We start from the raw sequence: 55,878 nt of genomic DNA on the forward strand, positions 1-55,878 counted from the left end.
GCCAACCAGCACCGACGAGCCAACCAGCACCGACGAGCCGACCAGCACCGACTGGTCAACCGGTACCGGTGAACCGACCGGCGCCGAGGGCCCAACCAGCACCGACCGGCCAACCAGCGAGCCGACCGACACCGACGCCACCACCCCCGACACCACCCGCCCCCACCGCCACACCGACGGCCCCGAGCTCCCCGACGAGATCCAGTTCTCCGACCTCGACCCCGAGGCCCGCCGCGAGCTCCGCAGCCTCGCCAAGCCCGTCGCCGAGCTGGTCGGGCGGCATCTCGTCGCCGCCGGGCGGTTGATCGACGAGGACCCCGAGCTCGCCCTCGAGCACGCCCGCTACGCCCGTACCCGCGCGGCCCGCGTCGCGCTCGTGCGGGAGGCGGCCGGGCTCACGGCCTACCACGCCGGCGAGTGGGCGGAGGCCCTCGGCGAGCTGCGCGCGGTCCGCCGGATGACCGGCGCCCAGACCCACCTCCCCGTCATGGCCGACTGCGAGCGCGCCCTCGGCCGCCCCGAGCGCGCGCTCGACCTGGCCGCCGAGGCCGGTTCCGGCCTCCCCGAGGAGACCGCCGTCGAGCTGCGAATCGTCGCGGCCGGGGCACGGCGGGACATGGGGCAGCTCGACGCCGCGGTCGTCACGCTGCAGGGCCCGGACCTCGACCCGCGCGTCCGCCGGCCCTGGAGCGCGCGCCTGTTCTACGCCTACGCCGACAACCTCGAGGCCGCCGGCCGCACCGAGGAGGCCATCCGCTGGTTCCTCAACGCCGCCGAGGCCGACCTCGACGAGGAGACCGACGCCGCCGAGCGAGCCATCGAGTTGGGGGCCGAATGAGCCTGCTCGACCACTACGACGCCCTCCTGTTCGACCTCGACGGCACCGTCTACCGCGGCGAGGAGGTCATCGACGCCGCCCCCGCCGCCGTGGCGGCCACCCACCGCGCCGGGGTCACCGTTCGCTTCGTCACCAACAACGCCTCGCGCGGCCCGGACGAGGTCGCCCGGCACCTGACCGCCCTCGGCATCCCCGCCCGCCCCGACGAGGTCAGCACCAGCGCCCAGGCCGCGGCCCAGGTGCTCGCCGAGAAGGTCACCGGCACCGTCCTCATCGTCGGGTCGGCCTCGCTGGAGCACGAGGTCCGGCAGGTCGGTCTCCACCCGACCCGCACCGCCGACGACGACGTCGTCGCCGTCGTCCAGGGACTCTCCAAGGACACCGGCTGGCGGGACCTCGCCGAGGCGTGTGTCGCGCTCAACACCGGCGTGCTCTGGGTCGCCTGCAACGTCGACCCCACCCTGCCCACCGAACGCGGTCAGCTCCCCGGCGCCGGATCGTTCGTTGCCGCGCTGCGTACCGCCACCGGGCGGGAGCCAATCGTCGCGGGTAAGCCGGCCGCACCGCTCATGGTGGAGGCGGTTCGGGCGGCGAACGCCGATCACGCGCTCGCGATCGGGGACCGGCTCGACAGCGACATCGACGGCGCGATCGCCGCCGGGCTCGACTCGCTGCTGGTCATGTCCGGGGTCACCACCGCCGCCCAGCTGCTCGCCGCGGACACCCGACCCACCTACCTCGCGGCGGACGTCGCGGCAGTCACCGAACCCCGGGAGCGGCTGGCCGTGGGGGAGCAGGCCGACTGGAGCGTCGAGGACGGCACCGTCCGCCACCGCGGCGACGGCGAGCCCGACCCGTTCACGCTGCTGCGGGCCCTCGCCGCCACCCCGCCCGGCGGTCGGTTCGAAGCCGCCGACGACGCCGCCCGCACGGCGCTCGCGCACCTCGGTCTGGGCGATGGGCTAGCGTGAAACCGTGCAGCCGCAAGAGCAGCAGGCCGGGGACCCGGCCATCGACGACGCCCTGGCCAGGACCGAGTCCCTCGACGGCGTCCCGCTGGCCGAGCACGTAGGCCGGTTCGACGCGGTACACGGCGCGCTCAACGACGCGCTGTCGCGGATCGACACGGACTGACGGTGCCGCGCCGGACACGGCTGGACGCGGAGCTCGTTCGCCGCGGCCTCGCCCGATCGCGCGAGCACGCCTCGCAGCTCATCGCGGCCGGTCGGGTCACCGTGCGGGGCACGGTCGCCGGTAAACCGGCCACCGCGGTCGAGACCGACGCTCCGGTGGTGGTCCGCGAGCAGAACGGCGACGACTGGGCCTCCCGCGGCGCCCACAAGCTGATCGGCGCGCTCGACGCGTTCGACCTCGACGTCACCGGCCGGCGCGCGCTCGACGCCGGCGCCTCCACCGGCGGTTTCACCGACGTGCTGCTGCGTCGAGGGGCGCGCGAGGTCGTGGCCGCGGACGTCGGCCGCGGCCTGCTGGTCTGGCGGCTGCGGACCGACGACCGCGTCACCGTGCTCGACAAGACGAACGTCCGCTCGCTCACCCCCGAGCAGACCGGCGGCCCGGTCGACCTGGTCGTGGCCGACCTGTCGTTCATCTCGCTGCGGCTGGTGCTGCCCGCGCTGCTGGCCTGCACGACCGAGGAGGCCGACCTGGTGCCCATGGTCAAACCCCAGTTCGAGGTCGGCAAGGAGCGGCTCGGGTCCGGCGGTGTCGTCCGCGACCCCGCGCTGCGAGCCGAGGCCGTGCGGGAGGTGGTCGCCGCGGCCGCCGAGCTGGGCCTGCGCGCCGACGGCGTGACCGCCAGCCCGCTCCCCGGCCCCTCCGGGAATGTCGAATACTTCGTATGGCTGCGGCGGGGCGAACCGAACCCGGACGCCGCGGCGCTGGTCGAGAACGCAGTTCGGGAGGGCCCGCGATGACCGGACGTGAGGTGCTGCTCGTCGTGCACACCGGTCGGTCGGACACCCTGCACACCGCGGAGAAGGTCGCCGGCTGGTTCGCCGAGGCCGACATCCGGCTGCGGGTGCTCGCCGACGAGGCGCCCCAGCTGGACAGCTCCTGCTACCAGACCGTCGTACACGGCGGCCGGGAGGCCGCGGCGGGGACCGAGCTGGTGTTCGTGCTCGGCGGCGACGGCACCCTGCTGCGCGCGGCCGAGCTCGCCCGACCGGCGGGCGTGCCGGTGCTGGCGGTGAACATGGGGCGGGTGGGGTTCCTCGCCGAGGCCGACTCGGACATCCTCGAGCAGGCCGTCCGGCAGGTGATCGCCCGCAACTACGAGGTCGTCGACCGGATGACCGTCGACATCACCGCCTCGCTCGGCGACCGGCACCTCGCCCGCACCTGGGCCCTGAACGAGGCGAGCGTGGAGAAGAGCAGCCGCGAGCGGATCCTCGACGTGCGGATCGAGGTCGACGGGCGGCCGGTGTCCTCGTTCGGCTGCGACGGCGTGCTCTGCGCCACCCCGACCGGCTCGACCGCCTACGCGTTCTCCGCCGGTGGGCCCATCGTGTGGCCGGACGTCCAGGCGCTGCTGGTCGTGCCGTCGAACGCGCACGCCATGTTCTCCCGGCCGCTGGTCGTCTCTCCGGACTCGGTCGTCGCGGTGGAGGTCGATCCGGACGGGCACCCGGCGGTGCTGTGCTGCGACGGGCGCCGGACGTTCGTGCTGCCGCCCGGGGCCAGGGTCGAGGTGGTGGGCGGGACGAAGCCGACGCGCCTCGTGCGGTTGCGGGACGAGCCGTTCACCGACCGGCTCGTCCACAAGTTCGAGCTCCCCGTCCAGGGCTGGCGCAACCGCTGACCCGGCGAATCGAACACACATGTGGATAGGTACGAGCTTTCGTCGGCCGTAGCGGATAAAGTGCGCGCTGTGTTGGCCGAAATGCGCATCGAGGGCCTCGGCGTGATCGACGAGGCCACGCTCGAACTGGATCCGGGACTCACCGTCGTCACCGGCGAGACCGGCGCGGGCAAGACCATGGTCGTCACCGGGCTGCACCTGCTCTCCGGTGGTCGGGCCGAGGCGTCACGGGTGCGCACCGGCGCGTCGAGAGCGGTCGTCGAGGGCCGGTTCGACGCCCCCGCTGGCAGCTCCGCGGCCAAGGTCGCCGCGGACGCCGGCGCCGAACCCGACGCCGACGGCGAGCTCATCGCGCTGCGCACCGTCTCGCCCGACGGTCGCTCGCGCGCCCACCTTGGCGGACGCTCGGTGCCGGTCGGGGTGCTGTCCGACCTGGCCGAGCAGCTCATCGCCGTGCACGGGCAGAACGACCAGCTGCGCCTGCTGCGGCCGGCCGAGCAGCGCGGCGTGCTCGACCGCTTCGCCGGCGAGGAGCTGCTGGGCGCGCTCAGCGAGTACCGCAGGGTGCGCGACGACTGGCACCGGGTGAGCACCGAGCTGGCCGACCGCACGGCCCGGGCGCGCGAGTTGGCTCGCGAGGCCGACCTGCTGCGGCACGGCCTCGCCGAGATCCAGGCCGTCGACCCGCAGCCGGGGGAGGACGACGAGCTGGTCGCCACCGCCCGCCGGCTCGCCGACGCCGACCAGCTGCGCGAGGCGGCCACCGGCGCGTCCTTCGCCATCAGCGGCTCGCCCGACGGCGACCCGGACGCCCCCGGCGCACTCGGCCTGATCGCCGACGCCCGGCACCGGCTGTCCTCCGCCGAGGACCCGAGGCTGCGGGAGCTGGCGCCGCGCCTGGCCGAGGCCGAGGCGCTGCTCACCGACGTCGGCCCCGAGCTGACGAGCTACCTCGAGTCGCTGGACGCCGACCCGTCCGTGCTCGAGAAGGTGTTGGCCCGGCAGGCCGAGCTGAAGGCGCTGACTAGGAAGTACGCCGCCGATGTGGACGGCGTGCTGGCCTGGGCGAAGGACGCCGAGCAGCGCCTGGCCGGCCTGGACACCTCCGAGGAGGCGCTCTCGGCGCTGGCCGCCCGCCGCGACGAGCTCGCCGGCGAGCTGGCCGAACGTGCCCAGGCCGTGACCGAGCTGCGGGTCATCGCCGCCGACCGCTTCGCCAAGGCGGTGACCGTCGAGCTGGGTGGCCTCGCGATGGGCCAGGCCAGCATCGACGTGGTGATCAGCACCCGCTGGGCCGAGCCGGGGGAGTCCCACGCCCTCCGCGTGGCCGGCGGCGACGGCGGCGACGCGCTCGTGCACGCCGGCCCGGACGGCATCGACGAGGTCGAGCTGCGCCTGGTCGCCCACGACGGGGCCGTGCCGCTGCCCGTGCACAAGGCAGCGTCCGGCGGCGAGCTGTCCCGTGTGATGCTGGCCATCGAGGTGGTGCTGGCGCACTCCGACCCGGTGCCGACCCTGGTGTTCGACGAGGTCGACGCCGGCGTGGGCGGCCGGGCAGCGGTGGAGATCGGCCGCCGCCTCGCCCGCCTGGCCGCCAGCCACCAGGTCATCGTCGTGACCCACCTGCCCCAGGTCGCCGCGTTCGCCGACCGCCACCTGGTCGTCGACAAGAGCGCCAAGGGCGGCGTGAGCCGCAGCGACGTCCGCATGGTGGCCGACAAGGACCGGGTGGTCGAGCTGGCCCGCATGCTCGCCGGCATGGACTCCACCGAGACCGGCCGCGCCCACGCCGAGGAGCTGCTGGCCGTGGCGGAGAAGGACAAGCAGTCCAGCACCGGGAAGTCCCGCAAGCGCCGCTGAGCCTCGCCAGGGTTCGAGAACCGCGTGCCGGCGTGGGCCCGCGATCGCGTCGTGCCGCCGCCCGAGCGGGAGAGGGTCGCCCGCGAGCCGGTCCGCGGCCTTCGACCACGTCCAGGCAGGCGCCAGGACTCCACAATCCTGCGCTACGACGATCATCGGTGACCCTCGCCGGACCTGCTCCACGTCGTCGCCCACGAGGGCCTACCCCGGGTCACCTCGGCGAGCAGGTACGAAGGAGATCCCCCTCGCCAACCTCGAGCAGAACGTCCGGTTCGCCCCGCCACCCTGTGGCTTCACCGAAGGGCTCTCCCCGCACCCCCGGCGACGACGCGCAGGCCTGGCTCGCCGCACCGTCCTCGCCCCCGCGGAATCCGCCCCGACGGCTCAGCCCTGACCGGGATCCACCCCGACGCTTCGACCTCGCCGCAATCCACCACCCGCTGGTCGGCATGCGACACAACACCGTGCTGCAAGGCCGCCCCGAATCAGAGGTGCCGGCCTACCTCACCCAGAGGCGCACGGCCCAAGAACCCGAACCACGTCCAGACCGGACAGTCCATACCCGTCGTCCTACCACCACGGCTGGCACCTCCCAGCGCCCTGGCCGGACCGAGACACGCTCGTCCACCGTCTGCTGACCAACCAACTCCTACCCCCCTCGCCCAACCCCCCAAACACCTGCTGCTTGCCGCCAACTCCCAGTGAACAACCCCCACCCGTTCCCGGGGGCGTCCCGCCTTGCCAGCGTATCGGCGATCAGGGGTGGATGGGCCTGAGCGGACTGACCTGTGGACAACTCAGCACCGCGAACGGAAGATCCGGCTGCCCCGGACACTGTGGACTCACTCGAACAGGTCATGCCCGGTCCACCGGCGGCGTGGCGCTCCGGGGCCGCTACCGACGCTCGTCACCATCGGGGCCATGAAGCTCACTGGGCTGCTCGCGCGTTCCGGTCCCACCCGTCCCGGCGTGAGCGGGATCGGGCGGGTCGACCGGCGTACCGGCGAGCTGCTGCGGCGGGTCGGGCGCGGTGAGATCGTCATCCTCGACCAGGTCGACCTGGACCGAGCCACCGCGGACGCGCTGGTCGCCGCGGAGGTCGCCGGGGTCGTGAACGCCTCGCCGTCGATTTCGGGGCGGTTCCCCAACCTCGGGCCCGAGATCATCGTCGGTGCGGGGACCGTGCTGGTCGACGGGGTGGGGCCGGAGATCCTGCGCGCCGTCAAGGAGGGCAGCAAGGTCCGGCTGCACGAGGGCGGGGTCTTCCTCGGCGAGAAGGAGGTCGGGCGCGGCACCCAGCAGACCGCCGAGTCCATCGCCGACCTCATGATCGAGGCCAAGGCCGGCATGTCGGCCCAGCTCGAGGCGTTCTCGGCCAACACGATCGAGTTTCTCCGGCGCGAGCGGACCCTGATCCTCGATGGGGTGGGGGTGCCAGAGCTGCACATCCCGCTCGCCGGGCGGCAGGTGCTGGTCGTCGCGCCGGGGCACGGGCACCTGGAGGACCTCGGCGCGCTGCGCCGGTACATCGCCGAGCACCGGCCCGTGCTGGTCGGGGTCGACGCGGGCGCCGACGCGCTGCTCGGCAAGGGGTACAAGCCGGACGTCATCGTCGGGGACCCGGACCGGATCTCCTCCGACACGCTCCGCAGCGGCGCCCAGGTGGTCGTGCCGGCGCACTTCGACGGGCACGCCCCCGGGCTGGAGCGGGTGCAGGACCTCGGCATCGGCGCGGTCACCTTCCCGGCCTCGGCCAACGCCGAGGACCTGGCACTGCTGCTCGCCGACGTGCACGGCGCCAGCCTCGTCGTCACCGTCGGCTTCCAGGCGACGCTGCGGGAGTTTCTCGACCGCGGCCGCTCCGGGTCCAACCCCTCGACCTTCCTCACCCGGCTGAAACTCGGCAGCAAGATCGTCGACGGCCGTGCGGTCGCCGCGCTGCACCGCGCCCGCGTGTCGCTGGCCGCCGTGCTCGTCCTGGTCCTGTCCGCGCTCGTCGCGGTGCTCGTCGCACTGACCGTCTCCGGGGTTGCCGACGCCTACGTCGACCGCGCCGTCGAGACCTGGAACAGCTTCCTGAGCTGGATCGGAGGGCTTTTCTCGTGATCTCGCTGCGCTACCACGTCGTCTCCATCACCGCGGTCTTCCTCGCCCTGGCCGTCGGCGTCGTGCTCGGCTCCACGACCCTGTCCCGGTCGCTGCTGTCCGGCCTGACCGACGACAACGAGCAGCTGGCCACGCAGGTCAGCGACCTCGAGGCACAGCGCAACGCCCAGCAGGCCCAGCTCGCCGACGCCGACGACTTCGCCGCCACCGTCGGCCCCATGGCCGTGCGCGGTCAGCTCGACCAGCGCACCGTGGTGATCATCACCACCGCCGGCGCCGACCCGGCCGACCGCGACGCGCTCAAGACCCTGCTCGGCGACGCCGGGGCGCGGGTCACCGGCGAGCTCCAGCTCACCGAGGCGTTCAGCAACCCGGAGAAGGCCGACCAGGTCAAGGACATCGTCATCCGGCTGCTGCCCGCCGGGGTGCAGCTGCCCACCGCGTCCGATCCGGGCAGCCTGGCCGGCGGTCTGCTCGGTCCGCTGCTGCTGATCGGCAAGGACGACAACAAACCGCAGGCCTCGGCGGACGAGACCGCGGCGGCGCTCGCGGGCCTCACCGAGGGCGGCTTCGTCAAGGCCGCCCAGCGGGTGGAGCCGGCGCAGCTCGCGGTCGTGCTCACCGGCGGCGCCGCGGAGGGTGACGGCGCGGGGGACCAGGCGGCGACGGTCGCTCGCTTCGCCACCCAGGTCGACCGGTCCGGCGCGGGAGCCGTCCTGGCCGGCGGCGCTGGGTCCGCCGACGGCACCGGCGCGGTCGGCGTCGTCCGCGCGGACACCGCCGCGACCAGCATTTTGTCCACTGTAGACAACGTGGCGACGCCTGCCGGGCGGGTGGTGACCGTGCTCGCGCTGCGCGAGCAGCTCGAGGGCGGAACCGGCCGCTACGGCAGCGCCGGCAACGCCGAGGCACCGGCGCCGGGTGTACGCACGGAGTAACGCTGCGTGATCTCCAGGTTGGGGTGCGCGTGTCCCGTGAGCGAGCGTCGAGCAGGTGATACGGTGAAAACCCGTGGAGAGTCAGGCGGGATTTCCCGCTGCCAACGGTATCGCCGGTAACGGCTTCGGACCTCGGACCACCCCGCGGGGGGCGGCGCTGGTGCAACACTCACGGACGACCAAGTACGTGTTCGTGACCGGTGGGGTCGCCTCGTCCCTGGGCAAGGGCCTCACCGCGTCGAGCCTCGGGCAGTTGCTCACTGCCCGAGGGCTGTGGGTCACGATGCAGAAGCTCGACCCGTACCTCAACGTCGACCCAGGGACGATGAACCCGTTCCAGCACGGCGAGGTCTTCGTCACCGAGGACGGTGCGGAGACCGACCTCGACGTCGGCCACTACGAGCGGTTCCTCGACCGCGACCTCGTCGGCCGGGCCAACGTGACCACGGGTCAGGTCTACTCGAGCGTGATCGCCAAGGAGCGCCGCGGGGAGTACCTCGGGGACACCGTGCAGGTCATCCCGCACATCACCGACGAGATCAAGGCCCGCATCCGCGCCATGGCCGAGCCCGGTGAGGACGGCAACGCCCCCGACGTGGTGATCACCGAGGTCGGCGGAACGGTCGGCGACATCGAGTCGCTGCCGTTCCTGGAGGCCGCGCGCCAGGTGCGGCACGACGTCGGCCGGGACAACTGCTTCTTCCTGCACGTCTCGCTGGTGCCCTACCTCGCCCCCTCCGGCGAGCTCAAGACCAAGCCGACCCAGCACTCGGTCGCGGCGCTGCGCAACATCGGCATCCAGCCCGACGCCGTGGTGTGCCGGGCCGACCGGGAGGTGCCGAGCGGGCTCAAGCGCAAGATCGCGCTGATGTGCGACGTGGACATCGAGGCCGTCGTCGCCGCCCCGGACGCGCCGTCCATCTACGACATCCCGAAGGTCCTGCACAGCGAAGGGCTCGATGCCTACGTTGTCCGGCGGCTCGGGCTGCCGTTCCGCGACGTGGACTGGACGGTGTGGGGCGACCTGCTGTCGCGAGTGCACAATCCCAAGGAGAGCGTGCGGATCGCGCTGGTCGGCAAGTACGTCGACCTGCCGGACGCGTACCTGTCGGTCACCGAGGCCCTGCGTGCGGGCGGCTTCGCGCACCGGGCCAAGGTCGAGGTGGTCTGGGTCCCCTCGGACACCTGCGAGACCCCGTCCGGCGCCGCCGAACAGCTGTCCGCCGTGGACGGTGTGCTGATCCCGGGTGGGTTCGGCGTGCGGGGCATCGAGGGCAAGATCGGTGCGATCCACTTCGCGCGGGTCAACAAGATCCCGGTACTCGGGCTGTGCCTCGGCCTGCAGTGCATGGTCATCGAGACCGCTCGCAACCTCGCCGGCATCACCGAGGCGAACTCCGCCGAGTTCGACGAGACGACCCCGGAGCCGGTGATCAGCACGATGGCCGACCAGCAGGATGTGGTGGCGGGGGAGCGGGACATGGGCGGCACGATGCGCCTCGGCGCCTACCCCGCGAAGCTCGTCGCCGGGTCCCAGGTGGCCACCGCGTACGGCACCCGGGAGGTGTCCGAGCGGCACCGGCACCGCTACGAGGTCAACAACGCCTACCGCGAGCGGCTGGGCAAGGCCGGCGTGGTGTTCTCCGGCCTGTCCCCCGACGAGCACCTCGTGGAGTTCGTCGAGCTGCCGGCCGAGATGCACCCGTTCTTCGTGGGCACGCAGGCGCATCCGGAGCTCAAGAGCCGCCCCACCCGGCCGCACCCGCTGTTCGCCGGCTTCGTGAAGGCCGCGCTGACGCGCCGGGCCGCCGAGCGGCTGCCGGTGGAGCTGCCCGAGCCCATGGGGTCGCGTTCGTGAGCGAGCCCGGCACGCACGCCTTCGAGGTGTTGTCCACCGAGGACAAATATGTGGGACGGATCATCGCGGTGCGGCTGGACCAGGTCGCGATGCCCGGCGGGGGCAAGGCGGGCCGCGAGGTCGTGGAGCACCTCGGCGCCGTCGCCATCGTCGCCCTCGACGAGGAGGAGCAGGTCACGCTGATCCACCAGTACCGCCACCCGCTCGCGCGGCGGATCTGGGAGCTGCCCGCCGGCCTGATCGACCAGGCGGGGGAGGACCCGGTCGAGACGGCCCGCCGCGAGCTGGTCGAGGAGGTCGGCCTGGCCGCCGGCGACTGGTCGGTCCTGGTCGACGTCGCCGTCTCGCCGGGGTTCACCGACGAGGCCGTGCGCGTGTACCTGGCGACCGATCTGACCACGGTGGACCGCGTCGTGGAGGGCGACGAGGAGGCGGACCTGGTGGCCCGCCGCTTCCCCCTCGACGAGGCCGTCCGGATGGCGCTCGCCGGCGAGATCGTCAACGGGACCGCGGTCGCCGGCCTGCTCGCCGCCAAGGCGGTGCGCACCGCCGCGCTGCGCCCCCGCCCCGCCGACGCGCCCTGGCGCGACCTGCCCACCCGCCTGCCGAACCGCCAGGCGGGAGAGCAGGGCGACTAGGCACCGCTGCTCGTGCCGGGCGAACCGGCACGAGCAGCGCGGCGAGGTCGCCTCAGGCGACGGCGGTTCCCTCCAGCTCGACCAGCTGGCCCGGGATCGCCAGCCGGGTCACGCCCAGCATCGTCGTGGTCGGGGCCACCCTGGCCGCACCCAGCCGCGAGGCCAGCACGCCGTAGTGCTGGAAGAGCAGGTCGACGTCGGTGGTGTAGACGTTGAGCCGCACGAGGTCGGTCAACGACATGCCGGCCTCGCCGAGCACGGCCTCCAGGTTGTCGATGCTCAACGCCAGCTGGGCCGCCATGTCACCGTCGTGCTGGGGCTTGCCGTCGCTGCTCATCGCGGTCTGCCCGGAGCAGTACAGCGTGCGGGTGTTCCCGGAGACGACCTCGCCCTGGTTGAAACCCATCTCCACCGACCACGTCACCGGGTTGACCGCGGTTCGTTCCAATGCCACAACAGCTCCGTTCGATCATCGGGTGTGTGGCGAAAGCCTCCCAACGAATCACGACATCCTCTGTCATGTATCCCGGACGTGCTCTAGTCGGCCAGCTCGGACTCGGCCTGCCGCACCGCCGCGAACTCCTCCTCCGGCGCGTTCGCGACCAGATGGTGCCGGCTGTAGAAGAAGAAGTAGCCGAGGGCGATCACCAGGATGCCGGCGGTGATCGCGGCGGCCTTCTCGTCGACGAAGAACGTCGCGATCACCGCGGCCACGGCGAGGACCGCGGCGACGCCGGTGGTGACCACGCCGCCGGGGGTGCGGTACGGGCGCTCCAGGTTCGGCTCGCGCACCCGCAGCACGATGTGCGAGACGTTCAGCAGCACGTAGGACACCGTCGCGCCGAACACCGCGATGTTGATCAGGAGCGCGCCGTCCATGGTGGCCGTGGCCAGGACGAAACCGATCGTGCCCGGGACGATCAGGGCCAGGTAGGGGGTCTTGCGCCGGCCGGTCCTCGACAGCCAGCGCGGCAGGTAGCCCGCGCGGGACAGGGCGAACAGCTGGCGCGAGTAGGCGTAGATGATCGAGAAGAAGCTCGCCACGAGACCGGCCAGGCCGACGTAGTTCACGAACTGGGCGAGGAAGTTGTCGCCGCCGTAGGCGGCCCGGATCGCGTCCGGCAGCGGGTTGTCCGACTCGGCGATCTTCGAGGAGCCGGCGGCGCCTGGGGCGACCACGAGCATCAGCGCGGCGAACACCAGCAGCGCGGCCATCGCGGCGACGATGCCCCTCGGCAGGTCCCGCCGCGGGTTGCTGGCCTCCTCCGCCGCGAGCGGAACCCCTTCCACCGCGAGGAAGAACCAGATGCCGTAGACGAACGCGGCCAACACCCCCGCGACCCCGTAGGGCAGGAACGTGCTCGCGCCCGCCGCGTCGGTCGGCGCGATGTCGAGCAGGTTGTCCGCGTCGAACTTGCCGATCATCCCGATCACGAACACGACCAGCGCCACCACCGCGATGCCGGTGATCACGAACATCACCCGCAGCGCCTCGCCGACGCCCCACAGGTGCACGCCGATGAAGATCAGGTAACAGGCCAGGAAGACCGGCCATCCGCTGGTCAGCCCGAACAGGCCGAGCGACTCCACGTACCCGCCGATGAACACCGCGATCGCCGCGGGCGCGATCGCGTACTCGATCAGGATCGCGGTCCCGGTGGCGAAGCCGCCGGTCGGGCCGAGCGCGCGCCGGGCGAAGCCGTAGCCGGCCCCGGCCACCGGCATGGCCGAGGCCATCTCGGCGAGGCCGAAGACCATGCACGTGTACATGACCGCCATCAGCACCGTGGCGATCAGCAGGCCACCCCACCCGCCCTCGAGGAGGCCGAAGTTCCAGCCGGCGAAGTCGCCGGAGATCACGTAGGCGACGCCGAGGCCGGCCAGCAGGACCCACCCCGCCGCTCCGCCGCGGAGCTGGCGCTGCTCGAGGTAGCTCGACTCGACGGTCTGGTACTCGACGTTCTCACGGTGATGCGGAGTCGACATGGGAAGCTCCCTATGGGCCAGCACCAGTCCTTTGACCCGAAAGCGTGATCCTCTCGCCGCCGGCCTGTCAAGACCGCCGCGATTGACACACCCACGACACGCGTGTGCAATGGCTCAGGGCTGATCCTTTGGAGGGCGCGACATGGGACACCGGGACGGCATGCTGAGCCTCGACCGGCTGCGCACCCTGGTCGACGACGGCACGATCGACACCGTGCTGGTCGCGATCACCGACATGCAGGGCCGGCTGCAGGGCAAACGCTGTGCCGCCGAGTACTTCCTCAACGAGGTCGTCTCGCATGCCACCGAGGGGTGCAACTACCTGCTCGCCGTCGACGTCGACATGAACACCGTCGACGGCTACGCCCTGTCCTCGTGGGAGCGCGGCTACGGCGACTTCGTCATGCGTCCCGACCTCGAGACGCTGCGGCTGGTGCCCTGGCAGCCCGGAACAGCGCTGGTGCTCGCCGATGTCGAGTGGGTCGAGGGCGGCCCGGTGGCCCCCTCGCCGCGGCAGGTGCTGCGTCGCCAGCTCGAGCGGCTCGCCGAGCGGGACCTGGTCGCCTACGTCGGCACCGAGCTGGAGTTCATCGTGTTCGAGGACTCCTACGAGCAGGCGTGGGACAAGGCCTACCGCGACCTCAGGCCCGGGAACCAGTACAACGTGGACTACTCGATCCTCGGCACCGGCCGGGTCGAGCCGCTGCTGCGTGACATCCGCAACGGGATGACCGGCGCCGGCATGTACGTGGAGTCGGCCAAGGGCGAGTGCAACCCGGGCCAGCACGAGATCGCCTTCCGCTACGACACCGCGTTGTCCACATGCGACAACCACAGCATCTACAAGACAGGTGCCAAGGAGATCGCCGCCCGCCACGGCAAGAGCCTGACGTTCATGGCGAAGTACAACGAGCGCGAGGGGAACTCCTGCCACATCCACATCTCGCTGCGCGGCGCCGACGGCGCGGCCGTGTTCGCCGGGGACGGACAGCATGGCTTCTCGCCGCTGTTCGAGCACTTCGTCGCGGGCCAGCAGGCGATGCTGCGTGAGCTGACCTACTTCTTCGCCCCGAACATCAACTCCTACAAGCGTTACCAGCCGGGCAGCTTCGCGCCGACGGCGGTCGCGTGGGGCGTGGACAACCGCACCTGTGCGCTGCGGGTGGTCGGGCACGGCGAGTCGCTGCGCGTGGAGAACCGGGTACCTGGTGGGGACATGAACCCCTACCTGGGGGTGGCCGCGCTGATCGCCGCCGGCCTGCACGGGATCGAGAACGAGCTGCCGCTCGAACCCGAGCAGTCCGGCAACGCCTACACCTCCGACGCCCCCACCGTGCCGACCACGCTGCGCGACGCGGCCCGGCTGCTCGGGGAGAGCGAGGGCGCGCGTGCCGCGTTCGGCGACGAGGTGATCGACCACTACCTGAACAACGCGCGGGTGGAGCTCGCCGCCTTTGACGCGGCGGTGACCGACTGGGAGCGGATCCGTGGGTTCGAACGTCTCTAGCCCGCTCATCGGCGTCAGCTCCTACCTGGAGCAGTGCCGGTTCGGCGTGTGGGACATTCCGGCCGCCGTCCTGCCGCGGGGCTACCTCGACGGCATCGTCCACGCCGGAGGCATGCCGGTCCTGCTGCCGCCGGTCGGCACCTGGGAGCCCGCCCACCTGTCCCGACTGGACGGTCTGGTGATCGCCGGCGGCGCGGACATCGACCCGGCCCGCTACGCGGCGACCCGCGAGGCCGCGACCGGGCCGGCGCGCCCGGACCGGGACAGTTCGGAGTGGACGCTGATCGACCACGCGCTGCGGGCCGGGACACCCCTGCTGGGGGTGTGCCGGGGCATGCAGTTGCTGAACGTCGTGCTGGGGGGCACGCTGCACCAGCACCTCCCGGACCAGACGGGGACTGCCGGACACCTGCCGGTGCCCGGGACGTTCGGGCGGGTGCCGGTGAAGGTCATCCCCGGCAGCAGGCTGGCCGCGGCCGTCGGTGACCGCGTGGAGGTGCACTGCCACCACCACCAGGCGGTCGACCGGCTCGGGCGCGGTCTGGTGGCGACGGCCCACGCCGACGACGGGACCGTCGAGGGCGTGGAGCTGCCCGGGGAGAGGTTCGTCGCAGGGGTGCAGTGGCACCCGGAGGAGGACGGAGTGGACCGGCGGCTGTTCCATGCCCTGGTGGAAGAGGCACGCGGATGACCGAGGTGATCAACCCGGCCACCGAGCAGGTGGTCGCGGACGTGCCGCCGCTCTCGGCGGCCGAGACCGACGCGGCGATCGAGCGCGCGCACCGGGCACTGCCGGCCTGGCGGGCGGTGGCGCCGGGGGACCGGGCCCGGCTCCTGCGCCGGTTCGCCGACGCCGTCGACGCCGATGTGGACACCCTCGCCTCGCTGGAGGTGACCAACTCCGGCCACACCATCGGCAACGCGCGCTGGGAGGCGGGCAACGTCCGCGACGTGCTGCACTACTACTCGGCCGCGCCGGAACGGCTGTTCGGCCGGCAGATCCCGGTACCCGGCGGCGTGAACGTCACCTTCGCCGAGCCGCTGGGCGTGGTCGGCGTGATCGTGCCGTGGAACTTCCCGATGCCGATCGCCGGCTGGGGCTTCGCGCCCGCGCTCGCCGCCGGCAACACCGTCGTGCTCAAACCCGCGGAGCTGACCCCGCTGACCGCGTTGCGCCTCGGCGAGCTGGCGCGGGAGGCCGGCATCCCCGAGGACGTGTTCCAGGTGCTGCCCGGCAAGGGGTCGGTGGTCGGGCAGCGGTTCGTGGACCACCCGTTGGTGCGCAAGGTCGTCTTCACCGGCTCCACGGAGGTCGGCCGCCAGGTCATGGCCGGCTGCGCGGCACGCGTCAAACGGGTCACGCTGGAGCTGGGTGGCAAGAACGCCAACATCGTCTTCGCCGACGCCGACCTCGAGCGCGCCGCGGCGAGCGCCCCCTACGGGGTGTTCGACAACGCCGGCCAGGACTGCTGCGCCCGGTCACGGATCCTGGTGCAGCGCACCGTGTTCGACCGGTTCCTGGAGCTGCTCGAACCGGCCGTGCGCGGCGTCGTCGTCGGCGACCCGGCGCAGGAGCGCACCGAGATGGGGCCGCTTATCTCGGCCGCCCATCTCGCTTCCGTCTCGTCCTATCTGGACGACACGGTGGAGGTGGCGTTCCGCGGGAGCGCGCCGGACGGGCCGGGGTACTGGTTCCCGCCCACGGTGGTGCTGCCGCGCACCCCGACCGACCGCACCGTCGTCGAGGAGGTCTTCGGCCCCGTGGTCACCGTGCAGGCCTTCGACGAGGAGGCGGACGCGCTGGCGATGGCCAACGACACCGAGTACGGGCTGTCCGGCTCGATCTGGACCTCGGACGTCGGCCGGGCACTGCGGGTCGCCCGCGGGGTCGAGGCCGGGAACCTCTCGGTGAACTCGCACTCCTCGGTGCGCTACTGGACGCCGTTCGGCGGGATGAAGCAGTCCGGCCTCGGCCGCGAGCTCGGACCGGACGCGCTGGACGCGTTCACCGAGACCAAGAACGTGTTCATCTCCACGGAGAACTGACGGAGGGGGAGCAGGAGTGAAGCGTCTGCGGGACCGGGTGGCGGTGATCACCGGGGCGGCCAGCGGCATCGGGCTGGCCACCGCGCGCCGCTTCGCCGAGGAGGGCGCGGTGGTGGTCGCGGTCGACGTGAACACCGAGGCGATCGAGCCGCTCGCCAAGGAGCTGGGCGGCGACGCGATCACCTGCGACGTCACCGACGAGGCGGCGGTCGAGGCGATGTTCCAGCGGGTCGTGGACACCCGCGGGAGCGTGGACATCGCGTTCAACAACGCCGGCATCTCCCCGCCCGAGGACGACTCCATCCTGGACACCGGGATCGAGGTCTGGGAACGGGTGCAGCGGGTCAACCTCACCTCGGTGTACCTGTGCTGCAAGTACGTGCTGCCGCACATGCGCCGGCAGGGCCGGGGGTCGATCATCAACACCGCCTCGTTCGTCGCCGTGATGGGCGCCGCGACCTCGCAGATCTCCTACTCCGCCTCCAAGGGCGGGGTGCTGGCGATGAGCCGGGAGCTCGGCGTGCAGTTCGCCAGGGAGGGCATCCGGGTCAACGCGCTGTGCCCCGGGCCGGTGAACACGCCGCTGCTGCGGGAGCTGTTCGCGACGGACGCCGCGCGTGCCCAGCGCCGGCTGGTGCACGTGCCGATGGGCCGGTTCGCCGAGCCGGAGGAGATCGCCGCCGCGACCGCGTTCCTGGCGAGCGACGACGCCTCGTTCATCACCGCGTCGACGTTCCTCGTGGACGGTGGCATCTCCGGCGCCTACGTCACCCCGGTCTAGTGCCCGGGAGGCTGCCCGCCTCCGCGGCGGTGTTCCGCCCGGTGCGCACGCGCAACGCGTTCGAGGAGACCGTGGAGCGGCTGCTGCAGGCCATTCGCCTCGGGGTGGCGGCGCCGGGGGAGCGGTTACCGGCCGAGCGGGAGCTGGCCGCCCGGCTCGGGGTGAGCCGGGTGACGCTGCGCGAAGCGATCAGGGCGGTGGCCGACGCGGGCTACGTGGAGTCGCGCCGGGGCCGCTACGGCGGCACGTTCGTGGCCGAGGACCTGCCCAGCCTGCCGCGGCCGCGCCGGGGCGCCACCCCGACCGGCGCAGAGCTGGAGGACGTGCTGACGCTGCGCAGGGTGCTGGAGAGCGGGGCGGCGGAGTCGGCGGCGGCCCGCTCGTTGAGCCCGGCCGAGCGCCAGCACCTGCGCGGCCGGCTGACCGGCGTCGCCGAGGTGCCCAGGGGTGAGGAGGCCGAGTACCGCCGCCGGGACTCCCGGCTGCACCTGGCGATCGCGGAGGTGACCGCGTCGGCCTCACTCACCACGGCCGTCGCCGACATCCGCACCAAGGTCAACGAGCTGCTCGACGCGATCCCGCTGATCTCGGCGAACATCGAGCACTCCAACGAGCAGCACCGCACGATCGTCGAGGCCATCCTCTCCGGCGACGCGCCGGCGGCCCGGGCGGCGATGGACGAACACGTGGGGGGCACCGCCGCCCTCCTGCGCGGTTTCCTCTAGGGCTATACTCGCCGACGAGTATATGTCGACGAGGAGGTAGCTGTGGGCACGCGCAGGAAGGTCGGGAACCTGCTCGCCCTCGCCGTGCTCGGCACCCTCGCCCAACGCCCGATGCACCCCTACGAGATCGCCTCCCTGCTGCGTGCGCGGGGCAAGGACCGCGACATGGAGATCAAGTGGGGCTCGCTCTACACCGTCGTGCGCAACCTGGCCAAGCACGGCTTCGTGGAGGTCGTCGACAGCCGGCGCGAGGGGGCGCGACCCGAGCGGACCATCTACCGGATCACCGACGCCGGTCGGGTCGAGCTGGTCGAGTGGACCCGCGAGCTGATCGCGCGGCCGAGGCCGGAGCACCCCGGCTTCACCGCCGGGTTGTCGGTCATGGCCGCGCTCGGCCCGGACGAGGCCGCCGACGCGCTGCGGGAGCGGCTGGCCGAGCTCGACCGCATGATCGCCGCCGACCGGGCGCTGCTGGCCGAGGCCGCCGTCGACGTGCCCCGCCTGTTCCTGGTCGAGAGCGAGTACGAGCTCGCCGTCCGGGAGGCCGAGGCCGCCTGGGTCCGCGGTCTGCTCGACGAGCTGACCAGCGGTTCGCTGCCCGGGGTCGACGCCTGGCGTCGCTGGTACGAGACCGGCGAGGTCGCGCCGGAGCTCGCCGAGCTGGCGGAGAGGGGGATACCCGAGGACTAGGCGATGAACGCCCCGGCGGCGGTGCTGCAACACCACCGCCGGGGCCACCTGAACACCGAACCGAGCCCATGAGGAACCCGGTCACGGGTGTGGCAACCACGAGAGTAGCCGGACCTCCTCCTGGGCCGATGACGCACACGAACACACAGGAGAGAGAGTCATGGGCAAGGTAGGGAGCGCGCTCGTCGTGGGCGGCGGCGTCGCTGGACCGGTCACCGCGCTGGCGCTGCGGAGGGCCGGCATCGACGCGACCGTGTACGAGGCGTATCCGAGCACCGCCGACGGCGTCGGCGGCACGCTCGCGCTGGCGGCCAATGGTCAGGCCGCGCTGGAGCTCGTCGGCGCGCGCGACGCGGTGGTGGACAGCGGCGTGCCGATCACCCGGCAGGTCCTGTCGTTCGGTGGCCGGGAGGTGGAGGTGCCCGGCCTGACCGGGGTGGCGCCGGCGCGGCTGCTGCGCCGGGCGGACCTGTACCGGGCGTTGTACGACACGGCGGTGGGCGCGGGCATCCGGTTCGAGCACGGCAAACGGCTCGTGGGGGCGGACGAGGACGGCGACGGCGTCACCGCCCGGTTCGCCGACGGCACGACGGCCACCGCCGACGTCCTGGTCGGCGCGGACGGCGTGCACTCGACGGTGCGCGGCCTGGTCGACCCGGCGGCACCCGGGCCCGGCTACACCGGCCTGCTGAGCCTGGAGTCGGTCGTGGACCGACCGGTGCCGACCGAGACCGGCAGCATGCACTTCACGTTCGGCAGGCGGGCGTACTACCTGTACTGGCGCCGGCCCGACGGGCGCACGGGCTTCGGCGCCAACCTGCCCCGCGAGCGCCCGATGCGCCTGGCCGAGGCGAGGGCGGTGCCGGCGCAGGAGTGGCTGCGCCAGCTGCGGGAGGCCTACGGCGAGGACGAGCCGGGCGGGAACCTGGTCCGGCACATCGACCCGGAGCGGCTGACCGTCACCGGTGCGCTGCACATCATGCCGCCCGTGCCGAACTGGTACCGGGGACGGCTCGTGCTGGTGGGCGATGCGGTGCACGCGCCGTCGAACAGCTCGGGCCAGGGTGCGTCCCTGGCCGTCGAGAGCGCTGTCGAGCTGGCGCGCTGCCTGCGCGACCTGCCCGACCCGGCGTCCGCGTTCGCCCGCTACGAGCGGCTGCGCAGGCCACGCGTGGAGGGCATCGCCGCCCGGGCGGCCAAGTTGAACTCGCTGAAGGCGCCCGGGCGGCTCACCCGCGCCGCCCTGCCGCTGCTGATGCGGCTGCTCACCAGGACCGTGATGCGCCCGGAGAAGACCTACGGCCCCGAACTGCGCCACCGAATCGACTGGGACGCACCGGTCAGCTAGTCCCGCAAGGGCCGGCCGCGGGGGTCGGTGCCGCCGTTCACCAGCAGCAGGATGCCGTCGATCATGCTCCAGATCACGCCGACGAACATGAACGCGGTGAACAGCTGGGCCAGGCCGATCGCCGTGTGCCCGGTGTAGAAGCGGCCGACGCCGAACGGCAGCAGCAGCTGCATCACGCCCGCTGCGACCCGGCTCTTGTCCGAGTACACCACCGGTGGCGGCGGGGCCTGCGGGAACACGGGCAGCGGCGCCGCCGGTGGTGCCAGGAACGGCGGGTAGGGGGCCGGCAGGTCCTCGAACAGGCGGCGGAGCTCGCCGCGGGTCCGGGAGTCGAGCGCGGCACCGACCCGCTCCTCGTACTCCTCGACGCGCAGCCGGCCCTCGGCGAAGTGGGTGCCCAGGGCTTCCACGGCGGACTCACGCTCGGCCGTGCCGGCACGGATCTCGTCGTTCCCGAGCGGTGCACCCACGAAATCCACGATACGTCAGCGCGCCACGCGAGCGGCGTTCGACGAAACCGGCCCGGCCGGCAATAGGCTGGTCGCTCGGCGAGGAGGTGGGCATGGACGAGGTCGCGCCCGCGCTGGCCGACGCCGTTGCCGCGTACCTCGACCACCTCGCCGTGGAGCGGGGGACCTCCGCCAACACCCTCGACGGCTACACCCGCGACCTGCGCCGCTATGCCCGCCACCTCACCGCGTGCGGGGTGCGCGAGCTGACCGGTGTCGGCGAGGCACACGTCGCGGCGTTCCTCGCGGTGCTGCGCGAGGGCGACCGGGACCACCCGCCGCTGGCCGCGTCCTCCACGGCCAGGGCCCTGGTCGCGGTGCGCGGGCTGCACCGGTTCGCCGTCCGCGAGGGCCTGGTCGAGCTCGACCCGGCACGCGAGGTCCGGCCGCCCGCCACGCCCCGGCGCCTGCCCAAGGCCCTCCCGGTGGACGACGTGCTGCGCCTGCTGGACACGCCCGCGGCCGAGGGGGCCGGCCCGCTGCGCGACCGCGCCCTGCTCGAGCTGCTCTACTCCACCGGCGCGCGCATCTCCGAGGCGGTCGGCCTGGACCTCGACGACGTCGACGCCCGGGAGCGGACCGTCCTGCTCGACGGCAAGGGCGGCAAGCAACGCCTGGTCCCGATCGGGCGACCGGCGCTGGACGCGCTGGACGCGTATCTCGTACGGGCCCGGCCGGGTCTCGCCGTCCGGGGCCGCGGCACGCCCGCGGTGTTCCTCAACCTCCGCGGCGGCCGGCTCTCCCGGCAGAGCGCCTGGCAGGCGCTCAAGGTGGCGGCCGAGCGGGCCGGCATCGCCGCCTCGGTCTCGCCGCACACCCTGCGGCACTCCTTCGCCACCCACCTGCTCGAGGGCGGCGCGGACGTGCGCGTGGTGCAGGAGCTGCTCGGGCACGCCTCGGTCACCACGACCCAGATCTACACGCTGGTCACGGTGAACACGCTGCGTGAGGTCTACGCGACCGCCCACCCGAGGGCACGCACGCCCGTCGCCGAGCGCCGGTGAGCTCAGTCCAGCTGGAACAGCGTCAGCTGGAGCCCGGCCGGCCCGTCCAGCCGGGAGTTCGTCGAGCGGAACGGGGTCTGCCTCGGCTCGCCCAGCACCGTCCCGCCGGCCTCGGCCAGCGCGCCGGTGGTCGCGGCCACGTCGTCGACCTGGAAGGCGACCCGCACGTGACCCGCCACCCGCCGCCCCACCTCGACCTCGTCGATGTACTCGGCGGTGGCCGGCTCGGCGATCTCCAGCGTCGCCCGGCCGGCGTCGAGGATCATCACGCGGCCCCGCGGCGGCTGTACGGCATCCCGCTCGGGCAGCCCGAGCACGTCGCGGTAGAAATGCACCGCCTCGTCGTAGTCCGTCGCGGTGACGACGAGGCGAAGCTCGGAAACCGGCACGGTGCCTCCCAAGGATCATGCGTCCGACCTGGCAACCTTACGGCGAGTCTCGTTGCCGGTCGCGGAACGCCATCTCTAAGCTTCGGCGCACAGCGCGGACGACAAGGAGCTAGGTCGTTATGTCGACAATGCATCCCTCGGAACGGGAGCTCAGCCTCGCCCCACGAGCGGCTTCCGACGAGGACGAGGCGCTCGACGACAGCACGAACGGCTCGCTGGGCCCGACCGGCCGGCCCAAGCGGCACATCCCGGAGCCGCCCCTGCTCAACGGGCACGGCCCGGCCAAGGTGCTGGCACTGTGCAACCAGAAGGGTGGGGTCGGCAAGACCACCTCGACGATCAACCTGGGCGCCGCCCTCACCGAGTTCGGGCGCCGGGTGCTGATCGTGGACTTCGACCCGCAGGGCGCGCTCTCCGTCGGCCTGGGCATCCCGGCCCACCAGCTGGACCGGACCATCTACAACGTCATCATCGAGCGGTCGACCACCGCCGCGGACGCTGTCATCCGCACCGGCGTGGAGAACATGGACCTGCTGCCGAGCAACATCGACCTGTCCGCGGCCGAGGTCCAGCTCGTCGCCGAGGTCGGGCGCGAGCACGCGCTCATGCGCTCCCTGCGGCCGGTGATCGACCACTACGACTACATCCTCATCGACTGCCAGCCCTCGCTGGGCCTGCTCACGGTGAACGCGCTGGCCGCGGCCGACGGGGTGCTGATCCCGCTGGAGTGCGAGTTCTTCAGCCTGCGCGGGGTGGCCCTGCTCATCGACACCATCGAGAAGGTGCGGGAGCGGCTCAACCCGAAGCTGGAGATCACCGGCATCCTGCCCACCATGTTCGACCCACGCACGCTGCACTCCCGCGAGGTCATCGCGCGCGTCGTCGAGCGGTTCGACGACATCGTGTTCGACACGGTGATCAACCGGACCGTCCGGTTCCCGGAGACCACCGTCGCCGGCGCGCCGATCACCGTGTGGGCGCCCCGGTCCGCGGGGGCCAAGGCCTACCGGCAGCTGGCGCGCGAGGTCATCTCGCGTGAGGTGGCGATGGCCAGGTGAGCCGTCGTGCCTCGCTGCCCGGTGCGGCGGAGCTGTTCCGGCCCACGGCCGGGCCGAACGAGGAGAGCTGGTCGGCTCCGCACGCCGCGCCGCGGCGGGGGTCGCCGCGGCAGAAGCACACCTCGAAGATCACCGTGTACGTGTCCGACGAGGAACTGCTCGCGCTCGAGCACGCCCGGCTCGCGCTGCGTGCGACGCACGGCCTCGCCGTCGACCGCGGCCGTGTCGTCCGCGAGGCGATCGCGGTGGTGCTCGCCGACCTGGAGGAGCACGGCGAGGACTCGGTACTGGTGCGACGATTGCGCCATGACACCGGGAAGTAGCGCTCGTTGATCTCATCTGGTCCAGGCGCCGCACCCGAGGACGACGCGGCGCCGCCGTCGCGGTTCACCGTGCGGTTGTCGAACTTCGAGGGTCCGTTCGACCTGCTGCTGCAGCTGATCTCCCAGCACGAGCTGGACGTGACCGAGGTCGCACTGCACCGCGTCACCGACGACTTCATCGCCCACCTGCGGCAGGCGGGCGACGACTGGAACCTCGACGAGACGACGGAGTTCCTGGTGGTCGCGGCGACGCTGCTCGACCTCAAGGCGGCCCGCCTGCTACCCACCGGCGACGTCGAGGACGAGGAGGACCTGGCGCTGCTCGAGGCTCGGGACCTGCTGTTCGCCCGGCTGTTGCAGTACCGGGCCTACAAGCAGGTGGCCGCGCTGTTCGCCGAGCTGGAGGCGGGCGCACTGCGGCGCTACCCCAGGTCGGTGGCGCTGGAGGAGCGGTTCGCCGCGCTGCTGCCGGAGGTCATGCTGGGCGTGAGCCCGGAGCGGTTCGCCGAGATCGGCGCAGCGGTGTTCCGCCCCAAGCCGCCGCCGACGGTGTCGATCGACCACCTGCACATGGGACGGGTGTCGGTGCGGGAGCACGCGTCGGTGCTGCGGGTGCGCCTCGCCGACCTGGGCCAGGCCTCGTTCGGCGAGCTGGTGGCCGACTGCGAGCACAGCATCGAGGTGGTGGCGCGGTTCCTGGCGCTGCTCGACCTGTACAAGGAGGACGTGATCACCTTCCAGCAGGAGGAGGCGCTCGCGGAGCTGCACGTACGGTGGACCGGCGGCAGCGTCGAGGAGGCCAGAGCCGCGGCCGGCACCGACCAGGGCGGAGAGGAGGAGTACGGATGAGCACATCCCAGGAAGAGGACCGCACCACACCGCCACCACCCGCCGACGCCGACCCGCCGACCGAGGTGGTGGATTCGGGCGAGGGCGCTGGCCTGGAGCCCGAGGCGCGCGTCACCGAGGTGGTGGGCACGCGCGAGCCTGCCGACGCGGACCTGCCCACCGAGGTGGCGGAGCCGAGCGAGGGCGCCGATCTCGAGCCCGAGGCGCCCGTCACCGAGGTGGACGCGGACGAGCCTGCCGACGCGGATCCGCCGACCGAGGTGGTGGAGTCCGGTGAGGCTGCCGCCGTCGAGACCGTGGTGCCCGGAACTGATCTGGTAGAGCCTGGCGAGGACGCCGCCGTCGAGTCCGACGTGCCCGCCACCGAGTCCGATTTGGCGCCCGCCGACGCCGACCCGCCCACCGAGGTCGTCGGGGAAGCACCCGACACGGTCTCCGAGCCAGCCGATCCAGCCGCCGACCAGGCCGAAGGCGCCGAGGAGGAGCTGCCGGAGCTGACCGACGAGGAGCTGGAGAACACCCTCGAGGCCCTGCTGCTCGTCGTCGACTCGCCGGTGGAGGAGGAGGCGCTCGCCGGGGCCACCGACACCACCGTCGCCCGGGTGCGGGAGACGGTGCTGCGGATGGCCGCGGAGTACGCCGAGCGCGGGCGCGGCCTGGACCTGCGCCACGCGGGCGGCGGCTGGCGCTTCTACACCCGCGACCGCTACGCCCCCTACGTCGAGAAGCTGCTGCTCGGTGGCCAGCGCGCCAAGCTCACCCGGGCCGCCCTCGAGACGCTCGCCGTGATCGCCTACCGCCAGCCGGTGACCCGCGCCCGGGTCGCTGCCGTGCGCGGGGTCAACTGCGACGGCGTCATCCGCACCCTGCTGGCCCGCGGGCTCGTCGAGGAGACCGGCACCGACACCGAGACCGGCGGCTTCCTCTACCGTACGACCGAACTGTTCCTCGAGCGGCTGGGACTGTCCTCCTTGGACGACCTGCCGCCGATCGCACCGCTGCTGCCGGAGGTCGACTCCATCGATGACGTCTGACGAGGGAATCCGGCTGCAGAAGGTCCTCGCCCAGGCGGGGATCGCGTCCCGGCGCGCCGCCGAGGAGCTGATCGCCGAGGGTCGGGTGAGCGTGGACGGCCGGGTGGTGACCGAGTTCGGGCGCCGCGTGGACCCCGACAACGTCGTCATCCACGTCGACGGGGTGCGCGTCGTCGTCCGCGCCGACCTCACCTACCTGGCGTTCAACAAGCCCCGCGGGGTGCACTCGACGATGTCCGACGACCGCGGGCGGAAATGCGTCGGCGACTACGTGCGCGACCGCGGCGAACGGCTGTTCCACGTCGGCCGGCTGGACGCGGACACCGAGGGACTGCTGCTGCTCACCAACGACGGCGAGCTGGCCCACCGGCTCATGCACCCGTCCTTCGTGGTCCGCAAGACCTACCTCGCCGAGGTGTCCGGCCAGATCGGCCGTACGGTCGGCCGCGAGCTCCGCGAGGGCATCATGCTCGACGACGGTCCGGTCCAGGTGGACGGGTTCCGGGTCGTGGACTCCAGCGGCGGGCGCACGCTCGTGGAGGTCGTGCTGCACGAGGGCCGCAACCACATCGTGCGGCGGCTGCTCGCGGAGGTCGGCCACCCCGTGCGCAAGCTGGTCCGCACCCAGATCGCCGAGGTTCGCCTCGGCAACCAGCGCCCGGGCTCGCTGCGCGCGCTCACCCGACCGGAGGTCGGCTCGCTGTTCGCGGCCGTCGACCTGTGATGTCCTGGATCCGACCCGTCGAGCGGGGCTGGGTCGTGCGCGAGGAGGTGCCCGGACCGGACGTCGACGAGTTCGCCGAGCCCGACCGGGTCGTCGCCGCCCTGCACCGCCGCCACGAGGGCACGCTGCTCGCCGTCCAGCACCCGCACCGGACACCGCCTGCCATCGAGCAGGGCCTCGGGCTGCTCGACGCGCTGCCGCACGCCCGATCCACCCTGTCGGTGCTGTTGCACACCGCCTACCGCGCCGTCACCGACGTCGTCGCGCCGTACGAGGTGGACGGTCCGGACGGGACGGCCTGCGGGCTGCTCTGCCTGGTCGACCCGGCGGCCGTCGACGCCGACGGGCTGGTGCGGGTTCGGCACAGTGAGCAGGTCTACCCGGAGATCGTCGCCGAGCGGGCGCGGGTGCTCGCCGGCCTTGGCTATGCCACCAGCGCGGCGATGCTCGTCCCGGTCGCCGAGCGGGACACGCTGACCGCGGCCGTGCGTGCCGCCGTCGCGGGGGAGGAGCCGGTGGTCTCCACAGTGGACAGCGGAGGTCGCCGGCACCGGTTGTGGCTGCTGGGACCGGGCCCGCGGCGGGAGACCGTGCTCGCCGAGGCCGGCGCGCACCCGTTGATGGTCGCTGACGGCAACCACCGCGTCGCCGCTGCGGCCACCGCCCGGTTGACCGGGCTGCTCGCGCTCGTCACCGCCGGACCGGCGCTGCGGGTCGGCGCGTTCCACCGGGTGCTCGTCGGCACCGGGCTGACCGCGGCCGCACTCGCCGAGGCCTGGCGGCGCATCGGGCTGTCGGTCGCCGAGACCCCCTCCGCCGAGAGGCCGACGCACACCGGCACGGTCGTCGTGCGCTGTCCGGAGGCGACACTGCGGGTGGAGTTACCGGCGGGCGGTGAGGACCACGCGCTCGTGGAGGAGGTGCTGGTCCGCCGGGCGTTGGGTGTCGACCCCGAGGGACCGAACGTCCGACCGCTCCCCGACGGGCGGGAACCACCGTCCGATGCGGACGCTGTCCTCCTGCTCGCCCCCGTTCCGCTCGCCGACGTCCTCGCCGTCCACGCTGCCGGCGAGCGTATGCCGCGCAAGAGCACGTACTTCACCCCGAAGCCGCGCAGCGGGCTGCTCCTGGCCGAGTTACGCGGCAGCCGGCCGTAGCCGGGCCGAGGCCAGCCGCATCACCGGCTCGACCACGCGGGCGGCCAGCGGCCCGGACACCGCCATGATCAGCACATAGGCCGTCGCAAGGGCGGCCAGCTCGGCCTCCACCGCGTTCGCCGAGACCGCGAGGCCCGCGATGACGATGGAGAACTCGCCCCGCGCCACGAGCGCCGCGCCCGCCCGCGCCCGCCCCATCCTGGCGATCCCCTGCCGCTTCGCGGCCCACCAGCCGGTGGCCACCTTCGTGATCGTCGTGACCGCGGCGAGCCCGAACGCCGCACCCAGTACCGGCGGCATCGTCGCCGGATCCGTGTTCAGCCCGAACACCACGAAGAACATCGCCGCGAACAGGTCCCGCAGCGGCTCGAGCATCCGGGTGGCGTTCTCGGCGGTCGACCCTGAGATCGCGATTCCCAACAGGAACGCGCCGACCGCCGCCGAGACCTGGAGCTGCTGGGCGACGCCGGCGACGAGCAGTGCCGCTCCCAGCACGCGCAGCAGGAACACCTCAGGGCTCTGACTGTCCACGATGGCCGACACGTACCGGCCGAAGCGCAGCGCGAGGACCAGCACCAGCGTCACCACGACCAGCGAGATCCCGGTGGCGCTCAACCCGCCGAGCAGCGTCGCGCCGGCGAGTACACCGGTGAGGATCGGCAGGTAGACGGCCATCGCCAGGTCCTCGAACACGAGGATCGAGAGCACGACCGGGGTCTCGCGGTTGCCCAGCCGACCCAGGTCGCCGAGAACCTTGGCGATGATGCCGGACGAGGAGATGTAGGTGACCCCGCCCATCACCAGCGCGCCCACCGGCCCCCAGCCCAGCATCAGCGCCACCGCGACCCCCGGCAGCGCGTTCAGCACCAGGTCGACCACACCGGCCAGGTAGGACTTGCGCAGGCCGGTGACCAGCTCGGCGGCCGAGTACTCCAGGCCGAGCAGCAGGAGCAGCAGGATCACGCCGATCTCGCCGCCGAGCGTGGCGAACTGCTCGATGCCCTCCAGAGGCAGGATGCCGCCGTGACCGAAGGCGAGACCGCCGAGGAGGTAGAACGGGATCGGGGAGATGCCGATCTTCCAGGCGATCCGGCCCAACACGCCGAGACCGAAGAAGATCGCACCCAGCTCGACCAGTGCGATCGATGTTTCGTGCACGCGCCGCTACCCGCGGTCGATGAGGTCGGCCGCCTTGGCCAGCCCTTCGTTGGTGCCGACCGTGATCAGGGCGTCACCGCCGCCGAGCACGAAGTCCGGACGGGGTGAGGGGTGGACGGTTCCCGCGCGCACCACGGCCACCACGGACACCGCGGTGCGGGAGCGCAGCTGGGTGTCGCCGAGCGTGCGACCGTCGAAGGGGGATCCGTGCACCAGCGGCAGCTGCTTGGTGTGGACACCGGTCAACCCGTTGTTCTCCCTGGACAGCTCCGCCACCAGCTGCGGGGCGCCGAGCAGGCCCGCGAGCGCGCCGGCCTCGTCCGGAGACAGCGGGATCGACGCGGTACAGGCGTCCGGGTCGTCCTCACGGGAGATGATCAGCTCGAAGCGACCGTCCCGGTAGGTGATGACACCGATTCGTCGCCCGGCACGGGACACGAAGTCCTGGCGCGTGCCAATCCCGGGAAGGGGGGTCACCTCGACGTTCACCATGTCAGCGTAAACGACCGGAACGGCGGTTTTCTTCCCCGCGGCCGTGCCCACGGCGTGTTCCGCGTCTCGCTACCGCCCGCTTCCGGCCACCGCGTCGATGTGCCCGACGAGCGTCGGCCAGAGCGCGCGAGGCAGGTCGTGACCCATCCCCGGGACCGTGACGAACCTGGCCCCGGGGATGGCCTCGGCGGTGGCCCGCCCCGCCCGCACCGGTTGGACGGGGTCGTCCTCACCGGTGAGGACGAGCGTCGGCGCCGTGATCCTGGACAGCTCGGCGCGCCGGTCGCCGGCCGAGCGGACGGCCGCCGCCTGGCGCCGGGCGGCGGCGAAGTCCGTCCGGTCCGGGAACGCCCGGTGGGCGACGTCGCGGACCCAGTCCTCCTCCGGCGGGTGAACCCGGGAGCCGACGATGCGGAACACCGCGAGCAGCTGCTCGCCGGCGGCCTGGGCGTCACGGGGTCTGCGCGCGGCGACGGCGAAGTACCGGAGCAGGGTGCGGAGCTTCGCGCGGTCCCACCGCACGCGGTGGTCCGGCGCGGAGGACGCTCACCCCGCGCCTCCCGGGTCGGGGAAGACGACGGCGAGGACCTCGGCCACGATGCCCGGCACGTCGATCTCCGGGTCCACCCCGCGGCGCAGGGTCAGGCTCCCGCCCAGCGCGGCCAGCACCACGACCACGCGCGAGAGCGGCAGCGCGGGCTCGATGCCCAGCCGGGAGCAGGTGCGCTCCAGCACCGCCACGATCTCCTGCTCGTGGCCGCGCTGTGCGGCGACCGCGGCGGCGGCCGTCTCCGGCTGGCCCGCCACCGCGGCCATGAACTCCGCCGCCGTCCGGCTCCAGCGCGCGGCGTCCTCGTCGTCGACCGGTCCGTTCGGGGTCAGCGCGGCGACGAGGTCCTCCCGGCTCGCCGCGCGCCCGAGCGCCTCCTCCAGCAACCGCAGGTGGGCCTGTGAGCGGGCCTCGATGGCCGAGAGCCAGAGCCCTTCCTTGCCGCCGAAGTGCTTGTAGACCGCACCACGGGTGTAGCCGGCCTCGGCGGCGATCTCCTCGACGGTCGCGGCGAGGAAGCCGCGCCGCAGGAGCACCGTCCGCCCCGCCTCCAGCAACCGCTCGTGGGTGCGCCGCTGCTGCTCGGTACGCGTCAGCCGTTCCATGACCCTCACTCGGTAACACTATGTTTCTGGAGACAGAACGTTACCAAACGAGGTAGGGTGGTGGCGTGGCCGTCGTTCTGACCTTCCTCGCGTGCGCGGCGCTCTACACGCTGGTGCTGGTCGGCCTGGTGAAGCTCGCCGCCCGGGCCAAGCGGCGGGGGATAGCCAGCGCCGCGATGAGCGCGGTGGACGAGATCTGGCACCCGATCGCGGTCCAACCCCAGCACGAGATCCGCGTGGAGCGCGAACGCGTGACGCCGGTCCAGGCGCCGGGAGACCCCCTCGAGGGCGAGCCTCAGCGGTAGAGGTGGCGGGCGATGATCTCCCGCTGGATCTCACTCGCCCCCTCGTAGATGCGCGGTGCGCGGACCTCCCGGTAGAGGTGCTCGAGCAGGTGGCCCCGCTCCAACGCGCGGGCGCCGTGCACCTGGATCGCGACGTCCACCGCCTGCTGGGCGGTCTCGGTGGCGAACAGCTTCGCCATGGCCGACAGGTGCCCGGTGCGCCCGGTTCCCGTGCGGGTCGCGTCGTCGTAGGCCTGCGCCGCGTCGTGGACCAGCAGGCGGGCGGCGTGCAGCCGGGTCGCGACCTCGGCCAGCTGGTGGCTCACCGCCTGAAACTCGCGCAGCGGCCGCCCGAAGGCCCGGCGGTCGGCGGTGTGGGCGACCGCCGCGTCGAGTGCGGCCTGGGCCATGCCCACGGCGAACGCGCCGACGCTCGGGCGGAACATGTCCAGCGTGCGCATGGCGACCGTCCACCCGGCGTCGACCTCGCCGAGCACGGCCGAGGCGGGCACGTGGACCCCGTCGAACCGCAGCCGGCCGATGGGGTGCGGCGAGACCAGCTCCTGTCGGGTGCCGGTCAGCCCGGGTGCCGTGCCCGCAACCGCGAACGCGGTGATGCCGCGGGAGCCGCGGTCGGCGGTGCGGGCGAACACGGAGTACACCGCGGCGTCCGGCGCGTTGGAGATGAACGCCTTCTCGCCGGTGAGCCGCCAGCCGTCGCCGTCCGGTTCCGCGCGCAGGGCGAGGGAAGCGACGTCCGAGCCGGCGCCCGGCTCGGTCAGGGCGAAGCCGACAGCGACCTCGCCGGCGGCGATCCGCGGCAGCCATTCGTCCACAGTGGAGGCAGTACCGGCGAGCAGGATGGGGTAGGCGCCGAGGCCCTGCAGGGCGAACGCGGTCTCCGCCTCCGTGCACTGCCGGGCGAGGCCCTCGCGGACCAGGCACAGCGTGGTGGCCGAGGTCGGTACGTAGCCGTCGTCGGCCCGGCGGAAGATCTCGCCGAGCAGGCCCTCCTCGCCCAGCGCGCGCAGCAGCGCGTGGTTGACCGTGCCCGGCTCCCCGGAGTCGGCCACCGGTCGCAGCCGCCGGGCGATCTCCACCGTGCGTTCGAGCAGGCTCATCCCGGGACCACCGCCGTGCCCACCAGCTCGACCAGGGCTTCCTCGTCGAACAGCGCGGCGACGCCGAGCAGCGCGACGGCGGGGTAGTACCGGCCGAAGTGCTTGCGCCAGACCGGGGCCAGCTCGGCGAGCGAGGCCTTGTACTCGGGTACGGCGGTCGTGTAGATCACCATGCGCACCAGCTGGTCCGGCGTCCCGCCGGCGGCGGCGAGCGCGGTGACGACGTTGCCGGCGGCGACGTCGAACTGCTCGACGACCGTGCTCCCGACGATCCGGCCGTCGGGTCCCTGCGCGGTCTGCCCGCCCAGGTAGACGGTGCGTCCAGGACCGGCCACCACTGCGTGGGCGAAGCCGACCGGTTCGGCGAGGCCGGGGGCGTTCACGATCTCGTTCACCGGCCGCTCCACTGTGGACGTCGTCCTGCCGACCAGGCGGCGAAGAACTCCGCGTGGTCGTCGCTGCGCATCAGCAGTGCCTGGGTCATCGCCTCCAGCTCGATCGAGCTGCCGAGGTCCATGTCCAGCTCCCGGGTCAGCAGCACCTTGGTCGTGGAGTAGGCGAGCGCGGGGCCCTGCGCCAGCCGCGCGGCCAGCGCGGCGGTCGTCTCCGCGAGCTCCTCGTCGGGTACCACCTTCGTCGCCAGCCCGATCCGGTCCGCGTACGCGGCGTCCACCCGGTCGCCCAGGACCAGCAGCTCGGTCGCCCGGCCGAGCCCGACGAGCCGGGGGAGCAGGTAGGCCGAGCCCATGTCCGCGCCGGCCAGGCCCACCTTGGTGAACAGGAACGCGAACGACGCCGACTCGCCGAGCAGCCGGAAGTCGCTGGCCAACGCGATCACGGAGCCGGCCCCGGCGGCGACCCCGTTGACCGACGCGATCACCGGCAGCGGGCACTCCCGCAACGCCTTGACCACCGCACCGGTCATCCTGGTGAACTCGAGCAGCTGGGCGGGTGCCATCGCGCGCAGCTCGCCGATGATCTCCTCGACGTCCCCGCCCGAGCAGAAGCCGCGGCCCCGCCCGGTGAGCACGAGGACGCGCACGTCGCCGCGGTGAGGCAGCTCGGCCAGCAGGTCGCGCAGGTCGGCGTAGACGTCGAAGGTGAGCGCGTTCAGCTTGTCCGGCCGGTTCAGCGTGACCGTGGCGACGCCGTCGGCGACCTCCAGGTCGAAGTGGTGCCAGGCCTGCGTGAAACCCGGCGATGCCCTGAACGGGCTCATGCTTGGATACCTCCTCCATCCAGGACGATCGCCTGTCCGTTGATCGCACCCGCTTCGGGTGCGGCCAGGAACGCGACGGCGAACGCGACCTCCTCCGGCTCCAGCAGCCGGCCCAGCGGGGACAGCGCGGCCAGCGAGGCCTCGCTGTCCACGGTGGACCGGCCGGTGGTCTCGGCGACGCGAGCCACGCTGCGGGCGGTCATGTCGGTCCGCACGAACGCGGGGCAGACGGCGTTGGCCGTCACACCGGTGCCCGCGACCTCCGCGGCCACCGCACGCATCAGCCCGAGCGCGGCGTGCTTGGAGGCCGAATAGGCTGCCGTGTAGGGCGCGCCGACCCGGCCGGCCGTCGAGGCGACCGTGACGATCCGGCCGCGGTCCCGCTCGCGCATGCCCGGCAGGACCGCGCGGGTGCACAGGAACGCGCCGGTCGCGTTCACCTCGAGCTGCGCCTGCCAGGAAGCCGTGTCGGTCCGGTGCACGGGTGCGCTGTCGGCGATGCCGGCGTTGTTGACCAGCACGTCCACCGGGATCGTGCCGAGTACGGCACCCACGGCGTCCTCGTCGGTGACGTCGAGGTCCTCCCGGTTGAGCGCCACGACCCGGTCGCCCAGATCGGTGAACCGCTGTGCGACGGCGGCACCGATGCCCTTGGTGCCCCCGGTCACCACGACCAGGCGGCTCACCGCAGCTCCCGCAGGGCTCGCCGGTCCAGCTTGCCGTTGGTCGTGCGTGGCAGCTCGGCGACGAACTCGATCTCGTGTGGACGTTTGTGCCCGGACAGCCGGGAGCCGACGAACTCGCGCAGCTCCTCGGCGGAGACCACGGCGCCCTCGCGCAGCACGACGAAGGCCCGGGTACGCACCAGCCCGTCGGTCTCGTGCCCGGCCACGCCGCACTCGAGCACGTCGGGGTGGCCGAGTACGCAGTGCTCGATCTCACCGGGCGCCACCCAGATCCCGCCGACCTTCAGCAGGTCGTCCGCGCGGCCGCGGTAGGTGAAGTACCCGTCGGTGTCCCGGCTGAACAGGTCGCCGGTGCGGACCGTGTCGCCGCGGAAGGTCGCCGCCGACTTCTCCGCGTCCCCGAAGTACTCCCTCGCGACAGTCCCGCCGGTGACCTCCAGCGTGCCGACCTCCCCGTCGGGCACCTCGAGGCCGGTCTCGCCGACCACACGCGCGAGGTAGCCGGGGACGGCCTGCCCGCAGGTGCCCCGGCGTCCGGTGCCCGGCCGGTTCGACACGTAGATGTGGTATGCCTCCGAGGAGCCGATTCCGTCGACCACCTCGACGCCGAACGTCGCGTCCCACCTCGCGTGCAGCTCGGCGGGCAGCGCCTCACCGGCGGAGGTGCACACCCGCAGACAGCTCAGGTCCTGTTCGGACGCCCGCGGGTGGGCGACCATCGCGCTCATCATCGTCGGCACGTTGACCAGGATCGTGGGGCGGTACCGGGCCACCAGCTCGAAGATCCGCTCCACGGTCGTGCGCTCCGGAAACCCGATACCCGCACCGCCGACCCCGAACGGGAACAGCGCTGCCAGGTCGCGGGCGTAGCCGAAGAACAGCTTGGGCACCGGGAGAACGACGTCCTCCTCGACGATGTCGAGCACCCGGCGGGCGTAGTTGTGGTGGCTCAGAACCGGGCTCGCCACCGGGTGCACACATGCCTTGGGCGCCCCGGTACTCCCGGTCGTGAACTTCCAGATCACCACGTCGTCCCGGCTCGTTGGTGCCGGGTCGACCCGGTCGGGTGCCGATGCCGCACGCTGCGCCAGGTCGATCTCGCCGGACCGCAGCTCGGCCGGCCCGACCACCAGCAGCCGGAACCGGTCGCCGGCCGCCTCGCGCATCCGCTCCAGCGTGACCTCGTCGGCGACGACGGCCGCCGGTCGGACGTAGCCGAGGAAGTACTCGTAGTCCTTGACCGGCAGGAACGTGTAGACCTCGGCGGTGACCGCGCCGATGCGCTGGGCGGCGTACCAAGTGGCGACGAACTCGACGCCGTCGGAGAGCGCGAGCAGTACGCGGTCACCGCGACGGACACCGACCGACAGCAGGGCATGGGCGATGCCCCGCACCCGGTCGGCGAGGTCGGCATAGGTGTGCGCGCCGTGCGCCGTCAGCAGGGCCGTCCGGTCGCCGCGTCCCTCCTCGAGGTTGCGGTCGATGAAGTACTCGGCGACGTTGAGCCGCTCCGGCAGGTCCTCGTACCGCATCAGCCGCGCCCCACTTCCCGTACCAGCTCGACGAGCAGCTCGGTCAGAGTGTCGAAGGTGGACGTTCCCTCGTCGGCCGTCGCGGCCGCCGGCGCCCCGCAGTAGGCGCGGTCCATGCCCAGCTCGGTGAAGCTCGAACCGCCCGCCGCCATCGCCGCGGGCAGGTCGACGGTCACCTCGGGCAGGGTGGGCAGCACGTGCTGGTCGACGAGGTCGGGCCGCTCGGCCAGGATGAGCGAGGTCTCGTAGCGGCCCGCGTGGCACGAGCCCGACCGGAACTCCTCGGTAAGCCGCTCGGCGTTGCGGCGGCGGACCAGGTCGAGGTAGGCCACCCCGGCCGTCGCCGTCGCCGCCCGGAGCGCCGCGACGTGCGCGGGCTCGAAGTGGTTGTTCACCACCACGATCCGGTCGAGCCCCTGGGCGGTCAGGGAGCGGCACACGTCGACGACGAGCCCACGCAGCGTCTCCGGCGTGATCGAGACACCGCCGGGGAAGCCCGCGGCGAACTCGGTGACGCCATAGCCCAGGGCCGGCAGGACGAGCACGCGCAGCGCCGGGTCGTCGGCCAACCTGGCGGCGGCCCGCGCGCACATCCCGGTGGAGATCATCTCGTCGGTGCCCAGCGGGGCGTGTGGGCCGTGCGGCTCGACCGCGCCGACCGGCAGCAGCAGGACCGGCACCCGGGGGCCGGCAAGGAGCTCGGCCACCTGGGGCGAGGTCAGCTCCGCAAAGGCGCGCTGGTCTGCCTCCCCGGAATTCGGACTGTTGGTCGCCTCGGGCTGCCCAGGTGCGACTTCGGCACGTACTTGTGGCTGGGTTGCGTCACGTTCCCCTGAGGCGGCAGTTGCGGAGGTTGCCAGAAGGTGTTTCACAGCGACGCCTCCAGCGGGGTTGGGGGCGGATCGAACAGGCACAGGTCCGCCCGGCCGGCGGCCAGGGCGGTGTTCACCTCGTCCGGGGTGGTCAGGTAGCCGCCGACCAGGGTGGGGACGCCGGCCTCGGTGCGGATCCGGTCGGACAGCGCGGTCAGGTAACCGCGCCGGTACTCCGGGCGCGAGGCGGCGCTGCTGTGCCCGGCGCGTACGTGCACCAGGTCGATTCCATGCGCCGCCACGACCCTGGCGTGTTCGACGCCGTCGGCCACGGTCAGCCCGCCCGGCGCCCAGTCGGTGGCGGTGAGCCGGGCGGCGAGCACCCGGTCGGCGGGCCACACCGCGCGCACCGCGTCCACGACCGAGAGCGGGAACCGTGTCCGCTCGGCGCCGTGCACGTCGGTACGCCGGTTGGACAGCGGTGAGAGGAAGCTGGCCAGCAGGTATCCGTCGGCCAGGTCCAGCTCGAGCACGTCGAACCCGGCTACGGCCGCGCGTTCGGCCGCTGCGACGAACTCCGCGCGCACCCGGTCCATGTCCGCCTCGGTCATCTCCGCCGGTACCGCGCAGAACGGCGCGTAGGGCAGCGGTGAGGCCGACAGCAGCGGCCACCCCTCGCGCAGCGGCACGTCCACACCGGACTCGCGGACGGCGCCGCGCCGGCCGGCGTGTCCCAGCCGGACGCCGGCGAGCGCACCGGCCGCGTGCACCCGCTCCACGAGCGGCGCCCAGGACTCGTCCAGCAGCGGGCAGCTCGGCGTCGTGCGCCCGTCCTCGGACACAGCCACGAAGCCGGTCAGTACCAGGCCGGCGCCGGTCCCGGCCGCCGCGACGGGGTCGCCTCCGGCGCGGACGAAACGGTTGCGGACGGTGAGCCCGCCGAGGCGAAGCGGCGCGAACATCGGCGGCGCGGCCACCTCACCAGGCCGGATCCGGTCGGTCCCGGCCGCGTCCGCGGCGAACCACGCGTCCAGCACCCGGACGAGTTGCGGATCCCGCTGGGTGAGGTTGGCGTGGCTGATCCGCCCGCTGCGGGTCAGCAGGTTGAACGCGAACTGGATCGGGGCGAGTCCCAGGTAGCTCTCGACCCGTCCGAAGTAGGCCGCGCTGTCCCCGGCGGCCTGCTGGAACCGCTCGACCACCGGCTGGCGTTCGAGCTCGTAGTCGACCAGCGCGGCCTCGAGGTCTCCCGGCTGCCGGACGAAACTGTTGGCCAGCGCGATGGCGTCCTCCATCGCGAGCTTCGTGCCGGAGCCGATGGAGAAGTGCGCGGTGTGAGCCGCGTCGCCGAGCAGTACGACGTTCCCGACCTCGGTCCTGCCGTGCCAGTGCGTGTTGCGCACGAGCGGGAAGTCCAGCCAGATCGAGCGGTTCGACATCAGTCGGTGGCCCGCGAGGTCCCGTGCGAACAGCTCCGCGCAGAACGCCATGCTGTCCTCTTCGGACATCTGGTCCAGCCCGGCGCGGCGCCAGGTCGCCTCGGTCGTCTCGACGATGAACGTGCTGGTGTGCTCGTCGAAGGGGTAGGCGTGCACCTGGAACAAGCCGGCGTCGGTCGGGGCGAAGATGAACGTGAACGCGTCCAACACCAGGTCGGTGCCGAACCACACGTACTTGCACCCCTGCGGCGTCGAGCTCGTTCCGAACGACCCTGTGCGCCGTAGGGTGCTGTTCGCCCCGTCGGCGGCGACAACCAGGTCAACCTGGTCTGCTGTGGACAGTTCGGCGGGGGACACCTCGACGCCGAACCGCAGCGAGACCCCGAGCGAGCGGGCGCGCCGCTGCAGGATGTCCAGCAGGTGGGTCCGCCTGATCGCCGAGAAGGTGTGCCCCGACGAGCGGAGCACCCGCCCCCGGTAGCGGATGTCGATCGAGGTCCAGCGGGCGAACGAGTCGGTGATCTCCAGGTAGCTCGGGTAGTCCGCGTCGCGCAGGGCGCCGAGGGTCTCCTCGGAGAACACGACACCCCAGCCGAACGTCGCGTCCGGGGCGTTGCGCTCGAGGACGGTGATCTCGTGGCCGGGGTCGGCCTTCTTCAACAGGATCGCCAGGTACAGCCCTGATGGCCCGGCCCCGACCACTGTGACCCGCACTAGCCCACCGCCTCGGCCAGCCGGTCCAGGTCGTCGAGGTCGGCCACGGTCGGGTAGAGGATCAGCTCGTCGCAGCCCTCCGCCTCGTAGCCGCGGACGAAGTCCTTCACCGCGCGCGCCGAGGTGAGGGCGCCGGCGGCGATCTTCTCGGCGAACGGGCCGGTGAAGGCGTAGTAGTCACGCAGGTAGGCACGGCCCCGGTCCGGGTCGCCGAGGGCGAGGTAGCCCTGCCCCCACAGCCGCGGGTCGCCAGGGCGGTCCAGGTCGCGCCAGGCGGCCCTGGCCCGCGCGGCCGCGGAGCCGAACGCGCGGGGCGGACCGCCGCCGTGGGCGTACCCGTCGGCGTACCGGGCCATCCTGGCGAACGCGGCCCCGCTCGAGCCCCCCACCAGCAGCTCGACCGGCGGCCGGGCCGGACCGATCCCGGACGCGTCGAGCCGGCCGCGCAGGAACGCGAGCTGCTCGGACAGCACGGCACCGCGGGTGCGCCGGTCGACCCCGGCCGCCTCGTAGTCGTCGCGCCGGGCGCCGACCCCCAGCCCGAGCGTGAAGCGCCCGTCGGAGAGCGCATCGACCGCGAGGGCCTGCTTGGCCAGCACGGCGGGGGCGCGCAGCGGTCCGATCGCGATGTTGGTCGCCAGCCGGACGCGGGAGGTGACCGCCGCGGCGGCGGACAGCGCGGCGAACGGCTCGATGCTGTCGTAGACCAACCGGTCGAGCACCGCGACGGTGGCGAACGGGCCGGTGTCGGCGCGCCGGGCCCACTCCACGAGCAGCGCGCCGGAGGTTCCGGGAACCGTGTTGGGCAACCCGATGCCGACCTTCACCCCGGACACATTACGGTTGACCGAACTGAGGCGTCAACTATGCTCGGTGTCATGTCCGACCTGCTGAGCGGCTTCGAGCCGGCACCGCAGGACCTGGTGCTGACGCTGCTCGGCTCGTACCTGCGGCCTCGGGAGACGGCCGAGGTGTGGTCCGGTGGGCTGGTCCGGGTGCTGGGCGAGTTCGGCTTCTCCGCCGGCGCCGCCCGGGTGGCGCTCAACCGCCTGGTGTCCCGCGACCTGCTCGCGCGCACCCGCGACGGCCGGCACGTGCACTACGCGCTCACCGCGCGCAGCGTCGCCGTGCTCGCCGAGGGCGACCGGCGGATCTTCACCCTCGGCAGCGCGCCACGCGAGGAGACCACCTGGACCGTGCTCTGGCACTGGATCCCCGAGGAGCGCAAGCTCGCCCGCACCCGGCTGGTCCGCCGGCTGCGGTTCCTCGGCTTCGGTCCCGTCCAGGACGGCACCTGGCTCGCTCCGCACGACCGGGAGCAGGAGGTGGCGAAGCTGCTTGCCGAGCACGAGGTGAGCGAGTACGCGGGCGTGCTGCTCGGACGCCCCGCCACCTCGCTCGACTTCGCCGAGCTGGTCTCCCGGGTGTGGGACCTCGCCGAGCTGGCCGAGCGCTACCGCGGGTTCGTGGCGACGTTCGGCCCGCACCGGGCAAGCCTGCGCGATGGCCGGGAGGCGTTGCTGCTGTGCACGCGGCTGGTGCACACCTTCCGCGACTTCCCGTTCTTCGACCCCGAGCTGCCGGTCGCCCTCGTGCCGGCCCCGCCGCACCGAGCGGCCGCCCTCGCCCTGTTCCACGAGCTGTACCCGGTGCTCGCCGAGCGCGCCGGGCGTTACTTCGACAGCGCGACATCGACGAGGTGAGCATGACCGATCCCATGGCCGACGAGCAGGCAGCCCTGACCTACACGTCCTACCTGGCGTTGGACGAGGTTCTCGCTGCCCAGCGGCCACGCTCCGACGAGCACGACGAGCTGTTGTTCATCGTCATCCACCAGGTCTACGAGCTGTGGTTCAAGCAGCTGCTGCACGAGCTCGCGCACCTGCAGCGCATGCTGGAGAAGTCCGACACCGCGCGGGCGGTGCGCACGCTGCGTCGGGCGTTGACGATCCTCAAGGTCGTCGTCGCGCAGATCGACGTGCTGGAAACCATGACCCCGCGCCAGTTCACCAGCTTCCGGGCCAGGCTCGAGGCCTCCAGCGGGTTCCAGTCCGGACAGTTCCGCGAGCTCGAGGCGGTGCTCGGCCGCCGGGACAAGCGGGCATTCCAGCACTACCCCAAGGGGAGTGATGCGCGGGAGCGGATCGGTGCGGCTATGTCCCGCCCGGCCCTCTTCGACTCGTTCCTGCACTACCTGGCCGGCACCGGGTACGCCGTGCCGGCCGAGCACCTCGAGCGGGACGTGCGCGAGCCGTGGGAGCCGTCCGAGGAGGTGCAGCACATCCTCGTCCAGGTGTACAAGGACGACGCTGGTCCGTCTACAGTGGCCGACCTGCTCGTCGACCTGGACGAGGGCATGCAGGAATGGCGCTATCGGCACGTGAAGATGGTCGAGCGCACGATCGGAAGCAAGCCGGGTACCGGTGGCTCGGCCGGGGCGGCCTACCTGCGCTCGACCCTGTTCAACGCCACGTTCCCCGACCTGTGGGCCGTGCGGAGCGAGCTGTGACCACAGTAGAGGCTCTGCGTCGCTCACCGAACGCGTTGGCCTCGCACTACAGCAGGTTCCGGGTGGGGGAGCGGCTGCTGCTGACCGGCCACTCGCACCAGGCGTGGCCCGACGTGGCGTTGCGCGGCCAGGTCGAGGCGTTCACCGACGCGGCGGAGGCTGTGGACGGCAAGTGGGAGCTGGCGTTCGCCAAGGCCGACCGGGTGCGTGCCGGGTTCCGTGCGCTGCTCGACGACCCGTCCGCCGACATCGCCCTCGGCACGTCCACCCACGAGCTCGTGGTCCGGTTCCTGTCCGCGCTGAACCTGCGCGGGCGACCGCGGCTGGTGACCTCGGACGGCGAGTTCCACACCCTGCGGCGCCAGCTCACGCGGCTCGGGGAGGAGGGGGTGGAGGTCGTGCGCCTGCCCGCGTCCCCGGCCGACACGCTCGCCGAGCGGATGGCGGCCCAGGTGGACGACACGACGGCCGCGGTGGCCGTGTCGGCCGTGCTGTTCGGCAACGCACGGATCGTGCCGAACCTCCGCGTGCTCGCCGAGGCGTGTGCGAGGGTTGGCGCCGAGCTGCTCGTCGACGCCTACCACGCACTGGGCGTCGTGCCGATGTCAGTGCCGGACCAGGGGCTGGAGTCGGCGTGGGTCACCGGCGGGGGCTACAAGTACCTGCAGCTGGGGGAGGGGAACTGCTTCCTTCGGCTGCCCCCGCACGCCGCCACCCTCCGTCCACTGGTGACCGGCTGGTTCGCCGAGTTCACCGATCTCGCGGAGCAGGCACCCGAGCGGGTGCCCTACGCCTCGGGCGGGAGCCGGTTCGCCGGGTCCACCTACGACCCGACCAGCCACTACCGGGCGGCGGCGGTACTGGACTTCTTCGCTGAGCTGGAGCTGACGCCGTCGTTTCTGCGTTCGGTCTCGTTGCACCAGACCTCGTTGCTGGCCAAGCGGTTCGATGAGCTCGACCTGTCGCCGTCGGTGGTCTCCCGGGACCGCTCGGCGCCGCGCGAGTCCTACGGCGGGTTCCTCGCGCTGGAGTCGCCGCGGGCGGCGGAGCTGCGGGAGCGGCTGGCCGAGCGTGGCGTGCTGACCGACAGTCGGGGCGAGTACCTGAGGTTCGGCCCCGCCCCGTACCTGTCGGACAGTCAGCTCGAGCAGGCGATCGCCACGCTCGGCTCGGTGGCCTCCGTCAGCCGGTGACGACCTTCCCGGTGTCGGGCAGCGTCGCGATGGCACCGCTGCGGTAGTTGTTCTGCACGCGGTTGCGCTCGGCCGTGTTCGGGTTGGGGTTGGCGCAGGAGACACCCGCCGAACTACCGGACATCAGGCTGGAGCAGGGGCCGGGCTTCACGTCGAGCAGTCCGAGGATGTGGCCGAACTCGTGTGAGGCGATCCGGACCACCGAGTAGCCCTGGTTCACGGCCTGGCGGCCCATCCAGACGGTGCCGCTACCACCGGGACGGACCGGCCCGAGCGTCGCGCGCGGCCAGCCGTTGTCCGCGATGACCCGCACGTCGGCGCGGGCGCCCGGAGCTGCCCGTACGATCTGGACGTTGGTCACCGCGGCGTTCCAGATGGCCACGCCCTGGGCGACCTCGTCGGCGAACTCTCCTGCCTGGCTGTCGCTGTAGGTGATGGTGACGGCAGCCACGCCGACGTCCGCGGAGGCCACCGGCGCCGTGGTGATCGAAGCGGTCCCCGCGGCGACCAGAGCCATCGCGAACGCGAGCAGGGTGATGACTGTGCGTCTGATCATGATTACCTCCCGTTAGTGCCCTCGCTCGGATGCTAGGACGCGCGGGGAGGACGCCGTTCCGCTGTTCGAGGGGTGTTGGCGGTTCACCAATTACCAGGTACCGGGTCCTGATCGCTCATGCTCGGAGCACACCAGGCACAATGGGTACAGGCGGATTGGACGAGGAGGCCTGCGGTGGTTGAGGGCGAACTGCGTGGGGTCATCGCGCTTGACGGCCCTTCGGGCACCGGGAAGTCGACGGTCGCCCGCCGCCTGGCCGCCCAGCTCAGCGCGGGGTACCTCGACACCGGCGCGATGTTCCGCGCCGTCACCCTGGCCGTCCTGCGCGCCGGCGTGGACCCCGCGGACGCGGCGGCGGTGGCCCGGTTCGTGGAGGACGTCGACCTGCGGGTGAGCACCGACCCACTCGACCAGGACACGCGGTTGGGCGATGAGGACGTGAACGCGGAGATCCGCGGGAACGCGGTGACGCTGGCCGTGTCGGCGGTGTCGGCCGTGCCGCGCGTGCGTGAGCTGTTGAAGCTGCACCAGTGGCGGATCATCGAGGAGGCCTGCTCCACGCGGGGCGGGATCGTCGTGGAGGGACGGGACATCGGGACGGCGATCGCCCCGGACTCCCCGCTGAAGGTGTTCCTCACGGCCTCGACCGACGCGCGGGCGCTGCGCCGCACCAACCAGGACGCCGCCGAGGGACGGGTGTCCAGCTTGGACGCCACCAGGGCCGATGTGGAGCGTCGGGACGGCCTGGACTCCTCGCGTGCGGCCTCTCCGTTGCAGGCCGCGGAGGACGCGGTCTGGTTGGACACCACCGATCTGGACATCGCGGGTGTGCTCGAGCGGATCCTGGACCTGGTCGACGAACGCGGGCTGCGCGGAGTCGCGGCGAGCCGCGGCCGCTGGTGACGACGAACCTGCCCGAGGGTGCTCTTCCGTGGCTGCACGACGTGGCCCGGTGGATCGGTCGCTGGCTGTACCGCCCGGTGTTCCGGCTGCGGGTGCGCGGGTTGGACCGGGTGCCCCGGACCGGGCCGGTGGTGCTGGTCGCGAACCACAGCTCGCTGATCGAGCCGCAGGTGATCTTCGGAATGCTCCCGCGGCGTTCGGTGTTCCTGGTGAAGAAGGAGCTGTCGAGCGGCCTGATGGGTCGGGGTCTGACCCTGATCGGCCAGGTCTGGGTCGCCCGCGGGACGCCTGACCGGGCGGCGCTGTCCACGGCGGTCCGCCTGCTGCGTGACGGGGCGCTGGTCGGCGTCTTTCCGGAGGGGACCCGCGGTTCGGGTGACGTGGCCCGTGCGGAGCAGGGCGCCGCGTGGCTGGTCCGGGCGAGCGGTGCGGTCGTGCTGCCGGTGGCCACGCGGGGCACGCTGCGGCCGCCGGGGAGCGGCCGACGGTTCCGCCCTAAGCTGGACGTGCTGGTCGGCGAGCCCTTCGCCCTGGAGGTTACCCGGGGCAGGGCGGGTCTGGTGGCGGCGACCGAGGACATCCGCAAGCGCCTGGCCGACCTGGTGCGTGAGTTGGACGAGCAGCGCGCCGCCGCTGTGTGATGAGAAATGACGGACATGACTGAGCTGGATGGCACCTGGGCCGAGGAGTCCGAGTGGACCGTCGTCGACGATGAGTTCGGCGACCCTGACCAGGAGGGCGGCGAGCCCCCGCAGCCGGTGCTGGCCGTGGTCGGCCGCCCCAATGTGGGCAAGTCCACGCTGGTCAACAGGATCATCGGGCGCCGGGAGGCCGTGGTCCAGGACAAGCCCGGCGTGACCAGGGACCGGGTGGCCTACGACGCCCTCTGGTCGGGTCGGCGCTTCACGGTGGTGGACACCGGCGGCTGGGATCCCAAGGCCGAGGGCCTGCAGGCCTCGGTGACCGAACAGGCCGAGCTGGCGATGCGGACGGCGGACGCCGTCCTCCTGGTGGTCGACGCCACAGTGGGCGCCACCAACACCGACGAGGCGGCCGCCAGGGTCCTGCGCCGCTCCACCAAGCCGGTCATCCTGGCCGCCAACAAGGTCGACGATGATCGGCTGCTGGCCGACACGGCGTCGTTGTGGTCGCTGGGCCTGGGCGAGCCGTTCCCCGTGAGCGCCCTCCACGGCCGCAACTCCGGCGATCTGCTGGATGCCGTGCTCAAGGCGCTCCCCGAGACCCCCCGCGAGTCGTTCGGCGGCGGTGCCCGGGGCCCCCGCCGGGTGGCCCTGGTGGGCAGGCCCAACGTAGGCAAGTCCAGCCTGCTCAACCGCCTGACCGGCGAGAACCGAGCAGTCGTCGACGCGGTTGCCGGCACCACCGTGGACCCCGTGGACTCCCTGGTGGAGCTGGACGGCGAGACCTGGCGGTTCATCGACACGGCGGGCCTGCGCAAGCGCGTCAAGACCGCGAGTGGGATGGAGTACTACGCCTCCCTGCGCACGAAGGCCGCTATCGAGGCCGCCGAGGTGGTGATCGTGCTGCTGGACGCGTCCGAGCCGATCTCCGAGCAGGACCTCAGGGTCCTGACCATGGTGGTGGAAGCGGGGCGGGCGTGCGTGCTGGCGTTCAACAAGTGGGACCTGGTAGACGAGGAACGCCGCGACCAACTGACCCGCGAACTTGACCGAGGCCTGGTCCGCCTGCCCTGGGCCGAGCGGATCAACGTGTCGGCCCTGACCGGCCGATCAGTGCGCAAGTTGGCGCCCGCGCTGCGGACGGCGCTCGCGTCCTGGGACCAGCGCGTGCCGACCGGCCAGCTCAACGCCTGGCTGGCCGAGCTGATCGCCGCCACCCCGCCCCCGGTCCGGTCGGGCAAGCAGCCCAAGGTCCTGTTCGCGACCCAGGCCCAGGTCAGACCGCCAACGCTGGTCCTGTTCACCAGCGGTTTCCTCGAGGCCGGCTACCGCCGCTTCGTCGAACGGCGGTTCCGGGAGCGCTTCGGGTTCACCGGCTCGCCGGTCCGCATCTCGGTCCGCGTGCGCGAGAAGCGCCCCCGGAAGAGCTAGGGGAGGGGCTGCGCTAAGCTAGCTACGCACCCCGGGAGGTCGGGGGTGTGGCCGGGCTGTGGCGCAGTTTGGTAGCGCACTTGACTGGGGGTCAAGGGGTCGCAGGTTCAAATCCTGTCAGCCCGACCGGTATAGATGCAGGTCAGGCCCCGTCCATTGTGGAATGGACGGGGCCTGATTTCGTTTCTAGATGGCTCTGAGTGACTAACTGAGTGACTACGCGGCTGTGTCCGTGTCCGGGAAGATCCGGTCCATCTCGGTGGCCGCTTCCTCGACCACCGGTCGGATCTGGTGCCGGTAGACCCGTTCGGTCACTGCCGTGCCGCTGTGGCCGACCAGGCGCGAGATGACCTCGATTGGCACCTTGGCGTCCGAGAGCAGCGACACGAAGCTGTGCCGCAGTTCACGGGGTGTCCAGTCCTGTGGGTTGAGCCCGGCAGCCTTCAGGATGCGCCGGAACCCGCGCAGGACGTTGTGCCGGTCCATCTCGGTACCGACCTGCGAGGCGAACACCAGGCCGTTCTCCTGCCAGTCCGTACCGGCGCGCTGCCGCTGCACGGCTTGCCGGGCGTGCTGCCGACGTAGCGCCCGGACGGCACGGTGGGGGATGGCCAGCGACCGGCGAGACCTGCGGGTCTTGGTGTCGCCACCGGTCCGCACCGACCGGAACACGTCGACGTGCGGCAGCTCCACATCGTCGCCCGTGCGCTCACCGTCGTCGGGCAGGTGGACGTGCGGCCAGGTCAGGGGCCGTGCTTCCTCGGTCCGCACGCCACCGAGGAGCGACACGACGGTGTAGTCACCGATGGTGGAGTCGTCCGCTTCTGCGGCCGTGAGCACTGAGTCGGCCTGGTCGTAGGTCAGGGACTTGGACGGTCGGCCTTCCTGCCCGGTTGGGCACTCGCACAGCATGGCCACGTTCCGCTTCACCTTGTCCCGTGCCTGCGCGAACGTGATGGAGCGTCGGAGGATGGACAGGATCAACCGCAGTGACCGCGTGCTGAGTGTCTTTGCCCGGTCGGCAAGCCACTTGTCCACGTCGTCGGCGGACAGCTCACGGAGCTTGCGCTTGCCGATGTAGGGGACGATGTTGGTGTCCGCGAGGCACCGGTAGTTGGTGACGGTGGCTTGGTCGCGGCCGTTGAGACCGAAGGTCAGCCATGCCTGTACCGCGTCGCTCACGTGGTAGTTGTCCGGCGCGATCGGCAAACCGTCGTCAAGGTCGCGGACCATTTCCTTGAGCTTGTCCTTGGCGGCCGTCTTGGTTTTGCCGCTGGCGCTCCTGGTGATGCGTTTCCCTGCCGGGGTGTAGCCGATGGTCACCTCAGCAATCCAGCGCTGCCGTGGCTCACTCCAGTACAGGCCACCGTCTCCGCGACTACGCCGTTTGGCCATAACGCACCTCCGATTCACTTTCCAGCAGAGCGACGTAGTTCCGGATTGCGGTTTCGGTGATCAGCGTGGCGCGGCCCTGCTTCACGTACCGCAGGCGACCATTGCGCATCTGTTCGTAGATGACCGTCCGGCTCATCCGCAGGCGTTCCATCACTTCGGGAACCTTGAACAGTTCCCGGTTCAGTGCTCCCATGACTCCCCCTCGACATCGGTTTCGTTGTCGGTGTCGTCGTTTTCGGTGGGCAGGTAGCGGCTCCAGGCGTCGGTAAGTCCGACCTGGTCTTTGGTGGAGTAGGTGACGTATCCCTTGGTGATTTGGCCACCGATGCGGAATGCGGCAGGCGTGACCTGGTATTGCGACAGTTCCCGCGCGAGACGTCGAGCGTCGAGGGGACGTCCGCCGTTGACGTCGCCCCAGGGTGCCTCATCCAGCGCGACCAGGTCAGCCAGGATGTCCACGGTCGAAATCCGGTCGGTGTCCCGCTCAGCGAAGATGGTCCGCAGGTCGGACAGGAGCCGCACTCCCGTGGTGACCGGTTGCAGTTCGGCTTGCTGCACGAAGTAGGCGCACGCTTGTCGGGCGGTCTGTGGCCAGTGGCCGCCTGCCGCGTCCGCTATGGCCAGCAGGGGTTCCCAGATCTCGCGGGACCGGTTGGCCACTCCGTCCGGCATGGTCGGTTCGGCTTCCCCGATGGTCTCGGCAATGCCGCCTATCCAGTTCGACAGCGCTTCACGCAACGGTTCCGCGTCGCGCTGCACGATCCGCTCCCGGAACTCCTCGGCTTTCTCGGTGCGCTTCTTACGGCGCATGTGGACGGTGATCGCACGCGTGGTGATCGTGGCCGGCATAGCTCCGGCCAACCCGACCAGCGCGACCGGCGAGTACACCGGGAACCGTTGGACGCTGTGGCTGTCACCGACGCACCGCGCCACGTGGGCGGTGCGTTTGTAGCCGGCGTTGAGCATGGCGCGGAGGTCTTCGTTGGTGCCGCCGTTGCTGGTGAAGATGGCGTCTACTTCGTCCCACAGGAGGGTGATCGGGCCGTGGCTGGCGACCATGCGGAACACGGCGGAGGTGGACGCGTTGAACACCATCTCAGGCTTGCCGACCAGGTACTGACCGACCTCGATTACCAACGTCTTGCCACTGCCCGGTTCCGCGCTGGAGATGACCAGGCGGGGCGTGACGTAGAAGTGTGCTGCCGCGTGGGTGTGGGCGAACCACAACGCGATAGCGGGTGCGCAGTGCTGGTTGGGGAACACGATGAACCGAGACAGGAACGTGGTCACCGCGTCCAATAGGGCGGCACCGGTCAGGTGCTGCGGTTCGACCAGACGGAGCGGGGTGCTCATGCTGTCCTCCGGGTGTGGGTGAGGAAGTCGCGGAACTTCGGTGCGGGGTGGGTCTGGCGGTACAGCGCGAGTTCGGTCGGGTAGCCGCCAGTGGCCTGCTCCGCAGCGGCACGCCAGGCCTCGGCCAGCGACCGGAACGTCAGCACCAGGTCGGCGTGTTCGCGAGAGCAGGGGTGCCGGCGGCATGGGCTCAGGCTGGGTGGGATCGTGGTCATGCGACCCTCCGAGGGCGGTTGGCTCCGGCACGCAGGCCAGAGGTGATGGTCTGGTGCGCCTGCCGCTCGCTGTAGGCGTCTGCCGCGATGTGGCCGGCAGCAGCGGAGATCAGCTCTGCCCTGACGTCCTGTTCGGACAGTGCGCCACCCGCGACCAGTTGCCCCAACGCAACGGCCGCGTGGTAGAGCGCCCAGTTCCGCTCACTGGTCGCGGAGGTGACTCGTTCGACCTCTCCGCGCACAGCGGCGTCTAGGAAGGCCCCCCGGCGTCCCTGGAGACGCGCAACCGGTTTGGTTGGCACTTTGGGTAGGGGCGTGGGTGTGAGGCGCTCACAGAGCCACTGAGGCAACGGTCGCGGATCGGTGTCGTTCTCCACCCGGTAGGCGTGTCCGTCCACAACGGACCCTGGGGCGACGACGTGTCCGCCCCACGCGCGGGTGTCGACCTTCCAGCCGAGTCCGCGTCCCCGGTCACCTCCGGTGTTGCGGAGCTGGACCCCGTGCGGCGCAATGAAGTAGAAGTGCGTCCCCCCGGACGGGGTGCGGACGGTGAAGGTGTCCCAGGGCACCGGTTGCCCGGCTTGCTCGCAGACGGCGACGAACACGTCCAACCCGTCAAGGATGCCCGGCAGGTTCCACGCGTCCGGGCGTGGCTTGTCGTCGGGCTTGGGGACGTCGAGGTCCACCACGAGCAACCCGGACGGACCGGTCGCGATCGCGACGTTCCATCCTTTGGCCTGCCATGTGTTCCGGTCCCGCGCGGAGAGCGCGGCGACCGCGCGCTGTTCGGGTGTGCGGTGCCCGTCACGGCAGTCTCCCTGCCGGGTGCACCGAGCTTCACCGTGCACGGCCGGCTCTTTGCTGCCGGCCCGCAGCGGGAAGACGTGCCAACCGCGTTCGGTCGCGGCCACGGCCGCAGCCACCAAGGCGTCACGTGTGGGGTTCATCAGGCCACCCGCCCCACAGTGGTGGCCTTGGTGACGCGCACGGTCGCCCACTTCAGCGACGCACCAACCTCGGTCACGTCCACATCGGTCACCGTGACGGTCCGGCCGTCCGCGTCGTCGAACGTGCGCTGTCGCAGGATGCCGGTCACCAAGACCCGAACGCCCTTGGTGAGGCTGGCAGCGATGTGCTCAGCGAGGTTGCGCCAGGCGGTGCAGCGCAGGAACGCCGCGTCGAGGTCAACCCACTGTCCGGTGTTCGGGTCGTGGCGTCGGTCGTTGCAGGCGACGGTGAACCGCACGTACGGGACGTTCTTGTCGGTGTGGCTCAGCTCAGGGTCGGAGGTGAGGGTGCCGGCCATCGTGATCTCAGGCAATCCAGCCATGACGATGATTACTTTCTGTAAGAAAGAATGGGTGCGCGAGGTCCGGGCGAGCACCCACGCGAAGGGGTGTCGTCCTGGGGTTTGGGGTTGTCTTCGGGGTTTCGCCTGGTCAGCCGCTAGGTGTTAGCGCGCTGGTCAGGGACAGTGGAGGGTGCTAGCGGGGGTGCTAGGTCTAGCGGGGGTGGGTGCTAGAGCCACACCACCCGCTAGCCCCTCCTGTCGATTACGCTCCGTCGATATCGCGGGGCGTGGTGGTGGCGCGGTAGGCGGCCACGACGTCCGTGCGGGTGATGCCGCGCCGGTTGCCGGTCTTGCCGTCCGGCCCGGTGCCCCAGACCTGTCCGGTGGTGATGCCGTAGGGCTTGAGCGCGGCAGCGAGCTGGGTGGCCTTGGTCTTGCCGTCCTGCTCTGCCCACGGCCCGTACACGTCCGGGCGGAGGTCGGCGAGACGGTCCACCACGGTCTCCGACCACACCTTGTCCTGCCCTGCCGGCAGTACCTCACACACGTCCGCCAGCAGGTTCGGCCCACTGTCCGCCCCGGTCAGCGTCTCCTCACCCGCAGCGTGGCCGGTCAGGGTGCCGGCAGCGGCACGCATCGCACGGGCACGGTCGGAGATCTTCTCCGCGTCCGGTCCGTCCACGTAGGACGAGCGGGTGATCTGCGCGTCGTCGGCGTTGCCGACCAGCAGACCGATGCCTTTGTCCTTGTGCCCGAACATGGTTGCCCTGATGCCGTTCTTGTACGCGCTGGTGCCCAACACCATGTCGTTGGCGACCTGCCCCATGACCCGCAGGCAGAACCGCAGCGACATGTTGTCCGCCACGGCTGGCGGCAGGGACTTGGCGTCGGGACGCTGGGTGGCCAGCACGAGCATGATGCCGAGTGCGGGGCCGCGTTTGATGATGGGCACGCACAGGGCTTCTGCCTCTTTGCCCAGGTCGGGGTGGGAGAACAGTTCCTGGCATTCGTCGATGGCGAACAGGATCGGGTGCAGGCCCAACCCCTTACGCCGCGCCAACTCTGGCGTGACCTTGTTCTCCGGGCACACCTCACGCGGCAGCTCCCGGATGGTCTTCGCGCGTGAGTCCAGCTCGGCCTTGACCTGCCGCAGCGACTCCAGGCACGCCATCAGGGTGTCGTCGTCGGCACCGGTGCCGTAGTGGTGCGCGCACTTCTCGCCAGGCCCGGACAGGTCACCGGTGCCCTTCAGCTCGAAGATGCGCAACTGGACAGTCGGGTCCAGCGCGGCGGCCAGCAGGACGATGCGCAGCGCGAACGTCTTGCCCTGCCGGGGCATCGCGCCGATGAGCAGGTTGGCGAACATGAGCAGGAACGACACGGCACGTCCGCGCTGGTCCTGCCCGAACGGCAACGGCTGGAAGATGTCCGCCCGTCCGGTCTTGGCCAGCGACCACGCGCCGGTCTTGGCCTGGCTCATGTCCTGGTCACCGACCCACAACCGCAGTCGGCCGGCGTGCTCCTCGGAGACGGGTTCCGGCCACACGCAGCCGAGTGGGCGCCGCAGGCCGGAGGCGAGCTTGTCTCGCCGTTCCATGATGTCGGTGACCACCACGCCATACGGCAGGTCCACCGTCGCGAGCCAGCCGGGACCATCGCGCACGATCGGTGCGGGGAAAGTGATGCCGCTGCCGCCCTTGGCCACGGCTTGGTTGATCTGCGCGATACCCAGCGACGCCAGGGCACGCACCACCACATCGGAGGTGAGCTTCTGTGCCTTGGTGGTCACCACCGCACGGCCAGCGATGCGCTTGTCGGACGGGGTGCCCAACCAGCCGAGTCCTCCGACGACGGCGGCCACGGCGAGCCACTGAGCCCACCACGGGCCGAACCCCCACAGCACCAGCACACCCGCGACCAGTGCCACCGTGGTGAACAGGGCCAGCCACACCCGACCGGCGACGTGGCGTTCACGCGTGAGCTTCAGGTACAGCTCCCCGTCACCCTTCTGTACGGCTTGCTTGCGCAGTGGTGACGACTCCAGGTCGAACACCCACGAACCCGCGTGCCCCAGGGCCTTGAGTGCGCCGATGGGGGAGCGGAGCGCGAGCTTGCCGGCGTACAGCGGCAGCCGCACCGCGTGGTAGGCGGACACGTGCGCCGCGTGGTCAGCGGCCCACTTCGCGGTCTGGACGAACTGGGTTCGTGAACGCAGCCACGGCGCGATCACCGGGCGACGCTTGCCGTTCGCCGCGTTCCGGATCCGGATGTCGAGTGAGGTGTTCACGAACAGGTTCGGCGGGTCCACCGCCAGGTGTTCGTGAACGGCCGTCTCGTCACCGTTCACGGCACTGGTCACCGCGTCGTTCACAGTGTCCGTGTCGGCATGGTCGGAGGCGGTCACGGACTCGGCGTCGATGATCACCGGGTCGGTCTTGCGGAAGTCGAGCACCTTCCCACCGACCGTCACGTCCGCACGGCCGTCGTCACTGGGCTCAGGTGTGGTCACAATCGTGGTGGTCATCAGGCAGCCCTCCCCGGCAGGTCAACAGCGGTCGTGTCGGTGGTGATGTGTGGGGTGTCGAGTTCGGCGTTGAGCAGGTCCGAGACGACCTTGGACGTGCCGCGCGAGATGTCCGGCACGACCTCACGCACCCACGCGGGGGTCACCACGATCCCCGGCTGATGCGCGGTACGCACCCGGTCCAGGTACTCGTAGCGCGACGGACGGCGCGGCTTGGTCGCCTTCTGGGCGGCAGGCTTGCGTGAACGCGGCGCACGCTGGTCGGCGACCGGTGCGGACGGGGTGTTCGTGAGCGTGTCCGCGTTGCTGTCCTGAGTAGACGGCCGGGTGTTCACGGTGGTGTCCGTCGCGCCGGGCACGAGACGGGCGGCACGGACCACTGCTTCGGTCAGTCGGTCCCGCAGGATCGGGCCGGTCTCGGCAGCCAGGTACACCATGACGGGCGGCACCGAGTGCAGCACGATCCCCGAGACGTGTAGGTGGCTCCAGGACTGCCAGGTGTTCATCACGTACGTGGCCAGGAACGCGAACAGCTTCGTCCGGCGCACCCACGGCCCCAGCGTCTCGGTCCGCATCTCGACCTGGTACCGGGCAGTGATCTGCTCCGCACGGAGCACGGCGACCAGCACCAGGGACACCATCGGGTCCAGCAGCCACGCGGCCAGCCACGGCAGCGACCAGATAGCCGCGCCAGCGGCAGCGAAGGTCTGGACGTTGACCATGGTGAACGCCAGACCCAGCAGGAGACCGGTCCACATCAGACGGTCAACCTGGGTACGGACCTTCTCCACGCGGAGCGCGATCACGTCCGGGTGGGTGGACAGCTTGCGGATACGCGACGCTTCCGCCGCGTCCTGGGTGAGCTTGTCCGCTTGAGACAGTGGCTGGTGCCTTGCGTCCTGCGGAACGGTGGTCGTGGTCATCGGCGGCCACCACCCCGGCGCATCGACACGACGTCGTGGTCAGCCAGCAGCCGCGCCACCGACGCACCCGCGAACAACGCCGGTACCGCCAGGAAGCCCAACTGCCAACGCCAGTCGGTGACCATCGTCATGACCAGCCACTGCACGGCGACAATCAGAGCCGCAGCGGCCAAGGCACGCCCCACGCTGGTGCCCATCCGGGTGATCTCACGCATCGCGACCACCCACCCGCACACCGACGTTGTACGCGGCCGTGCCGAGCACGATGCTGCTGGCGACCAGGGATACCTTGGTGCCTACCATGGGGTTCTCTCCACTCTGCTGGGTGTTGGGAGCCCCGACCTGGTGCGCGTTCTTGGCGGAGTGAGCGCCAGGTCGGGTGGATTTGGTGATGGTTCCGGTGCGGATCTGCTGGCGCTCACGTGCGCTCAGGCCGCCCCACACGCCGAACCGTTGGCCGGTCTCCAGGGCGTAGGCACGGCACTCAGCGAGCACTGGGCACACCGCGCACACCGCTTTGGCTGGCTCCACGGAGCCGTGCTCGTCGGGGTGGAACGCGTCAGGGTCGGTCTGCGCACACAGGCCGTCCCGCATCCATGCGGTGGCCTGGGCGTCGATGCCCAGAAGCTCACTCAGCGACGCTGCACGGACAGCAGTCCTGCGGTTGATGATCACGCTGCATCACCCACAACAGCCGTCCGCAGTAACCGCGCCACGGCACGTCGCTCCGCACGCTCGAACGCCACCGAGTCCAGCGCGGGACCGACGATCACGCCGGCCTGGTACGCGTCCATCGCGTCCTCAAGCGCTGAAGCCAGAAGCTCCAGGTCGGACATCTCGTCCGCTTCCATCTCGCCTCCATCGTCTGGACTGTCTGTATTGACTAGACAATGAACAGCATGCGGATCAGACCCGCATGTGTCAAGCCCTTCGTATGGATTGACTAGACAATGGCCTTTGAACAGGGCAAACTGGCCCGCATGGCACCACGTATGACCGAGTCGTCCAAGCCCGTGTACCAGCAAGTGGCGGACTGGCTCAGGCAAATGATCAACGCAGGGGAGCTGCCGCCCGGCGCGCAACTCCCGACCGAGAAGGAGCTGTCAGAGCGGTTCGACGCGGCGCGTGCCACCGTCCGGCAGGGGCTAACGGTCCTGGTAAACGAAGGTCTGATCCGACCGTCACGGCCGCGTGGGTACTTCGTGCGCGGGCATGAGCTGATGTACTACCGACCACAAGCGGAGTGGCGACCCCATCCGACAAGCCCAGAGATGGACCGATGGATGGAGGAGCAAACGACCCTGGGTCGTGAGCCGTCCCAGAAGATCACAGTGGAGATCATCAAGGCTCCCGTCCGAGTGGCGACGCGACTGGAGCTTGGCGACGATGACTTGGTGGTGGCGCGTCGGCGTGTGCGGTTCTTGGACGGTGAGCCGTTCAACCTGAACGATTCGTTCTACCCGCTTGAACTGGTTCAAGGTTCCGAGATTGTGAACCCTGCCGACGTTGCTCGCGGCACGAATCAGGCGCTGACAGATCTTGGTTATGAACAGGTGCGCGCTATTGATGAAATCGAGTCTAGGATGTCTCTTCCTGATGAGGTGACGCGCTTGGAACTGCCAATAGCGGCCCCTGTTCTGGTTCATCGGGTGACTGGATTCACTGCCGATGACCGACCGGTGCGGCACACATTGAACGTGCTGATCGGTTCGAAGCACGTAGTGCTATTCGAGCGCCAAAAGAACATGGGGAAGTGATACGTATGGCGAAGCCGTACGTTATGCGCCTGGCCAAGCGCGCTGACCTTGACACGGTCATGGCGCTGCTTGACGCGCGCATCCATTGGCTTCGCGCCAGGGGGAGTGACCAGTGGAGCACTGGCGGCACGTTCAGAAATCGACTCACCAACAACATTGAACGTGGCGAGACATGGCTACTCGAAGACAACGGCGAAGCTATAGCGACCATTACCCTAGGGACGGAAGGCGACTCTGATTTCTGGACACCCGATGAGCTGCGGGAGCGCGCTATCTACGTGGGTAAGATGGCATCAAAAATCGAGCGTCAAGGCGAAGGGCTTGGTGCGCTCATGATTCGATGGACACAGGATCGCGCCGCGAAGTCTGACCTGTATATCGTGCGATGGGATGCTTGGCGAACAAATGCTCAATTGCAGGATTACTACCGGTCAATTGGTGCGCAGTATGTTCGCACGGTAGATGTGGCCGACAGGTGGTCTGGCGCATTGTTTGAAGTGCCAGCGAAAGCTGACGATACCTTGGCTGACCATCTGGTCACGACAGTCGAAGCGTGACCCTGCGACCCCTCCCGCTTTCAGCGGTCGCGTACGAACGTGCCGCGTCCATGCACCACGACAACAAGGCCGTCTTTGCGCAGTTCCGCCACCGCTCGCCTGATGGTGACTCGCGCGACGCCGTAGATCTCGGCCAGGTCCAGTTCGGACGGCAGCCGTGAGCCTGGCGGTAGCTCGCCGGAGCGGATATCGGCCGTGAGGTCGTCGGCGACCTGCCGCCACACGAGCACCGCAGCGTCGTGCTTGATGCGGTCAGCGCGGGATGGCCAGGACATGAGGTGCAATGTAGACACGCTGCGACCTGCGGAAACAATGTGATAGGTCCCATAAGGTCTTAAGAGGTATTACTCTGAACTGCATGAACGCGCCACAGGGGAGGACCCGTGACCCTCGTGCTGGGGAGATGTGCGCGTGTGGCAAGCCGGCCGTGATCGTGTACCGCAAGCAGTTTGGCGACGTGCCGTCTTGCCAGAAGCCTCAACTGGAGACTAAGGCTCCACCTAGAGGCTCACGCTGACAGGGCAAGCCCTTGGCCTCTCAGAAGTCGGTTACATCGGTAACACCGGTAACACCGCAGGTCAGGGTAGGTATGGAGCGGTTACCGGCTCAGTTACTGCGGTAACACCCCTGGCCTTCCCCTCAGAAGTCGGTTACTGCGGTTACGTCGGTAACACCGCAGGTCAGGCGTGGTGTCCATCGGTGACGTGCCCGGTTACTGCGGTTACACCCCCCCGGCTGTTTCAGCCTCTCGTGGTGTGTCGGAAGGCTGAAACAGCCGGGGGGGGGTGCGCGGTGATCCTGTTACCGCAGTTACTTGGGCGGTAACCGGTCC

The 55,878-nt window shown here is 71.3% G+C and carries 61 protein-coding genes, 1 tRNA gene and 1 pseudogene; 34 read left to right on the plus strand and 29 right to left on the minus strand.

Features of this window, described 5'->3' with window-relative positions; all coding sequences use genetic code 11:
- From BU204_RS29685 to BU204_RS29725, 10 genes and pseudogenes are all read left to right on the plus strand, one after another.
- Window positions 1-838, plus strand: a pseudogene (locus BU204_RS29685) (hypothetical protein); the annotation flags it as partial.
- On the plus strand, window positions 835-1,809 hold the full coding sequence (locus BU204_RS29690) for an HAD-IIA family hydrolase (RefSeq protein ID WP_075129091.1): 975 nt from the start codon (window positions 835-837) through the stop codon (window positions 1,807-1,809). The pseudogene BU204_RS29685 and the gene BU204_RS29690, both read left to right, overlap by 4 nt.
- Window positions 1,810-1,813: 4 nt before the next feature.
- On the plus strand, window positions 1,814-1,972 hold the full coding sequence (locus BU204_RS40945; protein ID WP_198943038.1) for a hypothetical protein: 159 nt from the start codon (window positions 1,814-1,816) through the stop codon (window positions 1,970-1,972).
- A 2-nt stretch (window positions 1,973-1,974) separates the two neighbouring features.
- Window positions 1,975-2,772, plus strand: a complete 798-nt coding sequence (locus BU204_RS29695) for a TlyA family RNA methyltransferase (protein ID WP_075129092.1) — start codon at window positions 1,975-1,977, stop codon at window positions 2,770-2,772.
- A complete protein-coding gene (locus BU204_RS29700) occupies window positions 2,769-3,656 on the plus strand; it encodes an NAD kinase (RefSeq protein ID WP_075129093.1) in 888 nt (295 codons plus the stop codon). Before BU204_RS29695 ends, BU204_RS29700 begins: the two co-directional genes overlap by 4 nt.
- A 60-nt stretch (window positions 3,657-3,716) precedes the next feature.
- Window positions 3,717-5,516, plus strand: a complete 1,800-nt coding sequence (recN, locus tag BU204_RS29705) for a DNA repair protein RecN (RefSeq protein WP_143229844.1) — start codon at window positions 3,717-3,719, stop codon at window positions 5,514-5,516.
- A gap of 921 nt (window positions 5,517-6,437) precedes the next feature.
- Window positions 6,438-7,622: a putative cytokinetic ring protein SteA gene (gene steA / locus BU204_RS29710; RefSeq protein ID WP_075129095.1), complete on the plus strand. Its 1,185-nt coding sequence runs from the start codon at window positions 6,438-6,440 to the stop codon at window positions 7,620-7,622.
- A complete protein-coding gene (locus BU204_RS29715; protein WP_075129096.1) occupies window positions 7,619-8,560 on the plus strand; it encodes a copper transporter in 942 nt (313 codons plus the stop codon). Before steA ends, BU204_RS29715 begins: the two co-directional genes overlap by 4 nt.
- A gap of 160 nt (window positions 8,561-8,720) precedes the next feature.
- Window positions 8,721-10,418 (plus strand): CTP synthase, encoded by a 1,698-nt coding sequence (locus tag BU204_RS29720; RefSeq protein ID WP_143229845.1) that lies wholly within the window; start codon window positions 8,721-8,723, stop codon window positions 10,416-10,418.
- A complete protein-coding gene (locus tag BU204_RS29725) occupies window positions 10,415-11,056 on the plus strand; it encodes an NUDIX domain-containing protein (RefSeq protein WP_075129097.1) in 642 nt (213 codons plus the stop codon). Before BU204_RS29720 ends, BU204_RS29725 begins: the two co-directional genes overlap by 4 nt.
- Window positions 11,057-11,108: 52 nt before the next feature.
- Here the strand turns inward: BU204_RS29725 and BU204_RS29730 are convergent, their stop codons facing one another.
- Complete coding sequence (locus BU204_RS29730; RefSeq protein WP_075129098.1) at window positions 11,109-11,504, minus strand: RidA family protein; 396 nt, start codon at window positions 11,502-11,504, stop codon at window positions 11,109-11,111.
- 89 nt (window positions 11,505-11,593) lie between these two features.
- The gene (gene eat, locus BU204_RS29735) at window positions 11,594-13,042 is read right to left on the minus strand and encodes an ethanolamine permease (protein WP_075129099.1); all 1,449 of its coding nucleotides are present in this window, start codon (window positions 13,040-13,042) and stop codon (window positions 11,594-11,596) included.
- A gap of 142 nt (window positions 13,043-13,184) precedes the next feature.
- On the opposite strand from eat, the gene BU204_RS29740 reads away from it, so the two are divergent.
- The 7 genes from BU204_RS29740 (at window position 13,185) to BU204_RS29770 (ending at window position 20,139) form a co-directional block, all read left to right on the plus strand.
- Window positions 13,185-14,549, plus strand: coding sequence for a glutamine synthetase family protein (locus BU204_RS29740; protein WP_083661754.1), 1,365 nt, complete (start codon window positions 13,185-13,187; stop codon window positions 14,547-14,549).
- The gene (locus BU204_RS29745) at window positions 14,530-15,240 is read left to right on the plus strand and encodes a gamma-glutamyl-gamma-aminobutyrate hydrolase family protein (RefSeq protein WP_075129100.1); all 711 of its coding nucleotides are present in this window, start codon (window positions 14,530-14,532) and stop codon (window positions 15,238-15,240) included. Before BU204_RS29740 ends, BU204_RS29745 begins: the two co-directional genes overlap by 20 nt.
- Window positions 15,237-16,595 carry an aldehyde dehydrogenase family protein gene (locus BU204_RS29750; protein WP_075129101.1) on the plus strand — a complete coding sequence of 453 codons (1,359 nt, stop codon included), beginning with the start codon at window positions 15,237-15,239 and terminating at the stop codon, window positions 16,593-16,595. Before BU204_RS29745 ends, BU204_RS29750 begins: the two co-directional genes overlap by 4 nt.
- 16 nt (window positions 16,596-16,611) lie before the next feature.
- Window positions 16,612-17,376 carry a 3-oxoacyl-ACP reductase gene (locus tag BU204_RS29755; protein ID WP_075129102.1) on the plus strand — a complete coding sequence of 255 codons (765 nt, stop codon included), beginning with the start codon at window positions 16,612-16,614 and terminating at the stop codon, window positions 17,374-17,376.
- Window positions 17,376-18,101, plus strand: coding sequence for a FadR/GntR family transcriptional regulator (locus tag BU204_RS29760; RefSeq protein ID WP_075129103.1), 726 nt, complete (start codon window positions 17,376-17,378; stop codon window positions 18,099-18,101). The genes BU204_RS29755 and BU204_RS29760 overlap by 1 nt, the downstream gene beginning before the upstream one ends.
- Window positions 18,102-18,143: 42 nt before the next feature.
- On the plus strand, window positions 18,144-18,791 hold the full coding sequence (locus BU204_RS29765; RefSeq protein WP_075129104.1) for a PadR family transcriptional regulator: 648 nt from the start codon (window positions 18,144-18,146) through the stop codon (window positions 18,789-18,791).
- A gap of 160 nt (window positions 18,792-18,951) precedes the next feature.
- Entirely contained in the window at window positions 18,952-20,139 is a 1,188-nt protein-coding gene (locus BU204_RS29770) for an FAD-dependent oxidoreductase (RefSeq protein ID WP_075129105.1), read from the plus strand.
- On the opposite strand, the gene BU204_RS29775 is transcribed toward BU204_RS29770, so the two are convergent.
- A complete protein-coding gene (locus tag BU204_RS29775) occupies window positions 20,136-20,609 on the minus strand; it encodes a DUF1707 domain-containing protein (RefSeq protein WP_075129106.1) in 474 nt (157 codons plus the stop codon). The two genes, BU204_RS29770 and BU204_RS29775, sit on opposite strands and share 4 nt — an antisense overlap.
- A gap of 92 nt (window positions 20,610-20,701) precedes the next feature.
- On the opposite strand from BU204_RS29775, the gene xerD reads away from it, so the two are divergent.
- Window positions 20,702-21,652 (plus strand): site-specific tyrosine recombinase XerD, encoded by a 951-nt coding sequence (gene xerD / locus BU204_RS29780; RefSeq protein WP_075129107.1) that lies wholly within the window; start codon window positions 20,702-20,704, stop codon window positions 21,650-21,652.
- A gap of 2 nt (window positions 21,653-21,654) precedes the next feature.
- Here the strand turns inward: xerD and BU204_RS29785 are convergent, their stop codons facing one another.
- Window positions 21,655-22,041, minus strand: a complete 387-nt coding sequence (locus tag BU204_RS29785; RefSeq protein ID WP_083661755.1) for a VOC family protein — start codon at window positions 22,039-22,041, stop codon at window positions 21,655-21,657.
- 119 nt (window positions 22,042-22,160) lie between these two features.
- On the opposite strand from BU204_RS29785, the gene BU204_RS29790 reads away from it, so the two are divergent.
- The 6 genes from BU204_RS29790 to BU204_RS29815 all read left to right on the plus strand — a co-directional run bounded on the left by BU204_RS29790 (window position 22,161) and on the right by BU204_RS29815 (window position 27,186).
- On the plus strand, window positions 22,161-23,099 hold the full coding sequence (locus tag BU204_RS29790) for a ParA family protein (protein ID WP_075129109.1): 939 nt from the start codon (window positions 22,161-22,163) through the stop codon (window positions 23,097-23,099).
- Window positions 23,096-23,422, plus strand: a complete 327-nt coding sequence (locus tag BU204_RS29795; RefSeq protein ID WP_075129110.1) for a hypothetical protein — start codon at window positions 23,096-23,098, stop codon at window positions 23,420-23,422. The genes BU204_RS29790 and BU204_RS29795 overlap by 4 nt, the downstream gene beginning before the upstream one ends.
- Before the next feature lie 6 nt (window positions 23,423-23,428).
- Window positions 23,429-24,271, plus strand: a complete 843-nt coding sequence (locus BU204_RS29800) for a segregation and condensation protein A (RefSeq protein WP_075129111.1) — start codon at window positions 23,429-23,431, stop codon at window positions 24,269-24,271.
- Between the two features lie 92 nt (window positions 24,272-24,363).
- Window positions 24,364-25,305, plus strand: a complete 942-nt coding sequence (scpB, locus tag BU204_RS29805; protein ID WP_408608061.1) for an SMC-Scp complex subunit ScpB — start codon at window positions 24,364-24,366, stop codon at window positions 25,303-25,305.
- Entirely contained in the window at window positions 25,295-26,029 is a 735-nt protein-coding gene (locus tag BU204_RS29810; protein ID WP_075129112.1) for a pseudouridine synthase, read from the plus strand. Before scpB ends, BU204_RS29810 begins: the two co-directional genes overlap by 11 nt.
- Entirely contained in the window at window positions 26,029-27,186 is a 1,158-nt protein-coding gene (locus tag BU204_RS29815) for a DUF1015 family protein (protein ID WP_075129113.1), read from the plus strand. The genes BU204_RS29810 and BU204_RS29815 overlap by 1 nt, the downstream gene beginning before the upstream one ends.
- Here the strand turns inward: BU204_RS29815 and BU204_RS29820 are convergent.
- The 4 genes from BU204_RS29820 to BU204_RS29835 form a co-directional block, all read right to left on the minus strand.
- Window positions 27,166-28,344, minus strand: a complete 1,179-nt coding sequence (locus BU204_RS29820) for a cation:proton antiporter (RefSeq protein ID WP_075129114.1) — start codon at window positions 28,342-28,344, stop codon at window positions 27,166-27,168. The genes BU204_RS29815 and BU204_RS29820 overlap by 21 nt on opposite strands.
- Window positions 28,345-28,350: 6 nt before the next feature.
- Entirely contained in the window at window positions 28,351-28,833 is a 483-nt protein-coding gene (locus tag BU204_RS29825; protein WP_075129144.1) for a cation:proton antiporter regulatory subunit, read from the minus strand.
- A 72-nt stretch (window positions 28,834-28,905) separates the two neighbouring features.
- The gene (locus BU204_RS29830) at window positions 28,906-29,358 is read right to left on the minus strand and encodes an alpha/beta fold hydrolase (RefSeq protein WP_075129115.1); all 453 of its coding nucleotides are present in this window, start codon (window positions 29,356-29,358) and stop codon (window positions 28,906-28,908) included.
- 24 nt (window positions 29,359-29,382) lie between these two features.
- Window positions 29,383-29,991, minus strand: a complete 609-nt coding sequence (locus tag BU204_RS29835; protein ID WP_075129116.1) for a TetR/AcrR family transcriptional regulator — start codon at window positions 29,989-29,991, stop codon at window positions 29,383-29,385.
- A gap of 65 nt (window positions 29,992-30,056) precedes the next feature.
- Here BU204_RS29835 and BU204_RS29840 point away from each other — a divergent pair, with 65 nt between their 5' ends.
- Window positions 30,057-30,296 (plus strand): hypothetical protein, encoded by a 240-nt coding sequence (locus BU204_RS29840; RefSeq protein ID WP_075129117.1) that lies wholly within the window; start codon window positions 30,057-30,059, stop codon window positions 30,294-30,296.
- On the opposite strand, the gene BU204_RS29845 is transcribed toward BU204_RS29840, so the two are convergent.
- The 8 genes from BU204_RS29845 to BU204_RS29880 all read right to left on the minus strand — a co-directional run bounded on the left by BU204_RS29845 (window position 30,287) and on the right by BU204_RS29880 (window position 38,625).
- Window positions 30,287-31,396 carry an acyl-CoA dehydrogenase family protein gene (locus BU204_RS29845; RefSeq protein WP_075129118.1) on the minus strand — a complete coding sequence of 370 codons (1,110 nt, stop codon included), beginning with the start codon at window positions 31,394-31,396 and terminating at the stop codon, window positions 30,287-30,289. The genes BU204_RS29840 and BU204_RS29845 overlap by 10 nt on opposite strands.
- Entirely contained in the window at window positions 31,393-31,791 is a 399-nt protein-coding gene (locus BU204_RS29850) for a RidA family protein (protein ID WP_233160737.1), read from the minus strand. The genes BU204_RS29845 and BU204_RS29850 overlap by 4 nt, the downstream gene beginning before the upstream one ends.
- On the minus strand, window positions 31,788-32,615 hold the full coding sequence (locus BU204_RS29855; RefSeq protein WP_075129120.1) for an enoyl-CoA hydratase family protein: 828 nt from the start codon (window positions 32,613-32,615) through the stop codon (window positions 31,788-31,790). The genes BU204_RS29850 and BU204_RS29855 overlap by 4 nt, the downstream gene beginning before the upstream one ends.
- Entirely contained in the window at window positions 32,612-33,301 is a 690-nt protein-coding gene (locus BU204_RS29860) for an SDR family NAD(P)-dependent oxidoreductase (RefSeq protein ID WP_075129121.1), read from the minus strand. The genes BU204_RS29855 and BU204_RS29860 overlap by 4 nt, the downstream gene beginning before the upstream one ends.
- Window positions 33,298-34,833, minus strand: a complete 1,536-nt coding sequence (locus BU204_RS29865) for a benzoate-CoA ligase family protein (protein WP_143229848.1) — start codon at window positions 34,831-34,833, stop codon at window positions 33,298-33,300. The genes BU204_RS29860 and BU204_RS29865 overlap by 4 nt, the downstream gene beginning before the upstream one ends.
- On the minus strand, window positions 34,833-35,555 hold the full coding sequence (locus tag BU204_RS29870; protein ID WP_075129146.1) for a creatininase family protein: 723 nt from the start codon (window positions 35,553-35,555) through the stop codon (window positions 34,833-34,835). The genes BU204_RS29865 and BU204_RS29870 overlap by 1 nt, the downstream gene beginning before the upstream one ends.
- A gap of 146 nt (window positions 35,556-35,701) precedes the next feature.
- On the minus strand, window positions 35,702-37,798 hold the full coding sequence (locus BU204_RS29875) for an oxidoreductase (protein ID WP_075129122.1): 2,097 nt from the start codon (window positions 37,796-37,798) through the stop codon (window positions 35,702-35,704).
- Window positions 37,798-38,625 (minus strand): LLM class flavin-dependent oxidoreductase, encoded by an 828-nt coding sequence (locus BU204_RS29880; RefSeq protein ID WP_075129123.1) that lies wholly within the window; start codon window positions 38,623-38,625, stop codon window positions 37,798-37,800. Before BU204_RS29880 ends, BU204_RS29875 begins: the two co-directional genes overlap by 1 nt.
- Window positions 38,626-38,676: 51 nt before the next feature.
- Here BU204_RS29880 and BU204_RS29885 point away from each other — a divergent pair, with 51 nt between their 5' ends.
- From BU204_RS29885 to BU204_RS29895, 3 genes are read left to right on the plus strand one after another with little or no spacing between them, the layout of a single operon-like run.
- The gene (locus BU204_RS29885; RefSeq protein WP_143229849.1) at window positions 38,677-39,501 is read left to right on the plus strand and encodes a PaaX family transcriptional regulator; all 825 of its coding nucleotides are present in this window, start codon (window positions 38,677-38,679) and stop codon (window positions 39,499-39,501) included.
- 14 nt (window positions 39,502-39,515) lie between these two features.
- Window positions 39,516-40,307 carry a tryptophan 2,3-dioxygenase gene (locus tag BU204_RS29890; protein WP_143229855.1) on the plus strand — a complete coding sequence of 264 codons (792 nt, stop codon included), beginning with the start codon at window positions 39,516-39,518 and terminating at the stop codon, window positions 40,305-40,307.
- Window positions 40,304-41,500 (plus strand): kynureninase/PvdN C-terminal domain-containing protein, encoded by a 1,197-nt coding sequence (locus BU204_RS29895; RefSeq protein ID WP_075129125.1) that lies wholly within the window; start codon window positions 40,304-40,306, stop codon window positions 41,498-41,500. The genes BU204_RS29890 and BU204_RS29895 overlap by 4 nt, the downstream gene beginning before the upstream one ends.
- On the opposite strand, the gene BU204_RS29900 is transcribed toward BU204_RS29895, so the two are convergent.
- Window positions 41,490-42,056: a snapalysin family zinc-dependent metalloprotease gene (locus tag BU204_RS29900; protein ID WP_075129126.1), complete on the minus strand. Its 567-nt coding sequence runs from the start codon at window positions 42,054-42,056 to the stop codon at window positions 41,490-41,492. The two genes, BU204_RS29895 and BU204_RS29900, sit on opposite strands and share 11 nt — an antisense overlap.
- 174 nt (window positions 42,057-42,230) lie before the next feature.
- On the opposite strand from BU204_RS29900, the gene cmk reads away from it, so the two are divergent.
- The 4 genes from cmk to BU204_RS29920 all read left to right on the plus strand — a co-directional run bounded on the left by cmk (window position 42,231) and on the right by BU204_RS29920 (window position 45,157).
- Window positions 42,231-42,959, plus strand: coding sequence for a (d)CMP kinase (cmk, locus tag BU204_RS29905; RefSeq protein WP_075129127.1), 729 nt, complete (start codon window positions 42,231-42,233; stop codon window positions 42,957-42,959).
- Window positions 42,953-43,600: a lysophospholipid acyltransferase family protein gene (locus BU204_RS29910; protein ID WP_075129148.1), complete on the plus strand. Its 648-nt coding sequence runs from the start codon at window positions 42,953-42,955 to the stop codon at window positions 43,598-43,600. The genes cmk and BU204_RS29910 overlap by 7 nt, the downstream gene beginning before the upstream one ends.
- A 15-nt stretch (window positions 43,601-43,615) precedes the next feature.
- Entirely contained in the window at window positions 43,616-45,031 is a 1,416-nt protein-coding gene (gene der, locus BU204_RS29915; RefSeq protein WP_075129149.1) for a ribosome biogenesis GTPase Der, read from the plus strand.
- A gap of 52 nt (window positions 45,032-45,083) precedes the next feature.
- Window positions 45,084-45,157 (plus strand) — tRNA-Pro (locus BU204_RS29920).
- Window positions 45,158-45,247: 90 nt separating this feature from the next.
- Here the strand turns inward: BU204_RS29920 and BU204_RS29925 are convergent.
- The 11 genes from BU204_RS29925 to BU204_RS29970 all read right to left on the minus strand — a co-directional run bounded on the left by BU204_RS29925 (window position 45,248) and on the right by BU204_RS29970 (window position 53,583).
- A complete protein-coding gene (locus BU204_RS29925; RefSeq protein WP_233160739.1) occupies window positions 45,248-46,354 on the minus strand; it encodes a site-specific integrase in 1,107 nt (368 codons plus the stop codon).
- 55 nt (window positions 46,355-46,409) lie between these two features.
- Complete coding sequence (locus BU204_RS29930; RefSeq protein ID WP_075129129.1) at window positions 46,410-46,619, minus strand: helix-turn-helix domain-containing protein; 210 nt, start codon at window positions 46,617-46,619, stop codon at window positions 46,410-46,412.
- A complete protein-coding gene (locus tag BU204_RS29935; RefSeq protein ID WP_075129130.1) occupies window positions 46,607-47,779 on the minus strand; it encodes a DUF3631 domain-containing protein in 1,173 nt (390 codons plus the stop codon). The genes BU204_RS29930 and BU204_RS29935 overlap by 13 nt, the downstream gene beginning before the upstream one ends.
- A complete protein-coding gene (locus BU204_RS40950) occupies window positions 47,776-47,994 on the minus strand; it encodes a hypothetical protein (protein WP_198943039.1) in 219 nt (72 codons plus the stop codon). Before BU204_RS40950 ends, BU204_RS29935 begins: the two co-directional genes overlap by 4 nt.
- A complete protein-coding gene (locus BU204_RS29940; RefSeq protein WP_233160741.1) occupies window positions 47,991-48,905 on the minus strand; it encodes a bifunctional DNA primase/polymerase in 915 nt (304 codons plus the stop codon). The genes BU204_RS40950 and BU204_RS29940 overlap by 4 nt, the downstream gene beginning before the upstream one ends.
- Window positions 48,906-48,940: 35 nt before the next feature.
- Window positions 48,941-49,324 (minus strand): single-stranded DNA-binding protein, encoded by a 384-nt coding sequence (ssb, locus tag BU204_RS29945; protein ID WP_075129132.1) that lies wholly within the window; start codon window positions 49,322-49,324, stop codon window positions 48,941-48,943.
- A gap of 223 nt (window positions 49,325-49,547) precedes the next feature.
- The gene (locus tag BU204_RS29950) at window positions 49,548-51,809 is read right to left on the minus strand and encodes a DUF3631 domain-containing protein (protein WP_075129133.1); all 2,262 of its coding nucleotides are present in this window, start codon (window positions 51,807-51,809) and stop codon (window positions 49,548-49,550) included.
- Window positions 51,809-52,732, minus strand: coding sequence for a hypothetical protein (locus tag BU204_RS29955; protein WP_075129134.1), 924 nt, complete (start codon window positions 52,730-52,732; stop codon window positions 51,809-51,811). The genes BU204_RS29950 and BU204_RS29955 overlap by 1 nt, the downstream gene beginning before the upstream one ends.
- Window positions 52,729-52,947, minus strand: a complete 219-nt coding sequence (locus BU204_RS29960) for a hypothetical protein (protein WP_143229852.1) — start codon at window positions 52,945-52,947, stop codon at window positions 52,729-52,731. The genes BU204_RS29955 and BU204_RS29960 overlap by 4 nt, the downstream gene beginning before the upstream one ends.
- Complete coding sequence (locus tag BU204_RS42030) at window positions 52,940-53,407, minus strand: WhiB family transcriptional regulator (protein WP_075129136.1); 468 nt, start codon at window positions 53,405-53,407, stop codon at window positions 52,940-52,942. The genes BU204_RS29960 and BU204_RS42030 overlap by 8 nt, the downstream gene beginning before the upstream one ends.
- A complete protein-coding gene (locus BU204_RS29970; protein WP_075129137.1) occupies window positions 53,404-53,583 on the minus strand; it encodes a hypothetical protein in 180 nt (59 codons plus the stop codon). The genes BU204_RS42030 and BU204_RS29970 overlap by 4 nt, the downstream gene beginning before the upstream one ends.
- Window positions 53,584-53,682: 99 nt before the next feature.
- Here BU204_RS29970 and BU204_RS29975 point away from each other — a divergent pair, with 99 nt between their 5' ends.
- Both BU204_RS29975 and BU204_RS39515 read left to right on the plus strand, forming a co-directional pair.
- Window positions 53,683-54,489 (plus strand): GntR family transcriptional regulator, encoded by an 807-nt coding sequence (locus tag BU204_RS29975; RefSeq protein WP_198943040.1) that lies wholly within the window; start codon window positions 53,683-53,685, stop codon window positions 54,487-54,489.
- A gap of 5 nt (window positions 54,490-54,494) precedes the next feature.
- Window positions 54,495-55,046 carry a GNAT family N-acetyltransferase gene (locus tag BU204_RS39515; protein WP_143229853.1) on the plus strand — a complete coding sequence of 184 codons (552 nt, stop codon included), beginning with the start codon at window positions 54,495-54,497 and terminating at the stop codon, window positions 55,044-55,046.
- Between the two features lie 20 nt (window positions 55,047-55,066).
- Here BU204_RS39515 and BU204_RS29980 read toward each other — a convergent pair whose 3' ends face one another.
- On the minus strand, window positions 55,067-55,321 hold the full coding sequence (locus BU204_RS29980) for a GntR family transcriptional regulator (RefSeq protein WP_075129138.1): 255 nt from the start codon (window positions 55,319-55,321) through the stop codon (window positions 55,067-55,069).
- Window positions 55,322-55,878 lie beyond the last annotated feature (557 nt).

It is taken from the genome of Actinophytocola xanthii, from assembly GCF_001921205.1.
Lineage (GTDB): Bacteria > Actinomycetota > Actinomycetes > Mycobacteriales > Pseudonocardiaceae > Actinophytocola > Actinophytocola xanthii.

Bases quoted from the DNA above. Each gene is read 5' to 3' on its own strand.
- ssb (WP_075129132.1), bottom strand. From the start codon at position 49,324: ATGGCTGGATTGCCTGAGATCACGATGGCCGGCACCCTCACCTCCGAC.
- BU204_RS29845 (WP_075129118.1), bottom strand. From the start codon at position 31,396: ATGAGCCTGCTCGAACGCACGGTGGAGATCGCCCGGCGGCTGCGACCG.
- BU204_RS29955 (WP_075129134.1), bottom strand. From the start codon at position 52,732: ATGACCACGACCACCGTTCCGCAGGACGCAAGGCACCAGCCACTGTCT.
- BU204_RS29790 (WP_075129109.1), top strand. From the start codon at position 22,161: ATGTCGACAATGCATCCCTCGGAACGGGAGCTCAGCCTCGCCCCACGA.
- BU204_RS29960 (WP_143229852.1), bottom strand. From the start codon at position 52,947: ATGCGTGAGATCACCCGGATGGGCACCAGCGTGGGGCGTGCCTTGGCC.
- eat (WP_075129099.1), bottom strand. From the start codon at position 13,042: ATGTCGACTCCGCATCACCGTGAGAACGTCGAGTACCAGACCGTCGAG.
- BU204_RS29865 (WP_143229848.1), bottom strand. From the start codon at position 34,833: ATGCGGTACGAGGACCTGCCGGAGCGGCTCAACGTCGCCGAGTACTTC.
- BU204_RS29700 (WP_075129093.1), top strand. From the start codon at position 2,769: ATGACCGGACGTGAGGTGCTGCTCGTCGTGCACACCGGTCGGTCGGAC.
- BU204_RS29885 (WP_143229849.1), top strand. From the start codon at position 38,677: ATGTCCGACCTGCTGAGCGGCTTCGAGCCGGCACCGCAGGACCTGGTG.
- BU204_RS39515 (WP_143229853.1), top strand. From the start codon at position 54,495: ATGGCGAAGCCGTACGTTATGCGCCTGGCCAAGCGCGCTGACCTTGAC.
- BU204_RS40950 (WP_198943039.1), bottom strand. From the start codon at position 47,994: ATGACCACGATCCCACCCAGCCTGAGCCCATGCCGCCGGCACCCCTGC.
- BU204_RS29890 (WP_143229855.1), top strand. From the start codon at position 39,516: ATGGCCGACGAGCAGGCAGCCCTGACCTACACGTCCTACCTGGCGTTG.
- BU204_RS29835 (WP_075129116.1), bottom strand. From the start codon at position 29,991: ATGGAACGGCTGACGCGTACCGAGCAGCAGCGGCGCACCCACGAGCGG.
- BU204_RS29900 (WP_075129126.1), bottom strand. From the start codon at position 42,056: ATGATCAGACGCACAGTCATCACCCTGCTCGCGTTCGCGATGGCTCTG.
- BU204_RS29935 (WP_075129130.1), bottom strand. From the start codon at position 47,779: ATGAGCACCCCGCTCCGTCTGGTCGAACCGCAGCACCTGACCGGTGCC.
- xerD (WP_075129107.1), top strand. From the start codon at position 20,702: ATGGACGAGGTCGCGCCCGCGCTGGCCGACGCCGTTGCCGCGTACCTC.
- steA (WP_075129095.1), top strand. From the start codon at position 6,438: ATGAAGCTCACTGGGCTGCTCGCGCGTTCCGGTCCCACCCGTCCCGGC.
- BU204_RS29810 (WP_075129112.1), top strand. From the start codon at position 25,295: ATGACGTCTGACGAGGGAATCCGGCTGCAGAAGGTCCTCGCCCAGGCG.
- BU204_RS29690 (WP_075129091.1), top strand. From the start codon at position 835: ATGAGCCTGCTCGACCACTACGACGCCCTCCTGTTCGACCTCGACGGC.
- BU204_RS29975 (WP_198943040.1), top strand. From the start codon at position 53,683: ATGGCCTTTGAACAGGGCAAACTGGCCCGCATGGCACCACGTATGACC.
- BU204_RS29770 (WP_075129105.1), top strand. From the start codon at position 18,952: ATGGGCAAGGTAGGGAGCGCGCTCGTCGTGGGCGGCGGCGTCGCTGGA.
- BU204_RS29740 (WP_083661754.1), top strand. From the start codon at position 13,185: ATGGGACACCGGGACGGCATGCTGAGCCTCGACCGGCTGCGCACCCTG.
- BU204_RS29970 (WP_075129137.1), bottom strand. From the start codon at position 53,583: ATGGAAGCGGACGAGATGTCCGACCTGGAGCTTCTGGCTTCAGCGCTT.
- BU204_RS29815 (WP_075129113.1), top strand. From the start codon at position 26,029: ATGTCCTGGATCCGACCCGTCGAGCGGGGCTGGGTCGTGCGCGAGGAG.
- BU204_RS29930 (WP_075129129.1), bottom strand. From the start codon at position 46,619: ATGGGAGCACTGAACCGGGAACTGTTCAAGGTTCCCGAAGTGATGGAA.
- BU204_RS29980 (WP_075129138.1), bottom strand. From the start codon at position 55,321: ATGTCCTGGCCATCCCGCGCTGACCGCATCAAGCACGACGCTGCGGTG.
- BU204_RS29950 (WP_075129133.1), bottom strand. From the start codon at position 51,809: ATGACCACCACGATTGTGACCACACCTGAGCCCAGTGACGACGGCCGT.
- BU204_RS29750 (WP_075129101.1), top strand. From the start codon at position 15,237: ATGACCGAGGTGATCAACCCGGCCACCGAGCAGGTGGTCGCGGACGTG.
- BU204_RS29855 (WP_075129120.1), bottom strand. From the start codon at position 32,615: ATGAGCCCGTTCAGGGCATCGCCGGGTTTCACGCAGGCCTGGCACCAC.
- der (WP_075129149.1), top strand. From the start codon at position 43,616: ATGACTGAGCTGGATGGCACCTGGGCCGAGGAGTCCGAGTGGACCGTC.